Here is a 57,261-nt window from a genome sequence, read left to right on the forward strand (position 1 = left end):
CCGGCTAACGCAAACTTTGTGTATCCCAGACAGGGGTCGGTCTGGCTAATGCAAAGTTTGTGTCTTCAGACAGGGGCCGGTCCGGCTAATGCAAAGTTTGTGTATCCCAGACAGGGGCTGGTCCGGCTAACGCAAAGTTTGTGTATCCCAGACAGGGGTCGGTCTGGCTAATGCAAACTTTGTGTCTTCAGACAGGGGCCGGTCCGGCTAATGCAAAGTTTGTGTCTTCAGACAGGGGCTGGTCCGGCTAATGCACAGTTTGTGTATCCCAGACAGGGGCTGGTCCGGCTAATGCACAGTTTGTGTATCCCAGACAGGGGCCGGTCCGGCTAACGCAAACTTTGTATATCCTTGGAAGTGTGTCGTCTGACTACCGTAAGTTAGGCAGCTTATCTGCTATCGACTGTAGTTCAAAAGGTATCGGATCTTTGCGCCTGGATAGAACGATTCCGGCAAGGCTGACCATAACATTTTTCTTTGTGAGTGGCCCACTAATCAGTGATGCAAACATTCCGTATATTTTTTTGCTCACCAAGCGAATCGCAAATGCTGGCCTTCATGAAGGTAACACTCCATATGCTAAGGCATACCCGTGTTATATAATATCATCATGGCAGGTATGCTATATGAGATAGTCGCCACGTGTTTGATGAATACTGTCGATATGAGCGCATGGATCTAGGCAAACGCAACCTAGACTGGCTGTAAGAGCCATATCCCTACCTTGGACATTTTCTGGTCCACGTGAACCAGACAACACGTATATATCGCGTCCAAGAATCTAGGAAAAAAATGGTGCTGCTGGACAGGATTGAACTGTCGACCTCTCCCTTACCAAGGGAGTGCTCTACCACTGAGCTACAGCAGCACGGTATGCGGGCTTCCTAACTTTTCCTGCACCGGCTGGCAACCCCCTTTTATCGCCTTTTGGCAAATTGGGGCATTCCAGCCGGGCAGGGAAGGGGTCAGTCGTCGCGGTGGATGCGTTCCATGCGTTCGTGGCGCTCCTGCGCCTCGATCGACAGGGTGGCGATGGGGCGGGCCTCGAGGCGCTTGAGCCCGATCGGCTCGCCGGTTTCCTCGCAAAAGCCGTAGGTGCCCGCTTCAACGCGCAGCAGGGCCTGGTTGATCTTGGAGATCAGCTTGCGTGCGCGGTCACGGGTGCGCAGTTCGAGCGCGCGGTCGGTCTCGACGCTGGCGCGGTCGGTAATGTCGGCTTCATGGATGCCGCCTTCCGACAGGCTGGCCAGCGTTTCATCCGCTTCCTTGAGAAGGTCCGCCCGCCATTTCAGCAACTTGAGGCGGAAATATTCCACCTGCTGCGGATTCATGAATTCCTCATCATCCGAGGGGCGATAGTCGGGGGGCAATGTAATCATACGAACAGGTCCCTGCGCCATGCTTCCGTGTGGCAGTTACTGGCCTGCCAGTCGGGAACGGGGCGGCTTATACTAGCAAGGCGGCCGCGCGCCAAGCTTTTAACGCAGGCCATCAGGCAGGCTGGCCCGGCGTGGTGGAAGGAGCGGTGGTGGCAGGCGTGCCACCCGTGGCTGCGGGGCGGGTCGTGGCGGTGGCCTGCTTGTGGCGTGGCGTGTCGGGGTAGGTCGTCTCCCACCCGCCGCCAAGCGCGTTGTACAGCCGCACCAGATTGCCCGATATGGTGGCGGTGCTGGTGGTGAGGTCGGACTCGGCGCCGAGATACTGGCGCTGGGCGTCGAGCACGTTGAGGTAGGTCACCATGCCGTTACGGTACTGGTTCTGCGCCAGTTCCAGCGCGTGGTGGCTGGCCTGCATGCGCTGTTCGAGGCTGTCATGGCGGCGCTGTTCATCGGTGTAGGCGGTGAGCGCGTTATCCACGTCATGCCAGGCGCCAAGCACGGTTTTCTGGTAGTTGATGGCGGCTTCCTTCTGGGCGGCCTTGCGCAGTTCAAGCTGGCCGCGCAGGCGCCCGCCCTGGAACAGGGGCAGCGTGATGGAGGGGCCGACATTCCACGCCTTGGCGTTCCAGAAGCCAAGGTCACGGAAGGAGAGGGATTCGAAGCCGAAGCCTGCATTGATGGTTACGCGCGGATAGAACTCGGCCACGGCCTCGCCCACCTGGGCGGTGGCGGCGTGCAGGTTGGCCTCCGCGCGGCGGATATCGGGGCGGCGGCGGGCCAGTTCGGAGGGCACGCCGACTGGCACGCGCGGCGGCACGGGCGGAATGGCGGAGGCGGTGAGCAGCTCATCGGACAGTGCGCGTGGCGGCGCACCCATGAGCAGGCTCAGCGCATTGACCTGCATGGCCAGCTGCTGCTCAAGCTGCGGGATCTGGGCCAGCGTGTTCTCGTACTGCGCACGCGCCTGCTCCACCTCGAGGTTGCTGGCCAGTCCCTTGGTGTAGCGCTGCTGGTTCAGGTCCAGCATGGATTGCGCCACATCGCGGTTTTCCAGCACGATGCGTAGCTGCTGCTGCGTGTTGCGCAGCTCCATGTAGTCGCGCGCCACTTCCGACTGGCGCGAGATGAGCATGCCACGGCGGGATTCGTTGACTGCCTGCGAACTTGCGGCCGCGGCTTCGTATTCACGCCGCACGCGGCCCCACAGGTCGAGTTCCCATGTGGCGTCCACGCTGTCGCGCCACTGGTTGAACAGCGGGATCTTGGCCTTGCCCGGCGTGCCCGCCACCTGGCCGAGTTCCGGGTGTTCGCTCTCGACATCGGTCACGATGCGCTGCAGCATCTTGGTGCTGTACTGCTGGCGGGCGTAGGAGCCGGTGGCCGACATGGCAGGGTAGCGCTCGGCACCGGCAATGCGCAGTTCCGCCCGGCTCTGGGCCATGCGGTAGGCGTAGGCGCGCACATCAAGGTTGTCGGTGGCCACGCGCTGTTCGAGTCTGGTCAGCTCGGCATCATTGAACAGGGCCCACCAGGCGGTATCGGGGTCATCAGGCGTGGTCTGGCTGGCCACATTGGCAGGTTTGCCGTTTTTGTCGGTTGCGGCCGCGATGCGGTCCGGGCCGCCATACTGGTTGGGAACCCATGGCTTGGGCTTATGGAAATTCGGGCCAACCGCACACCCGGCGGTCATGACCGACAACCCGACCACGGCCGTGCGCCATGAAATTCCCCTACCCACCAACATGGCCCCCCTGTTGTACCTGAAACGGCTGATGTAAATTCTGCATTCTTGGCATGGTTTTCAAACCATGGCATGAATGACCGATCAGTTCGGTCAGTCCCCTAGCCTATCGGCTTTCCTCACGGGGTCAATCGAAAGTACGCGCCAACCGCGGGAGCAGGATGATTTCAATGGGCACCACGCCAGGCCATTCAGGCAAAATGCAGGCGGGCGAGAGTGTGCCCCCGGGTGCCTCCGCCGCCAAGCGCCAGCAGATCCTCGCCGGTGCCGCGCGTGTCTTTGCCCAGAACGGCTACGAGGGGGCCAGCATGTCGGGCATCGCGCGCGATGCCGGGGTGTCGAAGGGTACGCTTTATAATTACTTCGACAGCAAGGCCACGCTGTTCTCCGCCTTTGTGGAGCAGTGCGCGTGCGAGAAGATGCCGCTCCTGTTCAGCCGCATTGATGAAGGGGCGAACCTGACGGAATCGCTCGAGCATCTGGCCGTGGCCATGATCCGGCTGCTGACCTCGCCGCTGTCGCTCATGCTCAATCGCATCATCATTTCCGAGGCGGGCAATTTTCCCGAACTGGCCGAGACGTTCTGGAAGCATGGTCCGCAGAAGGCCATCAACATCCTCTCGGCGTGGCTGATGCAGCATAATGATTCCGGCGTGTTGAACATTCCCGACCCGGTTTTTGCCGCCGAGCAGTTCTACGCCCTGTGCCAGACGCGCATTACCGCGCGTTCGCGGCTGCAACTGCCGGTCAGCACCGATCAGGCGCATATCGACTTCATTGCCCGCTCGGCAGTACACACCTTTCTCAACGCCTATCTGCGCGAAGGCCCGCGCCTGCCGCCGTTGGTGATGCAGGGCTGAGGGCGCATTCTGGCAAAGCTGTTTGAAAAAACCGCCCCCGGCGTTGCCTGCCTGCGCTGGGGTGCGAACCCTGACGATGATCCTTTGGTTCCATGAAGTGTTCCCCGCACACGCAGGGATGAACCATAGGTTATCGGTATGATGTGCTGTCAGGCACATAATGACGCATGCCGGTGGGGCCTCCCGCAGAACCCCATTCGGTCCGTCCCTGAACGGGACGTCCTTCGGCAGGGAGAATATCACCGTTGTCTCCGGCACGCGCTTCATATGCCTGGCGGGAAAGAGGAAGTTTTTCCATATCGGGCGATATGGCTTTCATACAGGCCATACCCGATACCATTGCGGCTATGACGATATGTCTGCCGGTCATGTTCCCCACACAGGCAGGGCGCGGCAGGGGTAAATATCTGCCTCAACACAATAATCAACGAAGCAGATTGGCGGCACGCGGGGAGGGCCTGCTACGGGAACCCTCCAATGCGCGACCGCCATGAAGGCGGTGCTACGGCCAGCAGAATATTACCGTGTCGCCGCGTGCCAGTGCGCATCATAAAACATTTCAAAAAGAATGTGCATCTGTACTTCCTTTTATTGATGCAGCACTCTCTGCCCTGCCCACGCAGGGATCAGGCTCTGTCTTTTCGCCTTTACCCGCACTGATAGACCACACGCGCCTGGTCAAACCGGCGGGCCACGATATCGGCCTCGCGCATCATCACGTAATAGGCTCCGACATCGGCAAACCGCGCATGCGGGTCCGCCCCGATCTGTACGACAAGCCGCCACTGTGCTGCGGATTCAAGCAGCGCCTTGGCCTGGGCCGTGTGCCATACGTTGCCCCCGCAGTTCAGGCCGTTGGCGGCAAGCTGGCTGCGGGCCTGAAGGCCATTCTGCAAGGGTTGCGGAAAGCCGCCAAACTGGTGGTTGTCACGCTTCCCCTCATCAGGTGTGCCGAAGGCGCAGAACCAGTCGTCATAGACCGCGAATTCTGCATTATCATCCAAAGGGAAGGCATCCCATCCCTTGTCATTGAACGGCATGGGCGTGATGACGGAGCGCGGCGTGGTCACGGGGGCGGGGGGAAAGATGCAACTCCACTCATCGTTCGAGATCGCCTGCAGGGCTTGCGGCACCGGCGCGCGCACCAGTTCAGCCACGGGCGAGGGATCCCATATCACGCGCCACCCCACGGCGGCTTCGTGAGTGAATTCTTCCGGCTCTATCCAGTAATCATAGAATACCAGCAGGCGGCCCTCGGTGGGAAAAATCGGGTCAAAACCCGGTGCCTGCGCCAGTTCGGCCAGATTGAACTGACCAAAGAAAGCCAGTGGGAAATCCGTCGCCACTGCCCGCGCCTTGGCCCGGTGTTCGTTGCTGAACCATTCGACGCCCTTGGTGCGTGCCCATGAGGGCGGGTTGGCCAGCAGGTCATCTGCCTTGCGGTTGTAGTATTGTGCCCGCCTGTCGGCATCGGGGTAGGGCGGGCGCAGGGGCCAGGCCATGCCCTGCGGCAGGTCGGGGCGGCCGCCGAGCTTCGAGGCTCCTGCGGGTATGGCGTGCTCATCCCCCGCCGTGGTGGGCATGAGCACGGCAGGCCGTGTCTGTGCGGCAAGATGGGCCACGATGGCAGCGGGCAGGCCGGTGGCCTGTAGCGATTGCGTCAGGGTCTCGCGGTCAGGGGGGAGCGGGGTATCGGCCATGCTGGAGTCCTTAGGTCAAAGATAAAAATAAACAAAAATTTTTGGGTTCTGCCTTTTTCCCAAAAAACAGGCGTTTCCTGAAGCATTCTGCACAATGATTTGTCTGAAAAGTCCCTGCAATTTTCAGTAAAAATGAAACATGTATTGATGATATATTTTAACAATATCGCATTAAGGCAGGATCGCGAACCATCATAACCCACCAGCAGGTGACGCAACAGAGGCTGCCTTCCGTTTGGGCAGAAGCGGTCATGCAATGCGTCCCCCTGGCCAAAGCATTATGTTGCATAAATACAACATCAGGCACGCCCGGCGAGGGCCACCGCTTTTTCATGTTGTTATGTTATATTGTACCAAATAAAGCTGCGCCTCCCGAAACCACCTCACCGGATGCGAGCCTTTCCGCCATGACGCGCCTATGGTTTTTTCCCCGTCCCCTTTCCCGTGCCATGCTGGCGGCCATAACCGCGCTGACCCCCGTTACCACTGCCTTCGCGCAGGGCGTGCCCGCCACCGCCACCGCCACAACGCCCGATGACCCGCACGCCACCACCGAGCAGGCGCAGGCGCTCGACCGCGCCTCCTCCGCGCCCGAGACCATGACCGTCACCGCGCGCCTCGACCGCGCGCGCGTGCAGTTGCAGCCCTCAACGGGGGCGACGGTGCATGCGTTCAGCCGCAAGGCGATCGAGACCATCCCCGGTGGCGACAATACCGGGCTGAACAGCGTGCTGCTGCAGGCCCCCGGTGTGGCGCAGGACAGCTACGGCCAGATCCATGTGCGCGGCGACCATAACGAGGTGCAGTTCCGCCTTGATGGCGTGCAGTTGCCCGAAGGCATGAACGTGTTCGGCCAGACGCTCATGACCCGCTTTGCCGATAACCTGTCGCTCTCCACCGGCGCCTTGCCGGTGCAGTACGGCTTCCTTCAGGCTGCGGTAGTCGACATCACCACCAAGAACGGCGCGACCAACAAGGGTGGCAACGTGTCCATCTATGGTGGCGCGCGTGACTACTTCTTCCCCTCCGCGCAGTATGGGGGGCAGCATGGCAAGTGGGATTACTTTTTCACCGCCGATTACGTGCATGACCGGGTGGGCATCGAGAACACCACGCCCTCGTTCAACGCGCCGCATGACCTGAGCAACCAGTACCATTTCCTTGGTCATGTGCGCTACACGGTTGATGAGAACACGCGGCTCAGCCTGATTGCGGGTGTGTCGAACGCCGAGTACCAGTTGCCCAATATTGGTGGCCAGACCTTCCCCTGCGCGGGTGATGATTCGCCGTGCGTGTCGGTGCCGGGTTCGCCAAGCGCGTCCAACCTCAATGAACGCCAGAAGCAGATCACCGATTTCGGCATCCTGTCGCTGCAAAAGGAAATCGGGGCGTTCTCGCTCCAGACATCGGTGTTCTCGCGCTACAGCAGCCTTGGCTACAGCCCCGACCCCAATCTGGGCGACCTGGCCTATATGGGCATAAGCCAGCATGCCGAGCGCTCGGTCATGTCAACCGGCACCCAGAGCGACGTGACCTGGCGCGTGCGGCCCGACCATACCGTGCGCTTCGGCTTTCAGGTCTTTGCCGAGCGTAACATCACCAAGGCCGATTCACTGGTGCAGAACAGCGACACGGGCGCGCTCCAGTCCATCCACACCGGCAATGGCCGCACGGGCGATGTCTATGGCCTGTACGTGCAGGATGAATGGCGGCCGCTGCGCAATGTCACGGTCAATTACGGCCTGCGCTTTGATGGCGTGGGCGAATACACCAACGAGCACCAGCTCAGCCCGCGCATCAACGTGGTGTGGCGTGCGTGGAAGGGGGCAACGCTGCATGCAGGCTACTCCCGCTACTTCACGCCCCCGCCGTTCGAGGTGGTGGGCGGTGCCGACCTGCAGCAGTTTGCGAATACTTCGGGTGCCGCAGCCGGCACCGGTAGCGACACCGTCAAGGCCGAGCGCGACCATTACTTTGACGCCGGGATCGATCAGGTCATCCTGCCCGGCTGGCACGTGTCGTTCGATGCCTATTACAAGCTGGCCCATAACCTGATTGACGAGGGACAGTTCGGCGCGCCCATCATCCTGTCAGGCTTCAACTACCGGCGCGGGCAGGTGAATGGCTATGAGGTCTCGACCTCCTACGACCGCGGGCCGCTTTCGCTTTACGGCAACTTTGCGTGGTCGCGCGCCATCGGCAAGGACATTACCAGCGCGCAGTTCAATTTTGACCCCGGTGACCTCGCCTATATCAGCCAGCACTGGGTGCATCTTGACCATGACCAGCGCTGGACTGCCTCGGCCGGTGGGTCTTACACTTTTTTCCACCGTACCGGGCATCCCACGCTGCTCTCGGCCACCATGGTCTATGGCAGCGGCCTGCGGCAGGATACCGACACCGTGCCTAATGGCGGCGTGATCCCGCAATACGCCACGTTCAACCTGGCGCTGGTGCAGTCCTTCCGCGATCTGTTCCACTCGCGCTTCCTGCGCACCACGCAGTTCCGGCTGGACGTGACCAACCTGTTCGACCACCCCTACATGCTGCGCAGTGGCACGGGCATTGGCGTGGGCGCCCCGCAATACGGGCTGCGGCGCACGATCCTGACCGGTATTTCACAGAACTTCTGATAGAAAATAAAAGTTTTGAGTGTCGCCTTTATTCAAAAAGGCGGCATTCCTTTAAACACGGTTGAAAAAACGCTCATGCGCGCAGGCAGGGTCAGATCTGTTGCCTGAAACAATGAGGCGAAATCCATTTACCTTTCCCGGTTCAGGTATTTGATATAAAAATGAATCTTCTGTTTCATTTTTAAAGACCGGGAATTTTTTGTTGAATATTGATTGCAGTATTTTGGGTTTCGGAACCGCTCTTTTCCATTTCCCGTTCCGCCTGCCATGCAGGCTGCAGGCAGGGGTGTAAGCCGTCATGCACGATGATGCGCCTCCGCCCGGCCCCGTAACGGATGATGCCACAACCGAACCGCAGGCCGGAACCGGTTTGCAGCCCATCACGGGCAGGCTCAGGACAACTCCGCTCGATGTACTGGCCGAAATCCTGCTGGGCTGGAAACAGCTGCTGGCAAATGGAATATTGCTGGGCCTGTTCTGGTCCATCAGTTTGCAGACGCATGATTATCCTCCTTTCGATCATGCCGTAGGCCAGAGGGAATGGGGGGTGGTGATGGAACTGATTGCCCTTGGCGCCCTCCAGCCTGCAGCGCTGACGTTTACTGTTCTTGTCGCCTCGGGGTGGTTCTGGCGGTGTCTTGTTGTGTACTGTCGGCGCAATGTCCGGCGTGGTACGACCTACGTCCTCTCTGCCAAGAGCATTTCAGCCCGGGATGCCAATGGATTATATACCGACATTGCATGGGATGATTTCAGGATAATACGTCCGACACGACGCCTTCTGGTCCTGCGCATGCGGGGCCGGAGCAGGCGGCTTGTCATCACCTGGAACAGTTTCGCCCGGCAGGACGTGTCCCGGGCGAAGGCGCTCGTCCAGATGGTGCGCATGCATAAGGCGGCCCCGGTTGCCGCATGCTCCCCTACCGGCACCACGGCTCTCCCGGCACGGTTGGATGCGGAAGAGGATGAAGTGACCGTTCCCCTGTCGTTCACCAGGGGGGAGCGGTTTTCTATCTTTTTAAAACTTGTTCCCTATGCCGCGCTCATGACTTTGGGGCTGATGCTCATGCTGCATTTGGTTTTAATGTTCTCGCTAACGGATCGCAGGGCAATTCTGTCCGGTGCAACGGACATGATTGACAGGGTGCGCCTGCTCCTTGGCCTTGATCCACAGACCCTCTGCATCAATGCGGGTAGTGTCGTTCTCAGTATTGTATTCCTGTTTGTAAACTACCTGCGTCAGATCAAGGCACAGCCCATGTCAAGGGTGCGGATTGATGCGCAGGGCATCAGGTTGCTGGACATGGACCAGGACACCGTAAGGTTTTTTACCCCGTGGACGGTCGTGCGCATCATCTCGACTCCGCGCTTTTTGGAGGTAAAGCAGGGAAAACGGATGTCCTTTTGTTATCCATGGCGTCTCTTCAGCCCGCAGGACCGGGCGCGCATACTGGCCTGGGCCGCGCAGGCCAGAGGCGTGGCGCAGCCCTGAAACGCCCTGCCATTTACTGCAGGGGCGGCGCATCATGATCGAGGGGCAGTTGCCATGACCTTTTCCATCCGCCCGGCCCGGCCTGAAGAGGCAGGTCTCCTGCCCGCTATCGAGCGCTCTGCCGCAAAAGCCTTTCTGGCCGTGCCCGCACTGGCCTGGCTGGCACAGGCTGACGGGTTGCCACCTGCCGTGCATGCAGGCTGCATTGCCCACGGCCTGTGCTGGGTTGCAGTGGATGGTCGGGATCAGCCCGTTGGTTTCTTAAGCGCGCGGCAATATGGCGCTGACCTGCATGTGCTTGAAATATCGGTCGCACATCCGGCGCAGGGCAGGGGGCTGGGGCGGAGCCTGCTGGCGGCCGCCCATGAGGGTGCTGCACGCCTGCCGGGTCTTGCCCGCATCACACTGACCACATTCCGCACTGTTGGATGGAACGGGCCCTTTTATGCGCGGGCAGGTTTCCGGCTGCTCCCGCCTGCTGCACAGGATGCACGTCTGGCAGGCCTGTTGCGTGATGAGGAAGCTGGTGGTTTTCCCCCAGGTTCCCGCTGCGCCATGGTGCGTGACGTGATCCTTGCGGGCGGGACCTGAAAACCGGTTTGGGGCACTGGCCGTGCGCAGGGGCCAGAAAAAAAGGGCGGCCCCGCAAGGCCGCCCTTTTCCGTCATGTTGCATGCAGGCAGTCAGGTCAGGAATTGATCCGCTCGCCATGCAGGCTCATGTCCAGGCCTTCCATTTCCTCATCGCGGCTCACGCGCAGGCCGATGGTCAGGTCAATGGCCTTGAGCAGGATGAAGGTCAGCACCGCGCACCACATCACGGTAATGCCGACCGATTCCGCCTGGGCGATGAACTGGTGGAACGACCCGCTCACGCCCTCGGGGCTGGCATCGGTGGCTGAAAGCGGACCATAGGCGAACACGCCGGTCAGCAGCGCGCCCACAATGCCGCCAATGCCATGCACGCCAAAGGCATCGAGGCTGTCGTCATAGCCCATCATGTGCTTGAGCCCCGTGGCGCCCCAGAAGCAGACCACGCCAGCAATCAGCCCGATCATCAGCGCCCCGCCGGGCAGCACGAAGCCCGCTGCGGGCGTAATGGCCACCAGGCCACCCACGGCACCCGAGATGATGCCCAGCACGGTCGGCTTGCCGGTCTTGATCCATTCGGCGCACATCCACGACACGCCAGCGGCGGCGGCGGCAATCTGGGTGGTGGCCATAGCCATGCCCGCGCGCCCGTTGGCCCCGCCTGCGGAGCCTGCGTTGAAGCCGAACCAGCCCACCCACAGCAGGGATGCGCCAATGATGGCATAGGTCAGGTTATAGGGAGAGAGATCGTCCTCCCCATAGCCCTTGCGCCGGCCCATCACCAGGGCTGCCACAAGGCCTGCGATACCTGCGTTGATATGCACCACCGTGCCACCGGCGAAGTCGATCGCGCCGATCTTGGCGGCCACCCAGCCATCCGGACCCCACACCCAGTGGGCCACGGGCACGTACACGATCAGCGACCAGATGATGGTGAACACGCACAGCGCGCTGAACTTCATGCGTTCGGCAAACGCGCCGGTAATCAGCGCGGGCGTGATGATGGCGAAGGTCATCTGGAAGGTCATCCAGACACTTTCGGGAATGGTCATGGTCGTGGCGGCCGACGTGCCTGCGGCCATGGTGAAGGCCACGTCACTGCCCTTGCTGATGCCCGCGCCCAGCCCGTTGAGCATGACGCGCGACAGCCCGCCAATGAAGGCGTTGCCCGATGTAAAGGTCAGGCTGTAGCCCAGCACCATCCACACCACGGTCATGATGCAGCAGATGGCAAAGGACTGCATGAGGGTGGCGAGCACGTTCTTCTTGCGCACCATGCCTGCATAGAACAGCGCAAGGCCGGGGATGGTCATCATCAGCACGAGCGCGGTGCTGACCAGCATCCAGGCGGTATCGCCCGTGTCGATGGCGGGGGGGGCATCGGCCGCCATGGCGGGCATGCTGGCCATCGACGCGCCAAAAGCTGCCGCCGCCAGCCCGGCATGGCGGGCGCTTTTGCCAATCTTCGTGATCACAGCGCGTTTTCTCCGGTTTCCTGTGTCCTGATCCGTATGGCTTGCTGCAGGTCGAGAACGAAAATCTTGCCATCACCGATCTTGCCCGTGCATGACGCGGACTGGATGACTTCCACCACCTTGTCGCACTGCGCGTCGGGCACCGCGATTTCGAGCTTGATCTTGGGCAGGAACTGGATGTTGTATTCGGCACCGCGATAGATTTCGGTCTGGCCTTTCTGGCGGCCATATCCCTTCACCTCGGTTGCGGTCAGGGCATCGACCCCGATGGAATGCAACCCTTCGCGTACCTCATCGAGCTTGAACGGCTTGATGATGGCAATAACGAATTTCATCTCGTCCCCTTCCTGGCGTGCCCCTGAAACACCACCTGCTATGGCTACTGTTCCGTACACGCAACCATATCGCAAAGCAATGTGGAGTTGCTAGCGCCTTTCAGCATCGTTGTGCAGGGGGTAGGTGTTGCCATTATCGGTGTGGCGTGTTCGCCATTTCTGACCTGTGGCACACGGGCGGTTGTGCAGGGCCGTCAATACCTTGGGCCAATCCGTGGCAATAGGCCAGCGCAGCATGCCAGCGCGCATGATCCCGCCCTGCGCGCGTGTTAAACCGGCTTGGCGCGCCCCGGCTTATCCGGCATATCCCATGCCATCATGACCCAACCTGCTCCCGCCCAAGCGCCCCGTGGCGCGCCCACCGCATGGCCGGTCATGGCCATGGCGGTCATTGCCACCGGTTTCCTGTCGGGTGTGGGGGGCACGGTGCTGTCCGTGCTGCTGCACATGATCCAGCATGCAGCCTATGGCTATGGCCAGCCCGGTGGGCCGCATACCTTCGTGCAGGGCGTAAGTGCCGCGCCAGCGTGGCGCCGGGTGGCGGCCCTGTGCGCTGCTGGCGTGGTGGCGGGCGTGGGCTGGTGGGCGCTGGGGCGTTTTGGCAGGCCGCTGGTCAGCATTGCGGCGGCCGTGGGCAAGACGGGACTGGGCAAGCCCATGCCCGCGCTGTCCACCACGGTGCATGTGCTGCTCCAGATCGTGACGGTGGCCCTTGGCTCGCCGCTTGGCCGCGAGGTTGCCCCGCGTGAACTCGGCGCGGTGCTGGCCACCGGCACCGGTCGCGTGCTGGGGCTTGCGCCTGATGACCGGCGCATCATCATCGCCTGTGGCGCGGGGGCCGGGCTTTCCGCCGTCTATAACGTGCCGCTGGGTGGGGCGCTGTTCATCCTCGAAGTGCTGCTCGGCACGGTGGGGCAGCGCGCGGTGCTGTGCGCGGTGGGCGCGTCCGCCATCGGGGCATTCGTGCCGTGGGCGGTGCTGGGCAACCTGCACCAGTATGACATCGGGCCGATGGCGGTCACGGCCCCCGTGGTGCTGTGGGCGCTGTGCGCGGGGCCGGTCATTGGCGTGGGCGCGCAACTGGCCAAACGGCTGATGGCCGTGGTGCAGAACCGGGCGGCGCGGGGTGGGGCGCGCATTGCGTGGTGCCTTGTGGTGTTTCCGTTGCTGGGCGTGCTGTCATGCTTCTACCCGCAACTGCCGGGCAACGGGCGCGGGCCCATGCAGCTTGCGCTGTCGGCACAACTGGGCACGCAGCTGGCCGCCACCGTGCTGGTGCTCAAGATATTGGTCATCATGGGGGCGTTGCGGGCCGGGGCCGCGGGCGGGCTGCTCACGCCCAGCCTGACCATGGGCGCGCTGCTGGCCACCGTGCTGGCGGGGGGGTGGAATGCCTGCCTGCCCATGGTGGATGTGGGCACGGTGGCGCTGCTCGGTGGCATCGCCTTTCTGGGCACGTTCATGGCCATGCCGCTCACCGCGCTGGCGCTGGGCCTTGAGTTCACCCATGTGGGGCATGACATGTGGATCCCGGCCTTCCTCACGCTGGCAGGGGCGCTGCTGGCCTTCCGGGTGTGTGCGAAGGTTGGCCAGCCGCCTGCCGCCCAGACCCAGCCTGCTGCGCCGGGCAGCATGTCGGCACGGTCGTGAAATACGGCAGGACGAAAAGTTTTCGGGCGCCGTCTTTTTTCGAAGCTTGTTGAAAAAAGCTTCACCCAAAACTTCTCACTGCATCAGGGGCCGCAAAAAAGGCGGCACCGTCGCCGATGCCGCCTTCTTTTTCTGAGAACAGTCGCTGTTTCAACGAACCGTCAGCGTCCTTCATTCCATGCGCAGGGGCCTGCCACAACAGGCACGCCCTCACGTCTGGCTGATGTCACGCCATTGTGGCTTTGGGCCTATTTCTCGGCAAACGGGTCGAAGTCGCCATCGTTCTCGCGCACGCTCCACCAGCCTTTGTTCCAGTCCTCATAGGCGGGCAGGGTTTCATCGAACGGGTTTTCGATCAGCGGCTCGCCCTTGGTGGCGGCTGCCTTGCCCTGTGCAAAGGCGTCGGGCGGGGTCTGGTCGGTCATGTCGGGTTCCTGACTTGTGTGCCTGGCAATGCGGCAGGCTTACACCATGCGCCTGCTTCCCGCAGCCCCGCATGGCGGAAGGGGGTAATGCGCTGGGCGCAGGTGTTGGGGGCGCGATTGTGCCGGTACAGCCATACATCGTAGGATACGTGACCGCCCCTGTGCGTTATGGGATAAGGGCGTTGGCACGGGCGCGTTTACGCCCGCCCGGACTGACATCCGTCAAGAGATTTAGGGAAGAACGACACATATGAACGTGAAGCTGTTTGCATCGCGCCGCGTGGCGCTGGCGCTGGCCGGCGTGGTTGCGGGCGCGTGCGCTGCCGCAATGCCCGCCATGGCGCAGGCCCCGGTCATCGTGGGCAACCAGACGGCGACCGCCACGGTCGAGAGCGTGGACCACGAGGCGGGCATGATCCTGCTGCGCGACAAGGCGGGCAACCTCGACACCGTGCGCGTCGACCCCGACCTGCGCGCCAAGCTGCCGGTGCTCAACCCCGGTGACAAGATCGGCCTGCGCATTGTCCGCACCATCGATGCCGCCATTGCGCCGCCGGGCGCGCCGCTGCCGGAATCGACGGAGAACGCCGCTGGCACCCGCACCGGCCCGCACCCGCATGGCATGATGGTGTCCTTCAAGCGCGAGCGCGTGAAGGTGACCGGCGTGGACACCACGCGCAACCAGGTCGTGTTTGTCGATCCCGATGACATCACCCGCGTGGTGCTGGTGCGCCAGAAGGCGATGCAGGACTTCCTGAAAACTCTCAAGCCCGGCGATGAAGTCGACACCACGGTCATGGATGCGGTGTCGTTCTCGGTGCTCAGCCGACTTCCGTCCTGACGGCGGCCAGCGGCGGCCTGTGGGCGGCGGGATAGTCCTCCGCCCATTGCAGCGGGCCGCGCTGGTCCAGAAAACCGGGTATATCCTCTATGATCCGCGCCGCCTGCTCAAGGCAGGCCATGGCCTCGACCTGGGCTGCGGGGCGCAGGGTCAGGGCATCGGGCGGGCAGAGTATGGTCGCCGCCCGCCGCAGGCTGGCCGCCGTGAGCAGCGGGTTGTGCGTCAGTTCGCTAAAGGTGCCCAGCGCATCATAAATCGCCGCCTGCTGCGCACCCATAATGTCGGGGCTGCCCGCAATGGTGCGGATGCGCTCGATCAGCCGCCCGAGCGAAAGCGTTGCCAGTGCCGCATCAATATATTCATGCATGCTGGCGGGCCGGGCGAAAAATGACAGCCGCATGGCCAGGCGGGTGACCTTCTGCAGTTGCAGGTTCTCCCATACCAGCCATTCCTTGCCCTGCCTGCGGCCCGACAGTGCCAGCCTGCGCAGGCTGCGTGTAAGCGACATGACCAGGCGGGCGGCATCAAGCCGGTGGTTGGGCGGCAAAATCACGCGGAAGGACAGCACCAGCATGATGCAGCCCATGAACAGCGCCATCCAGCCATTGAACAGGCTGATGTCGTTATAATAATGGATCGGGTTGTTGACCTGTAGCATCACGGTGGCGAACACGCCGTAACCAAAGCCGCCCACGCCGAATTTGGGGTGGAACTGCAACCACACGCCCGGCAGCAGCATGATGCACAGCGAGAGCCACAGCAGCGGGTAGCCATCGATCTGTGGCAGCAGGAAGATGTGGCACAACAGCCCCGCCGGTATGCCCAGCGCCGTGCCCGCCGCCATCATCCCCGCAGCCCGCGAGGCGGAGGGCAGGGTGGAGAGCAGGCTCGCCGCCGCCACCACGTACAGCATCATGGTCGGCCCCGCCGTCCAGTGCAGCACGTACCAGATCAGCGTGGTCAGCAGCGTGGTCAGTGACCCGCGGGCGGCGTTGCGCAGCGCGGTGGGCCATTCCAGATAGGGCTGCAGCCGCAGCCTGCGCCCGGCACTGCCCCGGCGCGAGAGATCCTGCAGCGCCGTGTCGATCTGGCCGAGCAGGTCCTGGATGTCATCAAGGAACAGCAGCGAGCGGGGCGAATGGGTCGCGCGCGCCTCATCGATCATGATGGTCCGCGCGTGCTGGATGCGCGCGCAGCCCTGCGTCCATACCGCTTCGAGCGTCTGGTTTTCCGTCAGGTCGAGCAGGGTGTGCAGCATGGCCTCGATCTCGCCATGCACGGTGCGGTCCTGCTCGGTATCGGCGGGGGTGATGGTGTGCGGGTGGTACGAGGCCACGATGCCCGAAAGCCGCGCAAGCCCGGCCCTGATCTCGCGCTGGCGCACGCTGATGTCGTAATTGTCGGCGGCTGCGTATTCCACCGCGTCCGACAGGCGGGCGATGCGGGTGAGCATGGTGGCGCGGCTGTCATGAAACGTGGTCGGCAGCGCGCGGAACGTGCTGCCGGGCAGGGCATCGGGGTTCTGCGCGGGCACGTTGCTGTAGCCCTGGTGGAAGGCCAGGATGTAGCTGACCGTGTCACGGAACAGGGCGTGGATCTGGGTGAACAGCGTGTCCGACCGGCGTGGCGAGGTGACCATGAACACCGCCGCCGTGGTGACAATGCCCACCACCACGGCGGCAAGGCGCGACATGGCGGAGAGGAAGATGCCATCGGGGTTGTCAAACGCGGGGGCGGAAATGATGACGATGGTGTAGCCCGTCAGCACCGCAGCATAGGCCCGGAACAGCCGCAGGAAGGTGGCGGCCATGCACGCCAGCCCCACCACCACCGACAGCCCCATGAAATACAGCACCGGCGACTGCACGAACACCGCCATCAGCCCCACGCTGATCGTGGCCCCGATGATGGTGCCGATGATGCGCCACACGCTTTTGGAAACCAGCGCCCCCACCGTGGGGTTGGCCACGATCATGACCGTGGTGACCGAACTCATGGGGGACTGGAGCTGGAACGAGAAGGCCAGGAACAGCGCAATGCCCACCGAAAGCAGTGCGCGCGCGCTGAACGCCGCCGTGGTGCGGGTGGCGGCCCATTGGGCATCATCGGAGAAAATGCGCTTCAGGCTGGACAACATTGGGCGAAAAACTCCCGGCGGCGGCGTAGGGGCTACCTGATAAACCCGGCGGTGGGAAGGGAAAGGCGCACGAAGCCGGAATTTATTGTATGACAATTAGTGTCATGTCAATTATATTGATGCTACCGGTTCTGCCGCCGGGCAGCCATCTCCATAAACGGTCATGATTCCGCGCCGCCCGCGTGCTATCGCGCGGCAGGCGCCGTGGCCGGGGCCTGACCAACCAGCACAGGAAATGCTCATGACCGACCGCTCGCCACTGCCCGATATCGAGGGCACGGGTTTTCAGGACATGCGAATGACCTTTCTCACCATGCGGCTGGCCAATACCTGGCGGCTGGTGCTCGACCGCGCCCTGCGGCCTGATGGCATGAGCATGGCGATGATGCGCCCGCTGGCCTACCTCATGATGCTGCCCGATGGTGTCAGCCAGCGCGCGCTCGCCCATGCCATGAACACCGACAGTTCGGCCCTCGTGCGCGTGCTCGACCTGCTGGAAGAGGAAGGGCTGGTCGAGCGCCGCCCCGACCCCGCTGACCGCCGCGCCAAGACCCTGCACCTGACCGCGCGCGGCACGCGCAAATGCGCAGCCCTGCACCAGACCTGCGCGGGCATGGAGGCCCGCGTGCTCGGTGGCGTGGGGGCAGGGCAGGCGCAGGCCATGATGGACGTGCTGGCCGTGGTGCTGCGGCAGGCGGAGGGCGTGCTGCGTGAGAGCGAGGGCGCCCCCTGTGGTGATAACGCACCCTGAAATGATGTACATCAGTTCATTGTGCGGCCCGGTTGTATAGAAGATCGGGTTCTGGTGTTTCAGCATTGGCTTTAAGGGTTCCCTCCATGATCGTATTGCTCCACCCCGTTGCGACCGGCCCGTGCTTTCCCGGCAGCATGGGGCCTGTGGCATGAAGTGGCGCGATGCGGCGATTGGCGCGGCCCTTGTCGTGGTGGCGGCGGGGTGTGGCGTGGGGTGGTACGTGGTGCAGCACCAGGGCGCGCTACCGCCGGGGCTGGCGCGTGCCAACGGGCGCCTGGAACTCGCCCGCATTGACGTGGCGGTCAAATATCCCGGCCGCGTGACCGAACTCGATTTCAATGAAGGTGATGTCGTTGCCGCCGATCAGGTGCTGGCGCGCGAGGATGACATCAGTGCCCGCGCCAGCCTTGACGCCGCCCGCGCCCATCAGCGCGCAGCCCAGGCCGACGTGGCCCGCGCGCAGGCCGAGCACGATGCACGGCAGGCAACCCTGCATCTGGCGCAGCACGACATGGACCACGCGCAGACCATGTTCCGCCAGCACCTTGTCTCTGACATGGAAGTGACCCAGCACCAGACCAATCTCGACACCGCCACCGCAGCGGCCGAGGCCGCCGGGCGCGCGGTCGAGGCGGCGCAGGCCGTGGCGGATGCCGCCGTGGCGCAGGTGGCGCAGGCCCAGTCGGCCGAGGATGACATGACCATCCGCGCCCCCGTGGCAGGTCGGATCGAATACCGCATCGTGGAGAAAGGCGCCGTGCTGCCCGGCGGCGGTCGCGTGGCGTCGCTCCTCAACCCGGCGGATATGTACCTGACCGTGTTCTACCCCGCCCAGCAGGCGGGCCAGTTGCATGTGGGCGACCAGGCGCGCATTGCCCTTGACGCGCTGCACCAGCAGGTCATTCCCGCCACCATTTCCTTCGTCTCGCCCGAGGCGCAGTTCACGCCTAAATATGTCGAGACCGCGACCGAGCGCGACAAGCTGGTCTATCGCGTCAAGCTGAGGGTCAGCCCTGAAACGGCGGCGCGTTATGGCAGCGTGCTCAAGGCAGGCATGACGGGCGATGGCTACGTGCGCACCGATCGTGCCGCGCACTGGCCCGCAAGCCTCGATGTGGCCGATGCCCCGCAATGAGCGAGGCCGCGCCCCATAGCCCGCCGGGTATCCGCATTGCCGGGGTGACACACCGCTACGGCGCGGTCACGGCGCTGGCGGATGTGACGCTGGACCTGCCTGCGGGCACCACCATCGGCCTTGTGGGGCCTGATGGCGTGGGCAAGTCCACCCTGCTCGGGCTGATTGCGGGCGTGCGCAAGCTGCAGTCGGGCAGGCTTGATGTACTGGGCGCCGATATAGGCGACCGCCACGCGCGCGAGGCGTTCCTGCCGCGTGTCGCCTTCATGCCGCAGGGGCTGGGGCGCAACCTGTATCCCACCCTGTCGGTGTGGGAGAACATCGATTTTTTCGCCCGCCTGTTCGGCATGGATGCCCGCGAGCGCGATGCCCGCATCCAGCGCCTGCTTGATGCCACGGGCCTCGCCCCGTTCCCCGACCGGGCGGCGGGCCATCTTTCGGGAGGCATGAAACAGAAGGTCAGCCTGTGCTGCGCGCTGGTGCATGACCCGGACCTGCTGATCCTCGATGAGCCCACGACGGGCGTTGATCCGCTGTCACGCCAGCAGTTCTGGACACTGGTGGACCAGCTCCGCCGCGAGCGCCCCACCATGAGCGTGATCGTCTCCACCGCGTATATGGAGGAAGCCGAGCGGTTTGCCTGGCTGGTGGCCATGGATGACGGCAAGGTGCTGATCAGCGACCAGACGCAAAAGGTGCTCGAACGCACGCATACGAAATCGCTGGAGGACGCCTATATTTCGCTCCTGCCCGAGGGCAAGCGGCAGGAGGCCAGCGGCTTCGTCATTCCGCCCTATGCCAATCCCGGCGGCCCGCCCGCCATTGAGGCCGCGCACCTGACCCGCCGCTTTGGCAGCTTTACGGCGGTGAGCGATGTGAGCTTCACCATCAGCCGGGGCGAGATCTTCGGCTTCCTTGGCTCGAATGGCTGCGGCAAGTCCACCACCATGAAGATGCTGACCGGCCTGCTTGACGCGACCAGCGGCACGGCCAAACTGTTTGGCGAACAGATCACGGCGGGCGACATGCAGACCCGCATGCGCATTGGCTACATGTCGCAGGCGTTCTCGCTCTATGAGGAACTGACCGTGCGGCAGAACCTCATGCTGCAGGCCCGTCTTTACCGCATTCCGGCAGCGCAGGCGGCGCAGCGCGTGGCGCAGGCCATCGAATCGTTCGAACTGACGGCCTGCGCCGATGTCAGCCCCGCCGCCCTGCCGCTTGGCATCCGCCAGCGCCTGCAACTGGCGGCGGCGTGCATCAACAACCCCGAAATCCTGATCCTCGATGAACCCACCTCCGGCGTGGATCCCGCCGCGCGTGACATGTTCTGGCGGCACCTCATCCGCCTGTCGCGGCAGGATCATGTCACGATTTTCGTCTCGACCCATTTCATGAACGAGGCGGCGCGGTGCGACCGCATCTCGCTCATGCACCGGGGCCACGTGCTGGCTGTGGGCACGCCCGCCGAACTGGTGAAAAAACGCAGCGCCCCAAACCTTGAAGCCGCCTTCATCGCGTACCTGCAGGATGCCGAGGCCGCGACCGATGCGCAGGAACACGCGGTCCCGCCCGCGCGCCAGAGTGCGGCGCGCACATGGTGGCACGCGCTGGGCGGCAGGCTGGCGGCGCGGTTTGGCACGCTGGGCGGCGCGTGGCTGCCGCGTGCCTGGGCCTTTGCCCGGCGCGAGGGGGTGGAACTGCTGCGCGATCGCCTGCGCCTGACCTTTGCCCTGATCGGCCCGCTGATCCTGCTGGTGGTGGCGGCCTCGAGCATCTCGTTCGATGTGGAAGGCGTGCGCTTTACGGTTGATGACCATGACCGCACCACCATCAGCCGCGACCTGATCGACAGTTTCCGTGGCTCCACCTATTTCCATGAACTCGCCCCCGTGGCCGATGCCGATGCGCTTGACCGCGACATCCGCAATGGCAGGGTGCAGCTTGCGCTCGACATCCCCGCAGGCTTTGCGCGTGACCTTGAGGCCGGGCGCAGGCCGGAGGTGGGGGTGATCATTGATGGCGCGGTGCCGTTCCTCGCGGCCAATGTGCGCGCCTACGTGACCGGCGTGCTGGCCGGTTATGCCGCAACGCTTGGCCGCGAGATGCCGCAGGGCGCGGTCATTCCCATCACCGTGGAGCCGCGCTTTTCCTACAACCAGGAATTCCGCAGCATCTACGCCATGACGCCGGGCGTGATCATGCTGGCCCTCATCCTCATCCCCACCATGCTGACCGCCCTTGGCGTGGTGCGCGAGAAGGAGGTGGGCTCCATCGTCAATCTTTACGCCTCGCCTGCTTCAGTGGGGCAGTACCTCATGGGCAAGCAGGCGCCCTACGTGGCGCTGGCCACCATCAGCTACTTCATGCTGGTGCTCGTGGCCGTGGTGGTGATGGGGGTGCCGCTCAAGGGCTCGCTGCTGGCGCTGAGCGTGGGGGGCGTGCTGTTCGTGCTCTCGGCCACCGGGCTGGGGCTGCTCATTTCCACCTTTGTCAGTTCGCAGGTGGCGGCCATTTTCGGCACGTCCATCATCTGCCTCATCCCGGCGGTCAACTTTTCAGGTCTGCTGTATCCGGCTTCCACGCTTACGGGCATCAGCCGCCTCGTGGGGCTGGGCTTCCCCGCCGCGTGGTACCAGCTCATCAGCCTGGGCTGCTTTACCAAGGGGCTGGGGGTGGCGAGCTTCGGGCCGATGTATCTGGCGCTGGGCGGGTTTGGCGCAAGCTATATGCTGGCCGCCCGCCTGCTGCTGAAAAAACAGGAAGCCTGAGCGGATGATGCGCTGGCTGCTCAATGTTGGCCTGCTGTGCGGCAAGGAACTGCGCAGCCTGGTGCATGACCGGGTGTTGCTCGGGCTGATCGTGTTCGCCTTCAGCGCGGGCGTGCTGCTGGTGGCCAACGGGGTGAAGGTGGAGGTGTCAAACGCCACCATCGCCTTCATCGACGAGGACAATTCCCCCCTGTCGCGCCGCATGCGCGATGCGGTGCAGCCGCCCTATTTCAAACCACCCGTCATGGTGGACCGTGCCGAAGCACTCGCGGGCATGGACAGGGGGGACTACATCTTCGTGGTGGATATTCCCCCCAATTTCCAGTCCGATGTGCTGGCGGGCCGCACGCCCGCCGTGCAGTTGCGCGTGGATGCCACCGCCATGACGCAGGCCGGGCTGGGCACGGAATACCTCAACGAGATCCTGATGGGGGAGGTGGATGACATGCTGCATGTGCCCTCACCCATCGATCAGGTGCCCTTTGCCGTGCAGAGCCGCATCCGCTTCAACCCCAATAGTGAATCGAAGTGGTTCACCTCGGTCATGCAGATCGTGACCAACATCACCATCCTGTCCATCGTGCTGGTGGGGGCGGCGGTGATCCGCGAGCGCGAGCACGGCACGCTCGAGCACCTGCTGGTCATGCCCGTGAGTGCGAGCGAAATCGCGGTGGCCAAGATCGTGACCAACGGGCTGGTCATCTTCGTGGGCGCCATCCTCTCGTTGTGGCTGGTGGTGCATGTGTGGCTGGGCGTGCCGATTGCGGGGTCGGTCACGCTGTTTGCCGCGTGCTCGCTGCTGTACCTGTTCTCGGCCACGGCGCTGGGCATCATGCTGGCGACGGTTGCGCCTACCATGCCGCAGTTCGGGCTGCTGGTGGTGCCGGTCTATGCGGTGGCCTACCTGCTCTCGGGTGCGGCAACCCCGGTGGAAAGCATGCCGCAGGTGATGCAGGTGGTGGTGCGCTTCCTGCCCACCACGCAGTTCGTCAACCTGTCGCAGGCCATTCTGTACCGCGATGCGGGGCTGGGGGCGATCGCGCTGCCACTGCTGACCGTGACGGTGACGGGCATTGTATTTCTTGTATTCGCGCTCATGCGCTTCAGATCCATGTTGGCAAGGCAGGAATGATGAGGAACAGATTGGCGCGGGCCGCCCGCATGGGAAGTGTTGCGGTGGCCGTGGGGCTTGTGGCGGGGTGCTCGCCCTTCCGCACGCATGCGCCCGCCTCCCACGTAACGGTGCCCCGGCAGTTCACGCAGGCAGGCATGGCGGGCGCGCAGGCCCCCACCGACCTTACGCGCTGGTGGGAGGCGTGGCATGACCCGGGGCTGACGCAGGCGGTCGAGACCGCGCTGGCCGCAAGCCCTGACATCCGTATCGCGCGCGACCGCGTGCTTGAGGCACGCGCCATGCATACGGTGGTGCGCTCAGCACTTTACCCCACCGTGGGGGCCACCGGCAGCATGATGGGCGGCGACATTGACTGGCGCGATGCCGATGGCCTGCCTGACTCCAATCGCAGCACGGATGGCCACCTTGCGGGCATTACCGCCTCGTGGGAGCCGGACCTGTTTGGCGGCCGCCATGCCGATGCGAAGGCCGCGAAGGATGGCGTAAAGGCGGAGGAAGAATATTTCCACGGTGTGCAGATGGTTATTGCTGCCGATGCCGCTGACAGTTACCTGCGCGCCCAGGGCGTGCAGCGCCAGATTGCCCTGACCGACCGGGGCATTGCCACGCTGGGGCAGTTGCGGGCGTATGGGCAGGCGCGTTTTGTATCGGGGCAGGCCACGGCGGCGGATGTGCGGCTGATTGACCAGAAACTTTCGGAAATGAAGGCACGCAGGCCCGTTCTGGTGGCAAGGCTTGATCTCATGCACCGCAGGCTTGCCGTGCTGTCCGGCCAGACGCCGGAGGGGCTGGCTGCGCCTGCCGCGCCCCCGGCCTATTTCGTGCCGCCCGCCCCCGTGGGCCAGATGCCTGACACCGTGCTCGAGCGCAGGCCCGATGTGCGCGCCCGGCGTGATCAGGTGGATGCGGCGTTAAACCGGCTCAAGAGCGCCAAGACCGACCTGCTGCCCCGCTTCGGGCTGGAATTCTTTGGCGGCGACGGGCGGCTGCATTTTGATGGCATTCCCGGCCTGTCGGGCACGGGGGGGCTGATTGCGCTGACCACCTACCTGCCCATCTTTACCGCCAACCGCGTGCAGGCGCGCATTCATGCCGCCAGTGCCCGGCTCGATGCGGCGGTGGCGGGTTATGACAAGAGCCTGCTGCATGCACTGGCCGAGGTGGAGGACGGGTATGAAAACCGCCTCGGCCTTGATGCCCGCGACGTGGAACTGACGCGCGCGCAGGGGCAGGCCGAGCAGGTTGCGCATGACCTGGCCGGTCTGTATGCCGGGGGGCAGCGCACGTTGGGCGATGTGCTTCAGGCCCGCATGCAGGCGCTCGATGCGCAGGCGGCGGTGCTGTCCAATCAGGATTCGCGCACGCAGGCCACCATTCAGCTCGCCCGCGTTCTGGGCGGGGGCTGGCAGGAGGCAACGCCGGTCGCGCACTAGCTGCCGGGCAGGGAAGGAGAGGCATCGGATGTCGGTCGGAATGGCCCTGCTGCTGGCTGTTGTGGCCATATGCGTTGTCGTTTTCCTTATTGAGCGGTGCAAGCTCAATCCGTTCCTGGCACTGTTCCTCGCCTCCATGCTGCTCGGCTTTGCTGCCGGCATGCCCGCAAGCCATGTGGTCAGCACGTTCGAGAAGGGCGCGGGGCAGGTGCTGGGCCAGATCGCCTCGGTCATCGCGCTGGGCACCATGCTGGGCAAGATGCTTGAAGTGTCGGGTGGGGCGGATCGCATCGCCATGACCGTGGTGGCACTGGCCGGGCCACGGCGGCTGGACTGGGCCATGATGGTGATCGGGCTGCTGGTCGGGCTGTCGGTGTTCTTTACGGTGGGCTTTGTGGTGCTGGTGCCGCTGGCCTTTTCCATTGCGCGGCAGACGAAAATGCCCATCCTGCACGTGGCCCTGCCGGTTACGGCGGCCCTTTCGGTGGTGCAGGGCTACATGCCGCCCCATCCCGGCACCATGTTCGCGCTGGCCGCCTGTCATGCCGATATTGGCCGCCTGATCTGGATGGGCGCGCTGGTCAGCCTGCCTGCCGCCATTGTTGCGGGTCCGCTCTATACGCGCTTTATCGTGCCACGCCTGCCGGCCGATGCTGGTGCCGCCGCCGCAAGCGCGCATGGTGGTAATACGCCGCGCGATCCTGCGAGCCTGCCGGGTTTTGGCATGACCCTGTTCACCATTCTTGCCCCCATGGTGCTGATGCTGGCGGGGTCCGCCACGCGTTTCACGGGGCCGCAGGCAGGGGCATGGGTGCAGGTGCTGCGCTTTGCGGGCGACCCCAATGTGGGGCTGGCGCTGGCCGCACTCCTGTCGTTCTGGACGCTGGGGCTGCGGCGCGGCATGACGCGCGAGAAGGTGTTGGCGTATTCCAATGAATGCCTTGGCCCGCTGGCGGGGCTGCTGCTCATGATCGGGGCTGGTGGCGGCTTTGGCGCGGAACTGATGGATAGCGGCATATCCGACGCCATTGCCCGTGCGGCGGTGGACATGCACGTGCCGCTGCTGGTGCTGGCCTGGGGGCTGGCTGCGGGCATGCGGGTGGCCGTGGGGTCGGCCACGGTGGCCATGAGCACCACGGCGGGCATCGTGGCGCCCATCATGGCGCATGGCAGCGCGGTCTCGCCCGAGCTTGTGGTGCTGGCCACGGGGGCGGGGGCGGTGATGTTTGGCCCCATGAACGATTCCGGCTTCTGGCAGGTGCGCGATGCGCTGGGGCTGAGCGTGCCGCAGACCCTGCGCACATGGTCGGTGCTGGAAACGCTGATTGGCGTGGTGGGGCTTGCGATGTGCGTGCTGATGCAGGCGTGCGGACTTTAGAAAACGGGCGTGTCCGGCGGCGGCCTGTTGCCTGCCGCCCTGTCAGGCCGCCTGCATCGGGCCACAGACAGTGAACGGAGGGGCAGGAAGTGCCCGAAGTGTTACCCTGTTGTTCCCCCATGGGGGAACAATGCCCGTTTAATGACCGGGATAACATTCATAAAACCAGAAATTTCAAGAAGGTAGGTGGTGCCGACACTCGGAATTGAACCGAGGGCCTACTGATTACGAATCAGTTGCTCTACCCCTGAGCTATGTCGGCAAACCTGTGGCGTCTGATAAACGATGGGCTGGCATGATGCAATATATCAATTGCAGCATTCCCCATTTTAATTTGCTCTATATGCTGGGGCCAGATGAACATGTCATTTTCCTCCCGGCAGATGCGCTGTGATGATGCGGGCATCGGCCCCGTGCCCCATATCCGCATTATTGGCGGCCTGTCGGAATGTCCCGGCTGCGGGCTGTACCAGCGCCTGCCCGAACTCGCGCCCGGCCAGCAGGCCCTGTGCACGCGCTGCGGGCAGAAGCTTGCGCGCAGGCGGCGCACGGCGCCCCTGGCAACGCCGCTGGCCTTTTGCATCAGTTCGGCGGCGTTCTACCTTGCAGCCCTCGCCTCATCGCTCATGACGCTGGATGTGTATGGCAGGCAACGCACCGTGGACCTGCTGACCGGGCCGATGGAACTCATGCATGAAGGCTGGGGCGAGGCCGGGATACTGGTGGGCGCGGTGACCGTGCTGGCCCCCGCGGTGGCGATCGGGTTCATGTTCGCCATCCTGTATGCCGCCGCCCGCCCGCAACTGCCCGACTGGGGGCCGCGCATTCTGGTGTGGTATGACAAGCTGCGGCCGTGGTCGATGGTCGAGGTCTATATCCTTGGCATCTTCGTGGCCTACACCAAGCTGACCGACATGGCGCATGTCGATGTAGGGCCTGCGGTGTACCTGATTGGTGCTTTGATGCTGACCATGGCGGCCACCGATTCGACGCTTGATACCGAAATGATCTGGCAGCACCGCCGCATTGATTCGCTCACCCGCGCCGAAGGCGGTGGCAGGGTGGCCGTGGAATACGCGCATGTGGATGACATCGGCATGCCGCCGGTCGATCATCTGGTGGCGTGCAGCTCATGCGGGCTGGTGGGGGAGCTGGCGCACCCGGTCTCGAACCTGCGTTGCGTGGGGGTGTGCCCGCGCTGCGAGCACAAGGTCTGGCGCCGCCTGCCGCAAACGCTTACCCGCACCACCGCCTTCCTCATCGCAGCGGTCGTGTTCTATATTCCGGCCAATCTCTATCCGGTCATGACATTTACGCGCATGGGCGGCGGGGGCGGGCACACCATCATCGAAGGCGCGCTCGAACTGTGGGCCGATGGCATGATTCCGCTGGCGCTGCTGGTGTTCTTCGCCTCCATCACCGTGCCCATGCTCAAGATCGCGAGCCTGGGCTGGATGATCATCCAGACATGGCGCGGCGCGCGCGGGCACCTCGTGGCGCGCACGCGGCTGTTCCGGCTGGTTGACATGGTGGGCCGGTGGTCGATGATCGACGTGTTCATGATCTCGATCCTGGTGGCGGTGGTGCGGTTCAATTTCATGGCCAGCGTCACGGCCAATGCCGGGATGGTGGCGTTTGCCGCTGTCGTGATCCTGACACTGCTGGCCGCCTGGAGCTTTGACCCGCGCATCATGTGGGATGCGGCAGGGCGCAACGGCCCGGTCACCGATGGCCTGCCGCCGCGCGTGGTGGCGACGGTTGACCACGATGACCCGGCCACTTCCCTTTCGCCGGCGGCAACACGCCCGGCCAGCATGGAGCCAGATCTGGCGTGAATGACGATTTTCCTTCCGGTAACTCAAATGGCGGCGTGCCGCAGGCCCAGACGCGGCGCTACCGTTTCTCGGTCGTGTGGCTGGTGCCGATCGTGGCCATCATCATCGCGGGCTATCTGGGCTGGCGGGGGCTTACCGGGCGCGGGCCGCTGATTGTCATCAGCTTCGACACCGCCGATGGCCTGACCAGCGGCCAGACCGAGGTCAAGAACAAGGCGGTCTCGCTTGGCACGGTCGATTCCATCCGGTTGAGCGATGACCTGCACCATGTCGAGGTGCGCGTGCGCATGACGGCGGCGGCAGGCCGCATGCTGACCGACCATGCCCGTTTCTGGGTCGTGCGCCCGCGCATCAACGGCGCGAGTGTTACCGGGCTGGAAACGGTCATGTCCGGCGCCTACATCGCCATGGATGCGGGCGAGGCGGGTGGCCATTACACCACGCATTTCACCGGCCTCGAATCACCACCGGGCGTGCGCTCTGACCAGCCGGGCCATACCTATACGCTCATTACGCAGTCACTCGGCTCGCTCGGGCAGGGCGCGCCCATCTTCTTCCGTGACGTGGTGGTGGGCGAGGTGCTCGGCTACACCATGCCGCCCGAAGGGCGCGGGCCGATCAGGGTGCAGATTTTCGTGCAGGCCCCCTATGACAGCTACCTGCGTACCACCACGCGCTTCTGGAACGTGTCCGGCGTGCAGGTGGGGCTAGGGGCTGGCGGGCTCAAGGTCAAGCTGCAGTCGCTTCAGGCGCTGCTCTCGGGTGGGGTGGCGTTCGATCCGCCTGATGAACGCAACGAGAAGAACGTGCTGCCCCCCACTGCCGGGCCGGAGACCACCTTCCAGCTTTATGACAGCGCGGAGGAAGCCAATAGTGCGGGCTACCGCGAGCGCATCCCGCTTGTCACCTACCTGACCAGTTCGGTCACGGGGCTGACCAAGGGGGGGCGCCTGACCATGTTCGGCATTCAGGTCGGCATGATTGACGATGTGAAGCTGCAGGTCGATCCCGCCACCGGCAGGGCGCATGTGCGCGTGGCCATGGAACTCCAGCCCGAACGCGTGCTCGATAACCGGCAGGTGCCAGCCGATGCGCTGGCCGGGCTGTTGCGCATGCAGGTGGCGTCCGGCCTGCGGGCTTCGGTGCAGAGCACCAGCATGCTGACCGGCGAATCCGAAATCGGGCTGACCTTCGTGAAGAATGCCACACCCGCGCAGGTCGAGATGGAAGGCGACGCCATGGTGCTGCCCGGCCAGGCGGGTGGCATGTCGGGCATCATGGATTCGCTCTCGGTGGTGAGCGACAAGATTGCCGCAATGCCGCTGACCCAGATGGGCGAGAACCTGAACAGCCTGCTCGCCCATGCCGATGCCCGCATCAACAGCCCCGACACCAAGCAGGCGCTGACGGCGCTGCGCAGTTCGTTGCAGAACCTGCAGGTCATATCGCATGATGCCCGCACCGAAATGCCGCAACTGCTGACCGGCATGGACAAGACGCTCAAGAACGCCAATTCGGTGCTGTCGAGCTATGGCGGCGATACCGACTTCCAGCGCAACCTGCAGCAGATGATGCTGCAGCTCAACGATGCCGCGCGTTCGCTGCGCTTCCTGTCAGACTTCCTGACCCACCACCCCTCGGCACTGATTACGGAACGATAAGAGCATGCAACGCCCCTTCTGGCATTTCATACAGTCCACGCGGCCCGTGGCCGCAGGCATGGCGGTTGCATCGCTGCTGGCACTTGGCGGCTGCGGGTCAACCGACCCCACGCTCTACACGCTGGCCCCCGTGCCCGCGGCGCAGGCAGGCAGTATCGGCGCAGGCCTGCCTGCGGTGATCGAGGTGCGCACGCCCGGTGTGACACCCTCGCTTGACCGGCAGAACATCGTGGGCGTGCAGGATGACTACAGTGTGACGCCAAGCGCTGGCGCGGCCTGGAGCGAGCCGCTCGCCCCCATGCTTGGCCATGTGCTGGCCACCGACCTGCAGCAGCGCCTGCCCGGCGTGAGCGTCTTTGCCCAGAACGATGCCACGAGCGCGCCCGCCCAGGGGTTTGTCGAGGTCGAGATTACCCGTTTCGCGCGGGATGCCACGGGCCTTGTGCATCTGGCAGGGAGCCTGTCGGTACACCGGGCGGGTGACCCCGAGCATGCCCGCTCGGTGCCACTCGCGCTCACGGCCACGCCCGCAGGCAGCGGCATGCGGGCCATGGTCGCCTCGCTCAGCCAGTTGACCGGACAGGTGGCGGATATGGCGGCGGCCGCGCTACAGGCGCTGCCACCCGCGCCCCAGCCGGCCCTACATAAATAATGATGTGAGACGTCGCCTTTTTGAAAGAAGGCGACGCCCGGAACCTTACGGGGATTTGCAAGGCATTCCGGGCATAAAAAAAGCGCCCGGAGGCGCTTTTCAGTTCAGCGGGGAGAGAAGGTTCAGACCTTCTCCACCTGGCTGTATTCCAGATCGACCGGCGTGGAGCGGCCAAAGATGGAAACGCTGACCTTCAGGCGGCCGCGCTCCTCGTCCACTTCCTCGATCGTGCCGTTGAACGAGGTGAAGGGACCATCGGCCACGCGGATCTGCTCGCCAATCTCGAAGGTAACGGAGGGGCGGACCCGCTCGACACCTTCCTGCGCCTGCTTCATGGCCCGTTCGGCTTCAGCCTTGGGGATGGGCGTGGGGCGGGTCTTGCTGCCAAGGAAGCCGGTGACCTTGGGCGTATCCTTGACCAGGTGCCATGCCTCATCGGTCAGTTCCATGTTGACCAGCACGTAACCGGGGAAGAACTTGCGCTCGGCATTGACCTTCTGGCCACGGCGCACTTCCGTCACTTCTTCCGAAGGGACGAGGATCTCACCGAAATGGTCGGCCAGCCCCTTCTGGGCGGCCTGTTCCGTGATGTGCTGGGCAATCTTCTTCTCGAAGCCCGAATAGACGTGGATCACATACCACCGCTTGGCCATGGCTGAACTCAGCCTCCCAGTCCGAAGAGTTTCCGTACGGCAAGGCCGATCACCTCGTCGACGAGGAAAAAGAAAACCGATGCAAGACCGGCCATGGCCAGCACCGCACCCGTTGTCATCAGGGTGGCGCGTCGTGTGGGCCACGTGACTTTCCTGGCCTCGGCCCGAACGTCTTCAACAAATTTCGCGGGACTGACCGACACGAAATACCCTTCCTGCAACGCCACGGCGCACCAACCGGATGAACCAGCCGGTGCGGGGCCTAAGAACCGGTGCGGACCATTGTGGCCCGACCCATCGGGTGCCAGGCCGGAAGGGGAATGCCCGACCGGAAAGAATGGCAGGGGTGGAGGGTCTCGAACCCGCAACCTCCGGTTTTGGAGACCGGCGCTCTAGCCAATTGAGCTACACCCCTGCAAAGCCGCCTGCGAAGGCCCGAAACAAGTGGCGTGGCATCTGCCGCGCCGTTTCGGGTCGTCCATGCGAACCCGGCACAGGAAGCGGAAAAAAGTATGAACCGAGCCGAAAGTCAAGGGGGCGTGCCCATAAAAATACAAGTTTGGTGCGTTTGGCATCCCGCACGCCTTTATGGGCTTGCGCGACAAAGGGCGGAAACGGTATGGATGGGCCAACCTTATGGGCGGGCGTAGCATAGTGGTAATGCAGTAGCCTTCCAAGCTTCTGAGGAGGGTTCGATTCCCTTCGCCCGCTCCATGATCCCCACATAATGAAATCCGTATCAGCCCTGACCGGATTCGGGCGCGTGCCGCCCGGGCGGCATGACGGGGCAGGGTGATTCCAATGGCATTGACCAGCTCTCCGACCCTCCATCCGCGCGTGGTGCTGGCCACCTGCTGCCTGAGCCTGCTGCTGGTCATGATGGATGTCACGGTGGTCAATGTCGTGCTGCCCTCCATCCGCGCGCAGATGCATGGCGGCTTTTCCACCCTGCAATGGGTGGTGGATGCCTATACCCTCATGGTGGCCAGCCTCATGCTGCTGGTGGGCACGCTGGCCGACAGGTTCGGGCGGCGGCGGATGTTCCTGATCGGCATTACGCTGTTCTGCGCGGGCTCGGCCCTGTGCGGGCTGGCGCGCAGCGTGGAGATGCTGGTGTTCGCGCGCGCGGTGCAGGGAATCGGTGGCTCGATGCTCAACCCCGTGGCGCTGTCGATCCTGACAAGCGTGTATGTCGAGCCACGGGCGCGGGCGCAGGCCATCGGCACATGGGGTGCCACATCGGGCGTGGCCCTTGCGCTGGGGCCGGTTGTGGGGGGCGTGCTGGTGCACTGGGTGGGCTGGCAGGCGGTGTTCTGGGTCAATGTGCCGATCGGACTGCTGGCCATCGCGCTGACGCTGCGCTTCGTGCCCGAATCCCGTGGCGGGCGCGGGCGCGGCATTGACGCGCCGGGGCAGTTGCTGGCCATCGTGGCGCTGGCCATGATCACCTCGGGGCTGATCGAGGCGCATAATTACGGCTGGGCGTCGCCTGCCATTTCCGGCTTCCTCGGCTTCGGGCTGCTTTCGGTCGCGGGGTTTGTCATTGTCGAGCGCCGTGCCGCGACGCCGCTGATCGACCTGCGCTTTTTTGGCGCGTGGCCGTTCTCGGGGGCGATCATCATCGCCGTGCTGGCTTTTGCCATGTTCAGCGCCTTCCTGTTTCTCAACACGCTTTATTTGCAGGATGTGCGCGGGCTTGACGCGCTGCATGCCGGGCTGTGCACGCTGCCATTCGCGGCAGGCTCCATGCTGTGCGCCCCGCTTTCGGGGCGGCTGACGGGGCGGTATGGCGCGCGGCTGCCGCTGCTGCTTTCCGCCATCGGCTTCGGCGCGGGCGCACTGCTGCTGACAGGGCTGGATTCCGCGAGCCCGCTCGGCCTGCTACTGGCCTCTTACGGTCTGTGCGGGTGCGGGTTTGGCCTGTGCAACGCCCCCATTACCAATGCCGCCATTTCCGGCATGCCGCGGGCGCAGGCGGGGGTGGCCGCGGCCATTGCCTCGACAAGCCGGCAGGTGGGCGCGCTGCTCGGCATCGCCCTTGGTGGCGCGATGAGCGCATCAAGCGTGCAGGGCGGCGTGGTGCAGTGGAGCGCCTTTCCCCAGGCCACGCATGCCGTGTGGTGGAGCATGGCGGTGGGGGCGGGATGCATTGCGGCGCTGGGGCTGGTTTCAACCGGACTCCGCGCGCGGCGCAGCGCCCAGGCTGTCGCGGCACTGCTTGATTCGGTGTGATGCATTATTGATATGCATAATATGCATACCTTGACGGCCATTCCCGCCAGCCCGTCGCGCCGGAAGGTGACAAAACCGGCGCTTTCCTGTTTCCGAAACGACGTACGGCATGTATGATCCCGCCAACCTCTGGCACCAGCGTGTCCATATGCGTGAAAACGGGTGGTAGTATGGCACAGCGTAGCGCCAGCGTGCCGCCTGTCTGTTGCGTGTGTTTACGCTGCGTGCTAGAGCCGCGCCAGCAGCGCACGGGGCCTCGGTTTCCGGGCAGGCGGCTTGTGTTTGAATCAAGATTCTGGATTGGAAAAGCGGACAGTGGATTCGGGTGGAACGACCTCAATACCGATCGCCTCCATTGCCAATGGCCTTCCCGGTCGTTACGCGACGGCGCTCTATGAGCTTGCGGCTGAACGCCAGCAGCTTGATCCTGTTCTGGAACAGGCAACGGCCCTGGCCAGCCTGATCGACGGCAGTGCCGACCTGCGTACCGCCCTTGCGGACCGCACGCTTGACCTGCGCGACAGCGCGCGGGCGGTTGATGCCGTGCTGAACGCCGAGGGGTTCAGCCCCCTCATGCGTGATTTTGTTGGCGTGGTGGCGAATAACCGCCGCCTTCCGCGCCTGCGTGAGATTCTTGCCGCGCTGGCGGCTATCGCTGCGGCCCGGCGCGGGGAAGTGGTGGCGGATGTCGTATCCGCCCACCCCCTGACCGACCTGCAGCGTGTCCAGCTTCGCAGCCGCCTTGCCGAGGCCGGCTATTCCAAAGTCAATATCCAGGAGCGTGTTGACGCGGCCCTGCTGGGCGGTCTGGTCGTGCGCGTAGGCGCCCGCCTGTATGACACCAGTCTCAGATCCCGCCTTACCCGCCTGCACCATGCCATGAAGGGAGCCGCGTGATGGAAATCCGCCCCTCCGAGATTTCGGATATCCTCAAGCAGCAGATCGCTACGTTCGACAAGGCCGCTGACGTTGCCGAGACAGGGACCATCCTGTCGGTTGGTGACGGCATTGCCCGTGTCTACGGCCTGCAGAATGTTGAAGCCGGCGAAATGCTGGACTTCCCCGCCAGCGGCCAGAAGGGCATGGCGCTCAACCTCGAGAATGACAATGTCGGCGTTGTCATCTTCGGTGATGACAGCGCAATGCGTGAAGGCGACACCGTCGCCCGCACCGGCAAGGTGGTGGAAGTGCCCACCGGCAAGGCGCTGCTCGGCCGCGTGGTCGATGGCCTCGGCAACCCGATCGACGGCAAGGGTCCGCTCGTGGGTGAAGTCATCAGCAAGCGCGCGGAAATCAAGGCGCCGGGCATCATGCCGCGCCAGTCCGTCAGCGAGCCGATGCAGACCGGCATCAAGGCGATCGACGCGCTCGTGCCCATCGGGCGTGGCCAGCGTGAGCTGATCATCGGTGACCGCCAGACCGGCAAGACCGCCATCCTGATCGACACCATCGTCAACCAGAAGAGCGTCAACGCGCTGGGTGACCAGAGCAAGTCGCTCTACTGCATCTATGTGGCCATCGGGCAGAAGCGCTCGACGGTTGCGCAGTTGGTGCGCACGCTGGAAGAGACCGGCGCGATGGAATACTCCATCGTCGTGGCCGCCACCGCGTCCGACCCGGCACCGATGCAGTATCTCGCACCGTATGCCGCGTGCTCCATGGGCGAATACTTCCGCGATAACGGCATGCATGCCCTGATCGTGTATGATGACCTGTCCAAGCAGGCTGTCGCCTACCGCCAGATGTCGCTGCTGCTGCGCCGCCCGCCGGGCCGCGAAGCCTACCCCGGTGACGTGTTCTACCTGCATTCGCGCCTGCTCGAGCGTGCGGCCAAGATGTCCGACAAGTTCGGCGCAGGTTCGCTGACCGCCCTGCCGGTGATCGAGACGCAGGCCGGTGACGTATCCGCCTATATCCCGACCAACGTGATCTCCATCACCGATGGCCAGGTCTTCCTTGAAACCGACCTGTTCTACCGTGGCATCCGCCCCGCCGTGAACGTGGGTGGTTCCGTGTCCCGCGTGGGTTCGGCGGCCCAGATCAAGGCGATGAAGCAGGTTGCGGGCAAGATCAAGCTCGAGCTGGCGCAGTATCGTGAAATGGCGGCGTTCTCGCAGTTCGCCTCCGACCTCGACCCCGCGACCCAGAAGCAGCTCGCCCGTGGCGCGCGCCTTGTCGAGCTGCTCAAGCAGCCCGAAACCTCGCCGCTGTCGGTCGAGGAGCAGGTTGTGGTGCTTTACGCTGGCACGCGTGGCTATATCGACACCGTGCCGGTTGCCGAAGTGACCAGCTACGAAAAGCGCCTGCTTGATGATGTTCGCACATCGGGCAAGGATATTCTGGAATCGATCCGGACCCAGCGCCAGCTGACGAAGGATATCGAAAGCCGCCTGAACGATTTCCTGACGACATTCGGCCGTCAGTTCGCCAACTGAGGAAGACGGGCAACCATGGCTTCCCTGAAGGACCTGCGCGCACGGATCGGTAGCGTCAAATCGACGCGAAAGATCACCAGCGCAATGAAGATGGTGGCAGCGGCCAAGCTGCGTCGGGCTGAAACCCGCGCAGCTGCCGCCCGGCCCTATGCCGATGCAATGCGCCGCATGCTGGCCGAAGTGGCCCGCAGTGTTGCGGGCGAAGGCGGACAGCCTGCGCTGCTGACCGGAACGGGGCAGGACAGGGTACACCTGCTGGTGCCCATGTCCAGCGACCGTGGTCTGGCCGGTGCATTCAACTCCAACATCAACCGCACGACCCGCAACCTGGTGCTCAAGCTCCAGGCCGAGGGCAAGACCGTCAAGATCCTGCCGGTGGGCCGCAAGACATACGACTTCCTGTCGCGTGATTTTTCGGACCTGATCATCGATCACCGCCATCTGGCGGCGGGCAAGGAGATTCCGTTCTCCGCCGCAGCCGAACTTGGCGAGCAGATTACATCCCTGCTCGAAAAGGGCGAGTTTGACGTCTGCACGCTGGTGTATAACCAGTTCCGCAATGTCATGACCCAGACGCCGACGGAAATGCAGCTCATTCCGCTCGCCCTGCCGGACAATGACAACGCGGATAACGCGCAGGTCGCGGCCTATGAATTCGAGCCCGATGAGGGCACGCTGCTGTCGAGCCTCCTGCCGCGTAACCTGCAGGTGCAGATCTATGCCACGATGCTGGAAACGGCGGCGGGCGAGAACGGCGCGCGGATGACGGCAATGGATAACGCGACGCGTAACGCTGGCAAGGCCATCGATCGTCTGACGCTCAAGTACAACCGTACGCGCCAGACCAACATCACCAATGAACTCATCGAGATCATCTCGGGCGCCCAGGCTGTCTGAGGATCGATCGTCACGCTCACAGGAGCTGTCCCATGTCGGAAACCACAACTCAAGAGGCTCCTGTCTCCACGCAGGCGCCCAAAAGCAATGTCGTCGGTCGCGTGACCCAGGTCCGCGGCGCCGTTGTTGACGTCCAGTTCGAAGGTACGCTGCCGCATATCCTCGAGGCGCTGCACGTTCAGCTCAATGGCCAGACCCTTGTGCTCGAAGTGGCGCAGGAAATTGGCGAGCATGAAGTCCGCTGCATTGCCATGGACACCACCGATGGCCTGACCCGCGGCGCCGAAGTGGCCGCCACCGGCAGCCAGATCACGGTGCCGGTCGGTCCGGGCACGCTTGGCCGTATCCTCAACGTCATCGGCGAGCCGATTGATGATCGTGGCCCGGTCAAATGCGAAGGGCGCGCGCCGATTCACCGCGCCGCTCCTGCCTTTGACGAGCAGGCCGCCGCCACCGAGATCCTGCCCACGGGCATCAAGGTTGTCGATCTGCTCTGCCCCTACCTCAAGGGCGGCAAGGTCGGCCTGTTCGGTGGTGCGGGCGTGGGCAAGACCGTCATCATCCAGGAACTGATCAACAACATCGCCAAGGCGCATGGCGGCGTGTCGGTCTTTGCCGGCGTGGGTGAACGTACCCGTGAAGGTAATGACCTGTATTACGAAATGCAGGACGCGAACGTCATCAAGCTTGATGGCGACTCGACCGAAGGTTCCAAGGTGGCGCTGGTCTATGGCCAGATGAACGAGCCGCCGGGTGCCCGTGCCCGCGTGGCGCTGTCCGGCGTGACGGTTGCGGAATACTTCCGCGACGTGGAAGGCCAGGACGTGCTGTTCTTCGTGGACAACATCTTCCGCTTTACGCAGGCTGGCGCCGAAGTGTCCGCCCTGCTTGGCCGCATTCCCTCCGCCGTGGGCTACCAGCCCACGCTGGCGACGGAAATGGGTGCCCTGCAGGAGCGCATCACCTCCACCAAGAAGGGGTCGATCACCTCGGTGCAGGCCGTTTACGTGCCGGCCGATGACCTGACCGATCCGGCACCTGCCGCGACCTTCGCCCATCTTGACGCGACCACGGTGCTGAACCGTTCCATCGCGGAAATGGGCATCTACCCGGCTGTTGACCCGCTGGACTCCACCTCGCGCTCGCTCGACCCCAAGATCGTAGGTGACGAGCACTACCAAGTGGCGCGCGACGTGCAGCGCATCCTGCAGACCTACAAGTCCCTGCAGGACATCATCGCCATTCTCGGCATGGATGAACTGTCGGAAGACGACAAGCTGGTCGTGGCCCGCGCCCGTCGCATCCAGCGCTTCCTGTCCCAGCCGTTCCACGTGGCCGAAGTGTTCACGGGCGCGCCGGGCAAGCTGGTCTCGCTGGAAGATACGGTGCGTTCTTTCAAGGCGATCGTGGCGGGTGAATATGATCACCTTCCCGAAGGGGCTTTCTACATGGTCGGCGCGATCGAGGAAGCGGTGGCCAAGGCCGAGAAAATGAAGGAATCGGCCTGAACCCCGGCCCCTGACGCAAGGAAAATAGACCATGTCCATTAAGGTCAAGATTGTCAGCCCGGAGAAAGTCCTGTTCGCGCATGACGCCGATATGGCTGTCATGCCGGGGGCGGAAGGCGACATCGCGGCCATGCCCGATCATGCCCCGCTCATGCTGACGCTGCGCGGTGGCGTGGTTGACATCTATGAAGGCGATGCGGTGACGAATCGCTTCTTCGTCGCGGGCGGCTTTGCCGATATCGCGCCAAGCCACTGCACCATCCTTGCCGACCGGGCCACCAAGCTCGAAGACCTGTCGGTTGACGATGCGGAAGCCCGCCTGGCGGGTCTGGAAAAATCCTATGAGGAAGCGGACAAGATGAACGTGCCCGCGCTTGATATCCTCATGGACAAGATCCAGTCGGCCCGGGCCGAGATCGAGGCGGCGCAGTCTGCCATTCCGGGCATGTCGCTTTGACACGATAGCCAGCCTGCATCCACTGCCTGCATGGGCGTAGATGTGTGGCCTGACATGAAAAGCGCCCTTATGGGCGCTTTTTTTGTTATGGGGCGACCAGACCGTCGGGCCTGTAAAACAACGGAAAACCTGTAAGAAGTTTTTGGTAAAGCTTTTTCCCCAAAAAGCTTCCGAAAGAACGCCGCCTTCTTTCAAAAAGGCGGTACCCCAAAATATTTATTATTTTAAAACAGATATTTAGCCGCGCCCGCGATAGCCCGGCACGTCCTGCGCGGGGATCCACACACCTTCCGGCGGGGTGCCGGTCTGCCAGAACACATCAATCGGCATGCCGCCGCGCGGGTACCAGTAGGCCCCGATGCGCAGCCACACCGGCTTGAGCAGATCGACAAGCGTGGTGGCGATCTGCATTGAGCAGCGCTCATGAAAGGCGCCGTGGTTGCGGAAACTGGTCAGGAACAGCTTGAGCGACTTGCTCTCCACAATCCATTCATCAGGAATGTAGTCGATCACGATATGGGCAAAGTCGGGTTGCCCCGTGACCGGGCACAGCGAGGTGAATTCGGGCGCGGTGAACCGCACCACGTAGCGCCGCCCGCGGTCGGGGGCGGGCACGCGTTCAAGCCGGGCTTCCTCGGGGCTTGCGGGCTGGGCGCTGTTCTGGCCGAGCTGCGTCAGGAACTGGCTGCCATCATCTTGGCTGGGGCTGGAGGTCATGGGCGGGTCCGTCAGCAATGAAAAAAAGGGATAGGGGGCTGATGCCGCAAGGCGTCGGGCGGCGTCAATGGAAATGCGGGGAGGGGACATGCGGTTTTCCCTGCTTCCGCAACCGGGTGCTGGCATGATAACTGCACGGAATGGCACGTGTATCCCGACCCGAATTTCCCGCTCCTGTGCTGGTTACCACCACGGCGGCGCTTGAGGCTGTAACCGCGCGACTGCGCCAGGAGCCGTTTGTAACCATTGACACGGAATTCGTGCGCGAGCGCACGTACTGGCCTGAGCTGTGCCTTGTGCAGCTTGCAGGCGAGAACGAGGTGGTGGTGATCGACACGATCGCCCCCGGCATTGACCTGGCCAGCCTTGGCGAACTGCTTGATGATGCGTCGGTGGTGAAGGTCTTTCACGCCGCAAGACAGGATCTTGAAATCTTCCTGCACCTGTTCGACCGCCTGCCCGCCGCCCTGTTCGACACGCAGGTCGCGGCCATGGTGGCAGGCTATGGCGACCAGGTGGGGTATGACAATCTCGTCGCGTCGCTGCTTGGCGTACAGATCGACAAGTCACATCGCTTTTCCGACTGGTCGGCGCGCCCGCTTTCGCCTGCCCAGATCGGTTATGCGGCGGCTGACGTCACCTATCTGCGGCTGGTTTACGGCAAGCTGCTGGCACAGCTCGAGCGCGAGGGCCGGCTGGACTGGGTCGCGGCCGAACTGGACATCCTGAACAATCCCGCCACCTTCCGCCCCGACCCGCTGACCCTGTGGGAGAAGATGCGCCCGCGCACCAACAACCGGCGCATGCTGGGCATCCTGCGCGCCGTGGCGGCATGGCGCGAAGGCGAGGCCCAGCGCGTCAACGTGCCGCGCCAGCGCCTGCTCAAGGATGAAAGCCTGATGGAAATCGCGGCCACCGCGCCTGACACGGTCGATGCGCTGGCCCGCGTGCGCGGCGTCTCGCGCGGGTTTGCCGAGGGGCGTAGCGGGCAGTCCCTGCTCGAGGCGGTGACCGCGGCCCAGGCCATACCCGAAGCCGACCTGCCGCGCCTGCCCAAGGGGCGCGGCAAGGACGCGCCACGCCCATCGCCTGCCCTGATCGCCCTGCTCAAGGTGCTGCTGGCCACCTGCTGCGAGGCCCATCGCGTGGCGCCGAAACTTGTGGCGTCATCAGAGGATCTTGACCGTTTTGCGCTGGATGACGCGGCGGATATTCCCGCTTTTCACGGCTGGCGCAATACGGTGTTTGGCAAGCTTGCGCGTGAACTCAAGGCAGGCAGGCTGACCATGGGGGTCGAGGATGGCAAGGTCAGACTGATCCACGACTGAGCCAGCAAGGGGGCCCGGACGGTTTTACACGGGTTGCAAACAGGTTATGGGCAGAACTGTCCACAAGATTCTATCATTCTGCGGTTGAGATAGATGGCAGATACGCCTAGTTTCGCTCCATTCCGCGTAAGGAGTGCAGAACGATGGCGATGGAATGGACAGAGGAGACGATCGCGCGCCTGCGTGATCTGTGGCAGCAGGGATTATCGACCGCCGAAATCGGCCGCCAGTTATCTGTTACCAAGAATGCCGTTGTAGGCAAGGCGCATCGCCTTGGCCTCAAGCCGCGCCCATCGCCCATCCGTCGTGCCGCCAAGGCCACGCCGCCTGCCGATGCCGCTACACAGGCCGCCCCGGTTGCGGCGGTCCCCGCCGCAGCCCCTGAAAAGGAAGCGGCCCCCGCGCCCGTGGTGGCAGCCCCGCCGGTGCCTGAAAAGGCACCTGCGCCGGTCAAGGCGACCGTGGCAGTTCCCGCGCCGAAGGCAGCGACCCCGGCGCCCACCGCCGAACCGGCACCCGAAGCAGCCGCCCGTCCGGCCCGCGCGCCTGCCCGTGCCGCCCGTTCCGCGCTGCGCCCGGTCAGTGAGCCACGCCGCCGCAGCAGCCAGTCCTGCTGCTGGCCGCTGGGCGATCCGGGCACGCCGGGCTTTCACTTCTGTGGGGCAACGCCGCTGCCGGGCAAGCCGTACTGTGCCGAACACGCGCAGCTTGCCTATGTAAAGCTGCGGAGCGACCGGCGCGATAGCGTGGCCTGATCCATCAGCCACTTTTAAAAAAACAACCCATTGATAAAAAATGATAAAAGCTTCCGGGTGCCGCCCTTTTTCAAAAAGGCGGCATTCTGCGAAGCTTTTTGAAAAAAGCCTCACCAAAAACGTCCGTATGATTTCAGGATGTTTTCCGGGCTGACTTTTCAAGCGCTCCCTTACGGAAGGCGGCTTGCGTGCAGGCCGTTTGCAGATGCATGCAAAAAAACGCCAGGGCATTGCTGCCACTGGCGTTTTTTGTATCTGCCCGGCAGGCCCGGGCAGAAGCGTGCCTCAGCCAGCGCTGGCCGGGCGCGGGGGCGCGGGCTGAGCGGCAGGCGCGGCAGCGGGTGCGGCCTGCGGGGCGGCGGGGGTGGTGATCATTTCAAGCTGGCCGGTGACCTGGCCGCCATCTTCCACCTTCAGGCGGCGGCACTTGGCCTTGCCGAGCAGGCGACCGGTGGAGCGGATGGTCAGGCTGCCGCGCACGGTCAGCGTGCCATCGATGGTGCCCGCGAGTTCCGCGTCCTCAACCTCGACTTCGCCCTTGAACACGCCGCCCTGCGCGATCTGCAGTTCGGATGCATTGATCAGCGAGGACTCGACCGTGCCTTCCACAACCAGGCGCTCGGCATCCTGGATGGTGCCTTGCACGCTGATGCCACGCCCGACCACCAGGGTGCGGCGCTCATTTTCCTTTTTGGCGGGGGCGGCAGCGCCCGGCGCACCGGGGCGTGCGCCACCCGGCGCGGACGAGGGGGACGGCGTGGGCGGGAAGGGCGGACGGGCCATGGATGTATTTTCCTTGCTGGCAGATGGGGAAGAAGGAGAGGCGCCACCGCCCATGACCGGGCGGCCCGGCTGCTGCGGCGCGGGGGACGGAGTGGGGGCAGGTGGCGTGGTGTCTGCTGGCTTGCGTCGTTTAAACAATATTACCCCGCTTGGTTAGATGCTGCATCGGAGCGCGTGAACGCTCCGGAACGAAAAAGAACGCGTCTCGGGCTGGTTGCAGGCCGCAGCCCCCATACCCGGTTATACGCCCCCCAAACCTGTCGACAAGGGCGTTAAGGGGCCGGGAGAGGCATTAAAAACTTCATGCATTGCGCCATTTACCCGCCAATGATAGCGAAGGGCGACTTTGGCCCGAAAAAATGGGTTATTTCGTGGCGCACCTGCGCCTTGCCTGCATATCGGGCCTGATCAGCGATGGGAGTGACACAGGGTATGGAAAATTCGGGACAGGCGGCAGAATGCCGGTTTGACCTGCTGGGCATCGGCAATGCGATCGTCGATGTGCTGGCGCCGGTGGAAGCAGCCTTCCCGGAGCGCAACGGCATGACGCCGGGCGGCATGATGCTGATCGACGCCGCCCGCGCCGAGGCGCTGTACGGCCAGATCCGGCGCGAGAAGGAAATGGGCGGCGGCTCGGCGGCCAATACCTGCGTCGTTGCCTCCAACATGGGCGCGCGCGTGGCCTATCTGGGCAAGGTGGCCGATGACGTGCCGGGCCAGGCCTTTGGCGCCGACATGCAGGCCGCGGGCGTGTATTTCCCCTCATCGCCGCTGCAGGGCGATGCGGGCACCGCGCACCCCACCGCGCGCTGCATCATCCTGGTCACGCCCGATGGCCAGCGCACCATGAACACCTATCTGGGGGCGTGCGTGAATTTCGGCCCCGAAGACGTGCTTGCCGATGTGGTCCAGTCCGCCAAGGTCACCTACATGGAAGGCTACCTGTTCGACCCGCCAGCGGCACAGGAAGCCTTTCGCACCGCGGCGCGCATCGCGCATGAGGCCGGTCGCAAGGTGGCGCTCTCGCTGTCCGACAGATTCTGCGTCGACCGCCACCGCACGGCGTTCCTTGACCTCGTGCGCGGGCATGTCGACATCCTGTTCGCCAACGAGGACGAGATCTGCGCGCTGTACCAGACCGCCGATTTCGACCATGCCGCCCGCCTTGTGGCCGCTGACACGCATTTCGCTGTCCTGACCCGGTCGGAGAAGGGCAGCGTCATCATCCAGGACCAGCAGCGCATCGTCATCGACAGCGTGCGCACGCAGGTGATCGACACCACCGGCGCGGGCGATGCCTATGCCGCGGGCTTCCTCGCCGGCTGGACATCGGACCGCACGCTTGCCGAATGCGGGCGGCTGGGCAGTGTCGCCGCCTCGGAAGTGATTTCGCATTACGGCGCGCGCCCGCTCATGAACATGCGCCAGGACATGGATTTCTGACCTGAAGGCCAGGGAGCCGGGCGTTTGACAGGGTTGTGCGCGAAGTTTCGCGTGCAATCCGCGCCAGTCCGCTTTATCTACGCAGCCAGCAGCCAATCATTCCGCCGCCGCACGCACGGGTGTCGCCCGCATGTGCCGCCGCGCACCCGTATGGCGTAACGCCAAGGAAAGTCAGGTCAAGAGCACTTATGGATATCCGCAATATCGCCATTATCGCGCACGTCGATCATGGCAAGACCACGCTGGTCGACCAGCTTCTCAAACAGTCCGGTTCCTTCCGCGATAACCAGCACGTTGCTGAACGCGCCATGGACAGCAACGACCTCGAGCGCGAGCGTGGCATCACCATTCTTGCCAAGTGCACGTCGGTGGTGTGGAAAGATACCCGCATCAACATCATCGACACCCCGGGCCATGCCGATTTCGGCGGCGAGGTCGAGCGTATCCTGAGCATGGTCGATGGTGCCATCGTGCTCGTCGATTCCGCTGAAGGCGCTCTGCCCCAGACCAAGTTCGTGGTGGGCAAGGCGCTTGCGCGCGGCCTGAAGCCGATCGTGGTCGTGAACAAGATCGACCGTGGCGATGCCCGCCCCGATGAGGTGCATAACGAGATTTTCGACCTGTTCGCGGCCCTTGGCGCCAATGACGAGCAGCTCGACTTCCCCATGCTCTACGCCTCGGGCCGCCAGGGCTGGGCCGATACCGAGATCGACGGTCCGCGCAAGGACCTCTCGCCCATGTTCGACCTGATCCTGCGCCACGTGCCGGCGCCGAAGGTCAACAAGGACGCACCGTTCGCGATGGTCGCCACCATCCTGGAGAACGACAACTTCCTTGGCCGCGTGCTGACCGGCCGTGTCGAGCAGGGTGTGGCGAAGATGAACATGCCCGTGCATGTGCTGCGTCCCGATGGCTCGGTGGTCGAGACCGGCCGCCTGACCAAGCTGCTCTCCTTCCGTGGCCTTGACCGCGTGCCGGTGGAAGAAGTCGAAGCAGGCGACATCGTGGCCGTGGCCGGCCTGTCGGAAGCGACGATTCCCGAGACGATTGCAGCCCCTGAAGTCAAGGAGCCGCTGCCCTCCACCCCGGTTGATCCGCCGACGCTGTCCATGACCTTCCGCCTTAACGATGGCCCGCTTGGCGGCCGCGAAGGCAAGAAGGTCACCTCGCGCCAGATCCGTGACCGCCTGTTCAAGGAAACGGAAGGCAACATCGCCATCCGCGTGTCCGAAAGCCCCGAGAGCGAGGCCTTCGAGGTTGCAGGTCGTGGCGAACTCCAGCTTGGCGTGCTGATCGAGCAGATGCGCCGTGAGGGCTTCGAGCTGACCATCGGCCGCCCCCGCGTGCTGTTCCGCACCAATGAGGAAACCGGCGAGCGCGAAGAGCCGTTCGAGGAAGTCCTGATCGACGTGGACGAGCCGTATTCGGGCGTCGTGGTTGAGAAGATGGCGCTGCGCAAGGGCATCATGCAGGACATGCAGCCTTCGGGCGGTGGCAAGGTGCGCCTGAGCTTCCTCATCCCCTCGCGCGGGCTGATCGGCTATCATGGCGAATTCCTGACCGACACGCGCGGCTCGGGCATCATGAACCGGCTGTTCCATGGCTATCAGCCCTATGTCGGGCCGATTGCAGGCCGTCGCAACGGTTCGCTGATCTCGTCGGAAGACGGGGCGACCACGCAGTATTCGCTGTTCTCGCTGCAGGACCGTGGCACGCTGTTCGTGGATGCGGGCGAGAAGGTTTACGTGGGCATGATCATCGGCGAGCATTCGCGCGAGAATGATCTTGAAGTGAACCCGGTGCGTGAAAAGAAGCTGACCAACATCCGTGCCGCCGGCAAGGACGAGGCCCTGCTGCTGATCCCGCCGCGCAAGATGAACCTCGAGCAGGCGATTGCCTATATCGAGGATGACGAACTTGTCGAGGTTACGCCGTCCGCCGTGCGTATCCGCAAGCGCTACCTTGATCCGCACGAGCGCAAGAAGCGCGAGCGTTCGGGCTCGGTTGACTGATTTCTGCCTGGCATGAGGGTGGCTGCAATCTTTAGTAACGTTTCAGTTCTTGAGATTGCGGTCACCTTGCGGCAGAAGTAAGAACATATCCATAAATTTAAGAATTTTAATTCAGGACGGCTTTCCTGCTTCATGTTAGATCAGGGAAGCCAGACCGGTTGGCACGATTCGTCAGCCCACTGGCCTATTGGGACATACAGTCCTGAGTCCTGGAGTATTTTTATATGATCGTTTCCACCCGTCGTTTCCTGGCTGCCCTGTCCGCTGTTGCCGTCATGGGCGTTGCAGCACCTGTCATGGCGCAGACCGCCGAGCCGACCACCCCGGCCGTTTCCGCGCCGCAGCACGTGCCTGACGCAGCCGATGCCTCGGCCCCCGCTGAAGAAGCAGGTGCGAAGAAGAAGCATCACAGTGGCCGCCATCACAATGGCACGCACCATCATGGTGCCAAGAAGGACGCGGCGGCTCCGGCTGCTGCTGCCCCGGCCGCTCAGTAATTCCCGCATGCCCGTAACCGGCTCCGTTGTGGGCTGGTTACGGCGGCAAGAAAAAAGCCCGGCTTATGCCGGGCTTTTTTTGCGCCAAATCCGGGCGGTGCCGCCTTGTTGCGCAAAGGCGGCACCCTGTTTGAAAGGCCTGTCCGGCTTCAGGCCGTGGCGTAGCGGTCGATGGACAGGTCGAGGCAGGGGATCTCGGTGGGCTTGTTGCTCATGCGGTCGGCCAGCACGCGGCCCGAGCCGCAGGCCATGGTCCAGCCCAGCGTGCCATGCCCGGTATTGAGCCACAGATTGGCAAAGCGGCCTGCAGGCCCGATTACCGGCGTGCCATCGGGCGTGCTCGGGCGCAGCCCGGTCCAGTAGGCACCCTGCGACAGGTCGCCGCCCGTGCCGAACAGTTCGCTGAACGAGAGTTCAAGCAGTTCGCGCCGGTCGCGGCTCAGGCGCAGGTTGTAGCCCGTCAGTTCCGCCGTGCCGCCAATGCGGATGCGGTCGCCCAGCCGCGTGATCGAGACTTTGTGGGTCGCGTCATTGACGGTGGAAACCGGCGCGCGGGCGGGATCGGTTACCGGCAGCGTCAGCGAATAGCCCTTGGTGGGGTAGACCGGCAGCTTGATGCCCAGCGGGCGCAGCAGCAGAGGGGAATAGCTGCCCATCGACACCACGTAGGCATCCGCCGTCATGCGGCCCACAGACGTGCGCACGCCGAGGATGTCAGTCGCCGAGGCATCGAGGGCTTCGATATTGGTCTCGTAATGGAAGGTGACGCCGAGTTCTTCCTCCGCCTTCTGGGCCAGGCGGGTGGTAAACATGTGGCAGTCGCCCGATTCATCGCCGGGCAGGCGCAGCCCGCCCTGAAACAGGTGGCGGTTTTCCATCAGGCCCGGCTCGTGGCGGGCAATGTCATCAGGGCTGAGGAACTCGTGGGCGATGCCCGCAAGGTCGAGCAGCTTCATGTCGCGGGCGGCGGCGTCCACCTGCTTTTGCGTGCGGAAAAGCTGGATCAGGCCACGCTGTTCGTCATCATAGGTGATGCCGGTATCGCGGCGCAGGGCATCAAGGCAGTCGCGGCTGTAGGTCGCGATGCGCAGCATGCGGGACTTGTTGATATCGTAGTCATGCGCGTTGCAGTTGGCCAGAAGCTGCTCGAGCCAGCGCATCATGGCGAAGTCGAGGCGCGGGCGCACGACGATGGGCGCATGCGGCCCGGCCATCCAGCGCAGTACCTTGAGCGGCAGCGCGGGCTCGGCCCAGGGGGAAGAGAACCCCGGCGAAATCTGGCCCGCATTGGCAAACGAGGTTTCCATCACGGCGGCGGGCTGGCGGTCAATGACCGTGACCTCGTGGCCTTCCTTGGCGAGATACCATGCCGCCGTCACGCCAACCACGCCTGCGCCCAGAACGATAACTTTCACGGTCTGTCCCTTATTCTTCCGTCATCAACACATCGGGGATGCGCCACACGGAAGCAATGGTCAACCGTTTGAGTTATGACAGGACCGGATGGCTGGAATCCGCCACCCGTCAGCCTGCGGGCACGCCCTTGCTGGTTGAATATTCAAAATGCAGCGCCGTATCCGGGTGCACGATGGGGTGGATGGCGTGGGCCGCCATGGCCCCTTCGGTAAAGCCCTGCAGGATCAGCTTGAGCTTGCCGGGATAGGTCGCCACATCGCCCACCGCGAAAATGCCGGGCAGGCTGCTCTCGCAGGTGGAAGGGGTAACGGGAATGGTGCCGCGCATGGTGTCGAGCCCCCACTGGGCAATCGGCCCGAGGTCGGTCGCCAGCCCGAAGAAGGGCAGCAGGTGGTCGCACGCCACATGCCTGATCGTGCCATCAAGCGTTGCAAGGTCCACGCCCGCAAGCGCGCCGTTCGTGCCGTGCAGGCCATGGAGTTGGTAGCCGATGATCTTTTCCACCTCGCCCCGGCTGACGGCCTCGTCAAGCTGGCGCAGGCTTTCGGGGGCGGCGCGAAAGCGGTCGCGGCGGTGCACCAGCTTCACGCTGCGCGCCACCTCGCGCAATGACAGCGCCCAGTCCACCGCTGAGTCGCCACCGCCTGCAATCAGCACGTCCCTGCCCGCAAAATCGGCGCGGCGGCGCACGAAATACTGCACGCTGCCCGTGGCCTCGAACGCGGTCAGCCCCTCAAGCGGGGGGCGGTTGGGGCCAAATGCGCCCGCACCGGCCGCAATGATCACGGCGCGGGCTTCGATCACGTCGCCCTTGGTGGTGCCCAGGCGGAAACTGCCGCGCGTGCCCTCAAGGCGCTCAACCCGGCGGCCAAGCAGGCGTGGCACGTCAAAGGGCGCGATCTGGCGGTCAAGGGCCTCGATCAGCGCGCCACCCTCGATGGCGGGGTGGGCGGGAATGTCATAGATCGGTTTTTCGGGGTAGAGCGCTGCGCACTGGCCGCCAATTTCATCAAGCGCGTCAATCAGCACGCAGCCAAGTTTGAGCATGCCGCATTCAAAGGCGGCGAACAGCCCGGCAGGGCCTGCGCCGATAATGGCGACATCGGTGGTGTGGGTGGGGGAGGGCGTGGTCATGTCCGGCTCGGCTGTCCTGCAGTCCATGGTCTGGGTAAAGGCATATGTCAGGTGCGGTTTTGCTTGGTTGTGCCCGCTGGCGCAAGCCTCGGGCGTGCCCCGGCGCATCCCGGCGCATGACGATGGCGTGCGCAATGGCGCTAAACTATTGAAAAGACATTTCTCCTTAACATAATCGGGGCGTGGGGCAGGAACGTGGTTTTCCGCGCGCGCCCTGTCATGCCCCTTGTGCGCCGGGGCGGCGCAGGGGCACACTGGCCGGCATGGATGCAAACTTTTCCCGGCATGAAATTTCCCTGCCCGACTCCGGGGCCACGCAGGCGCTGGGCCGGGCACTGGCCGCAGTGCTGCGCCCCGGCGATGTCGTGCTGCTCGAAGGTGATCTGGGCGCTGGCAAGACCACGCTGGCCCGCGCCCTGCTGCGCGCCCTGTGTGCGGACGGGGAAATGGAAGTGCCCAGCCCGTCCTATACTCTGGTGCAGGTGTATGAGGCCCCGGTAGCCCCGGTCTCGCATTTTGACCTGTGGCGGCTTGATGGGCCTGACGCCCTGCATGAGCTGGGGTGGGATGAGGCTTGCGAGGGCATCGTGCTGGTGGAATGGCCAGACCGGCTGGGCGTCCTTACGCCCCCTGATGCGCTGCGCGTGAGCCTTGTGCCCGATGCCGCGGGCGGGCGCGTGGCCCGGCTGGCAGGCAATGCGGCCCGGCTGGCGCCGTTGACGAACCCCGATACAGGAGATGCCCCATGAGCGTGAACATGCCCCGTACTGCCATGGTTTTTGCCGCAGGGCTGGGCCGCCGCATGCGGCCGTTGAGCGAATCGGTGCCCAAGCCGCTGCTGCCCGTGGCGGGCCAGCCGATTCTGGACCACGTGCTCGACCGGCTCGAGGCAGCGGGGGTTGCGCAGGTGGTGGTCAATGCCCACTGGCAGCCCGATGCCATCCACGCAGCCCTTGCCGCGCGTGCGGCCGCCCATCGCGGCCCGCGCACCGTCGAGCAGGTCGAGGATACCCTGCTGGAAACCGGCGGGAGCGCGGCAAGTGCTTTGCGCGCGGGCCGGATCGGACCGGACCCGTTCTTCCTGCTCAATGGTGATGCCATGTGGCTCAATGGCCCGGTGCCCGCCCTGCGGCGGCTGGCGGCAGCGTTCGACCCCGCCTCCATGGACGCCATGCTGCTGCTTGGCAGCATGACGCGCGCGGTGGGCGAGGTGGGCCATGGCGATTTTGCCGTTGATGCCCACGGCAGGCCGCGCCGCCCGCGCGCGGGTGAGATCACGCCCTATGTCTTTACCGGCGTGCAGATCGTCTCGCCCCGGCTGTTTGATGCCGCACCCGAGGGCGGCTTCAGCATGAACCGCCTGTGGGACCGGGCGATGGAGGCGGGCCGGCTGGGCGTGATCGTGCATGATTCGCTGTGGTTCCACCTCTCGCGCCCGGCCGATATCGCAGCCGCCGAGCGCGTGCTGCATTCAACCCTCAACCCGGATTCGGACACCGGCCTATGACGCAGCCCGAAGCGACCTGCCTGCGTGGTCGCGCCGCCGTCATTCCGCCGCATGTGCCGTTTGTAGACCAGATCGCCGCGCGCTGGCTGGCGCATGCGGGGCATGACGCGCAGGCCTGTGGCAACGGGCTGATCCTGCTGCCCAGCCGCCGCGCCGCCCGCGCCCTGACCGAGGCCTTCGTGCGGCAGGTCGATGGCCGCCCCATCCTGCTGCCGCGCATCGCCCCCATTGCCGGGCTTGATGAGGCGGCCCTTGCGCTGTCGGGCCGCAACGCGCTCGACCTGCCACCGGCGGTCGATCCCGTGCGCCGCCTTGCCACGCTTACGCTGCTGGTCATGCAGGCGGGCCGCGCTTTTGGTGATGTGCAGGGCGTGGACCAGGCCTGGCCGCTTGCCCGCGCGCTGGCCGAGCTGATGGATGAGGCGGAATGGGCCGAATGCGACCTGCATGACCGCCTGCCCCATGCCGCCGAGGGTGATTTTGCCCAGCACTGGCATTTGACCGTGCAGTTCCTGTCCATCATCACCCAGGTCTGGCCCGCCTGGCTGGCCGAGCAGGGGGTAATGAACCCCGTCGCCCGCCAGACCGCCCTGCTGCACGCGCAGGCCGCGCGGTGGCTGGAAACACCCCCCCCTGCAGGCTACCCCATCTGGGCGGCGGGTTTTTCCGATGCGGTGCCATCCACCATCGCCATGCTGCGTGCCGTCCTTTCGCTGCCCGATGGGCTGCTGGTGCTGCCGGGCGTGGACATGGACTGCGCCGATAACGTCTGGTGCAACCTGCCGCCGGACCACCCGCAGGCGGGCACCGCGCACATGCTGGCCGAACTCGGCCTTGAGCGGAGTTGCATGGAACGGTGGGGGGAGGTGCCCAAAGGGTGCGTCGCCAGCAGCCCCATCGCGCGCGCCAGCCTGCTGGCCCGCGCCCTGCTGCCCGCCCATGCGCTGGCGGGCTGGCGCGACCCCGAGGCCCCGGTCATGGCCGATGGCCTGTCGGTACTGCGCAGCACCGACCAGCAGGAGGAAGCCGCCGCCATTGCCATGGTGCTGCGCCAGGTGCTCGAGCAGCCGGGCAGGCGGGCCGCCCTCGTCACCCCCGACCGCGCGCTGGCCGGGCGCGTTGCCACCGAGCTGGTGCGCTGGGGCGTCATTGCCGATGACAGCGCGGGCGAAAGCCTGCTCACCATACCGCAGACCGCCTTCCTGCGGCTCATCATACAGGCGGTGGATGGCGGGCTCTCGCCCGTGGCGCTGCTTTCGGTCATCAAGCACCCGCTGGCGGCGTGCGGCCTTGCGCCGGGCAACTGCCGCGCCAGCGCCCGCCAGCTCGAGCGGCTGGTGCTGCGTGGCCCCGCCCCGCCACCGGGCATTGCCGGGCTGCGCGGCGCGCTGGCCCGGGCGGCAAAAGACCCGCACGGCGCATTGGCCGATGCGCCTGACGCGCCGGAGGAAATCACCGCCTTCATCAACCGGCTCGAAACGGCCCTCGGCCCGCTGCTGGCGCTGCCACGCGCCAGTCTGGTGCCGGTTTCCACCCTGCTTGCCGCCCTGATCGAGACCGCGCAGGCCCTTGCCGCGACCGATACCACCGATGGCGCCGAGCGCCTTTGGGCAGGCGAGGAAGGCAATGCGCTGGGCCAGCATATGAGTGCCATGCTGGCATGGTGCGACGTGTTGCCCGAGGCCCGGCTTGGCGCGCTTGACGGGCTGCTGGCCTCATCGCTTGCAGGCATGACGGTGCAGGGGCGGCGCGCGGTGCGCGGGCGCGAGGGCACGGCGGTGCATCCGCGCGTGTTCATCTGGGGCCTGCTCGAGGCGCGATTGCAGACCGCCGATACCATCGTGCTCGGCGGCCTTGTGGAAACCGTCTGGCCTCCCGCCACCGATCCGGGGCCATGGATGAGCCGCCCCATGCGCACCCGCGTGGGCCTGCCCTCGCCGGAATGGGCCATAGGGCAGGCCGCGCATGACTTTGTTGCGTGCGCCTGTGCTGCGCCAAGGGTGGTGCTGTCCATGGCGGCACGGCGGCAGGGCGCGCCCACCGTGCCCGCGCGGTGGCTGGTCAGGCTCAATGCCTATCTGGCAGGCCACGACCATGCCCTGCCGACGCACCCCGCCCTGCGCTGGCTGGACAGCCTCGACCGCCCGCCCGGCGGGCTGGTGCAGCCCGCAAGCCCGCCGCGCCCCTGCCCGGCAGTTTCCCTGCGCCCGCGCAGCCTGTCGGTGACCGAGATCGAGACATGGATGCGCGACCCCTACGCCATCTATGCCCGCCGCATCCTGCGCCTCAACCGCCTGCCCGACCTCGAGGAACTGGCCGATGCAGCGGATTACGGCCAGATCGTGCACGCGGCGCTTGACCGCTGGTTCCGCGCCCACCCCACCGGCTGGCCTGCTGATGGCGAAGCACGGATGCAGGCCATCTTTGCCGATGTGCTGCGCGCGGCCGAACTGCGCCCCGCACTTGCCGCGTGGTGGGCGCCCAGGCTGGAGCGCATCGCCACATGGTGTGCTGCGACCGAACAGGCGCGCTGCATGGCGGGTGGCAAGCGCACGGTGCTGACCGAACTGGGTGGCCGGATGCAGCTTGAAGACCTGCCCGGCGGCCCCTTTACCCTGCGTGGCCGGGCCGACCGGATCGACCGGCACGATGATGGCACGCTGAGCCTGTTCGATTACAAGACCGGCACCCTGCCCACGCGCCGCAGCGTGCTGGAGGGCTGGCAGTCGCAACTGGTGCTTGAGGCCGCGATGATTGAGAGTGGCGGCTTTCCACCTCCCGTGGCGGGCACGGTGGCGGAACTGGTGTACTGGCGCCTGACCGGTGGCCATGTGCCCGCCCTGGTGCTTGACGTGGCGCGCGGGGCGGAACTGACCGAACTGATCGCATCGTGCCGCGCGGGGCTGCGCGCTCTGGTGGCCGGGTATGACAATCCCGGCCAGCCTTACCTGTCGCACCCCTATCCCGGCGAGGAACCCCGCTTTGCCGATTACGCCCATCTGGCCCGCGTTGCGGAATGGAGTGCGGCGCGTGAGGAGAATGGCGGATGAACGCCTCCCCCCAAAAGGCCGACAGCACGATGGACGCCATCGGCCTTGCCAATGCCAGCCAGGCCCAGGCATCCGACCCGCAGGCCTCGGTATTCGTTTCTGCCTCGGCGGGCAGTGGCAAGACCAAGCTGCTGATCGACCGGCTGCTGCGGCTCATGCTGCCGCGTGACGTGCCCGACCGTGACGGCGTGCCCACCCGCGTTGCGGGCAGCGATCCCGGTCGCATCCTGTGCCTGACCTTCACCAAGGCGGCGGCGGCGGAAATGTCGATCCGCCTGCAGGACCGGCTGGGCCAGTGGGTCATGCTGCCCGATGCGGCGCTTGATGGCGAGCTTGCCCGCCTGTCCGTGCCGGTGGATGACCGCACGCGGGAGGTGGCGCGCGAACTCTTTGCCCGCGTGCTCGACCTGCCCGGCGGCATGCGCATCGGCACCATCCATGCCTTCTGCCAGTCGCTGCTGCGCCGCTTCCCCATCGAGGCCGCGATCAGCCCGCATTTCACCCTGATCGAGGAGACCGATGCCCGCCTGGCCCAGCGTGCCGCGGTTGAGGACGTGGTGGGCGCGGGTGGCCCCGCCGTGGGGCTGCTGGCAGGCCAGATTGGCGTGGGTGACTTTACGTCCCTGATTGCGCGGCTACAGGCGCATGCCCGCCGCATGCTGCCGGTGGCGCGGCAATGGGTGCGCGACCGGGCCAGTGTCGAGGCCGCCCTGATGCGCCTGCTGGGCATAAGCGGGCGCAGTGTGGAGGAGGTGCTGCGCCAGGCCTGCGCCACCATCCCCGATGAGGACGCCCTGCGTGATGGCCTGCGTTTCGCGGCGCAGGAAGGATCACCCACGGTCAGGACGCAGGCCGAAACCATGCTGGACTGGCTGGGGCAGGATGCGACCACCCGCGCGGCGCAATGGCCCGTGTGGCGCAAGGCACTGCTCAAGAACGATGGCGCCCCCCGGCAGCGTGGCGGCCTGAATGCGAAGCTTGCCACCCTGCGCCCGGTTCTGGTCGAGCAGCTTCTGGCCGAGGCCACGCGCATCATCGCCATCGAGCAGCAGATGCGCGCCATCACGGTGTTTGAACTCACCTGCGCGCTGCTCTCGGTCGCCCAGCCGGTGCTCGAGCGTTACGCCACGCGCAAGAGCGCGCAGGGCATGGTTGATTATGACGACCTGATCGACCGCACGCTCGAACTACTGCGCGACCCCGGTGCGGCATGGGTGCTATACAAGCTCGATGGTGGCATCGACCACCTGCTGCTCGATGAGGTGCAGGATACCTCGCCCGACCAGTGGGCCATTGCAGGCGGCCTGACGGCGGAGTTCTTCGCAGGCGAGGGCACGCATGAGGACGAAGGCACGCCGCGCACCATCTTCGCGGTGGGGGACTACAAGCAGTCCATCTATTCGTTTCAGGGCGCCGATCCCGAGGCCTTCCGCGCGTGGCGGCAGCGTTTTCGCCAGCGTGCGGCCGCAGCCGAGGCCCTGTGGCGCGAACCGGCCCTGACCGTCTCCTTCCGCTCCACCGCCCCGGTGCTCAAACTGGTGGACAGCGTATTCGCCAATCCTGCCGCCGCCCGTGGCGTGGCCGAGCCTGATGGCACCATTCCCCCCCATGTCACCGCCCGCCCCGGCCAGGGCGGCCGGGTGGAGATCTGGCCCCCCGTGCCGGTGGAAGATGATGGCGAGGCGGTCAGCCCCTGGCAGGCCCCCACCCACAATGCGGGCCAGTCCACCGCCCAGCAGCGCCTGGCCGATACGCTGGCCGCCTGGATCGCAGCGGAGTTGCGCAGGCCGCCCGCACCGGGCGAGGCACCACTTGCGCCGGGGGATGTGCTGATTCTCGTGCCGCGCCGCTCGGCCTTTGCCCGTGCCCTGATCCGTGCGCTCAAGACCAACGACGTGCCGGTGGCCACCCTCGTGCGCACCGTGCTGACCGACCAGCTTGCGGTGCAGGACCTCATGGCGCTGTGCGCGTGCCTGCTCCTGCCGCAGGATGACCTGACGCTGGCCTGCGTGCTGACTTCGCCCATTGGCGGGCTGGATGATGAATCGCTCATGCATCTGGCAACGGGGCGTGATGGCAAGCCGCTGTGGGCCGTGCTGCGCGCGCGCCATGCCGAGCGGCCCGACTGGGCGGCGGCGTGGCATATCCTCAACACGCTGTTCCGGCAGGTGGATTACGCAACGCCCTACCAGCTTCTGGCCGAGGCCCTTGGCCCGCTGGGCGGGCGCACCCGGCTGCTGGCCCGCCTCGGGCCGGAGGCGGTGGAGCCGGTGGATGAACTGCTCTCCGCCGCACTCCGTTTCGAGGAGGCGCATGCCATCTCGCTGCAGGGCTTCCTGCACTGGCTCAATGCATCGGACGAGACCGTGCGCCATGAACCCGATGCCTCGGCCAACATGGTGCGCGTCATGACCGCGCACGGGGCCAAGGGGCTGCAGGCGCGGCTGGTGGTGCTGCCCGATACCATCGCCAGCCCGCGTTCGGACACCAACATCCTGTGGAAAAAGGACCGGCAGACCGGCCTCGACATTCCCATCTGGGTACCCCGCCGCGAACTGGCCACTGAGCTGACCGCCGCGATGCAGGAAAAGATAAAACAGGAGGCGGCAGAGGAATATAACCGCCTGCTCTACGTGGCGCTGACCCGGGCGAGCGACCGGCTGGTGGTCTGCGGCTGGAAGCCGAGCCGGGGCGTGCCCGATGGCTGCTGGTACGACCTGTGCCACCGTGGCTTCGAGCAGGCGGGCGCCGAGGCCCGCCCCTTCGATCTGGGCTGGGAGGGCGAAAGCCTTGTGCTGGAGGAAAAGCGCAGCGTGCCTGCCCCCATGCCCAGGGCGCAGGCCCCGGCGCTGGATGCGGAGCCGGTTGCCCTGCCGGACTGGATGGGCCACGCGCCGCTGTGGCGGCCCGTGCTGCCCGTGGCGGAGGGGCCGCTGGCCCGCCCGCTTGCACCCAGCCGGCCCGATGACGTGGCCCTTGGCCCGCAGCCTGCCGTGCGCTCGCCGCTGGTTGCGGCCAGCACGGTGCGCGACCGGGCGGATGCCACGGCGCGCCGCGCCCGCGCCCTGCAACGCGGGCAACTGGTGCATGCCCTGTTGCAATACCTGCCCGACTGCGCGCCTGATGCGCGGGCGGACCTGGCCCATGCCTGGCTGTCGCGCCCGGCAGCGGGGCTTGCGCCAGATCTGTGTGATGAACTGGTGGCGGAGGTGCTCGAAGTCATGGACAGGCCGGAGCTTGCGGCCCTGTTTGCGCCCGGCAGCCGCGTGGAGCAGCCGCTGGCCGGAATCGTGGGCGAGCAGGTGATCGTGGGGCAGGTGGACCGCATGGCGGTCAATGCCGATACGGTTACGGTGTGCGACTTCAAGACCAACCGCCACCCGCCCGCCGATATTGGCCAGACCCCGGTGCTCTACCTGCGGCAGATGGCGGCCTACCGCGCCCTGCTGCGCGGGGTCTATCCTGGCAGGCAGGTTGTGTGCGTGCTGGTCTGGACCGAGGGTGTGCGCGTTGACATCCTGCCTGCGGCGTTGCTCGATCATTATGCACCGGACAGGGTTGCCTTAAAGAAATCGGTACAGGCTTGACCGAGTGCCGGGTGATTGCCATGTCAGCAGGACGCACGCACCAGGGCGGCCCCGGCTGCCCTAAAGGGAGAATTAAGTGATGAGCGAAAACACGATTGCGGTCAGCGACGACCAGTTCAAGACCCTGGTTCTTGACGCAAAAGAGCCGGTTCTGGTTGATTTCTGGGCTGAATGGTGCGGCCCGTGCAAGATGATCGCGCCAGCGCTTGAGGAACTCGGCGGCGAGTTCAAGGGCCGCATGACGGTGGCCAAGGTCGATATCGACAACAACCTTCGCACCCCCAATGAATATGGCGTGCGCAGCATTCCCACCCTGGTCCTGTTCAAGGACGGCAAGCCCGTGGCCCAGCAGACCGGCGCCATGCCCAAGAGCCAGCTCAAGGCATGGGTTGAATCCAAGCTGGGCTGATCATCAGTAAAAGTTTCAAAAAAAGCCGCCTTTTTGAAAAAAGGCGGCACCCAAAAACTTTTATCCTGCTTGTTCAGCGCCCACAGGCGACATCGGTCCATGTGGTGGGTGTTGCCCCCGCATGGGCCAGCCCGGAGCGGAAGCCCGGCGCGCACAGCGTGCGGAACTCGGCCTCATGCTCGTAAGTCGGCATGAGCCTCTGCAACAGTTTGTTCTTGGCCGTGGCCGGGTGGAAATAGATTTCCGACAGGCCATCAGGCAGGTGGGCAGCCAGCGCCGAGACGCGCTCGGTGGTCATGTGCCCGCTCCAGGCCAGGCCAAAGCACCAGTCATTCGTCACCAGCCCGGCCTTGTGTGCCTGATGGCGCAAAAGCCCGGTCCAGCGCCGCAGGGCGGCATCGCCCAGCGTATCGGCATAGGTGCCGGCCG

46 protein-coding genes and 4 tRNA genes (1 of these 50 only partly in view) are annotated in these 57,261 nt (G+C 64.6%); 32 read left to right on the plus strand and 18 right to left on the minus strand.

Translation table 11 applies throughout. From position 1 onward, the window contains the following. Window positions 1-793: 793 nt before the first annotated feature. The 3 genes from QEG70_RS16355 to QEG70_RS16365 all read right to left on the minus strand — a co-directional run bounded on the left by QEG70_RS16355 (window position 794) and on the right by QEG70_RS16365 (window position 3,069). Window positions 794-868, minus strand: a tRNA-Thr gene (locus tag QEG70_RS16355). A gap of 97 nt (window positions 869-965) precedes the next feature. Continuing rightward, window positions 966-1,379, minus strand: coding sequence for an RNA polymerase-binding protein DksA (dksA, locus tag QEG70_RS16360; protein WP_061273614.1), 414 nt, complete (start codon window positions 1,377-1,379; stop codon window positions 966-968). A gap of 112 nt (window positions 1,380-1,491) precedes the next feature. Beyond that, window positions 1,492-3,069 carry an efflux transporter outer membrane subunit gene (locus QEG70_RS16365; RefSeq protein WP_308721593.1) on the minus strand — a complete coding sequence of 526 codons (1,578 nt, stop codon included), beginning with the start codon at window positions 3,067-3,069 and terminating at the stop codon, window positions 1,492-1,494. Between the two features lie 221 nt (window positions 3,070-3,290). Here QEG70_RS16365 and QEG70_RS16370 point away from each other — a divergent pair, with 221 nt between their 5' ends. Beyond that, entirely contained in the window at window positions 3,291-3,980 is a 690-nt protein-coding gene (locus QEG70_RS16370; protein WP_308721594.1) for a TetR/AcrR family transcriptional regulator, read from the plus strand. Between the two features lie 647 nt (window positions 3,981-4,627). Here QEG70_RS16370 and QEG70_RS16375 read toward each other — a convergent pair. Then, window positions 4,628-5,680: a DUF1963 domain-containing protein gene (locus tag QEG70_RS16375; RefSeq protein ID WP_308721595.1), complete on the minus strand. Its 1,053-nt coding sequence runs from the start codon at window positions 5,678-5,680 to the stop codon at window positions 4,628-4,630. Between the two features lie 407 nt (window positions 5,681-6,087). Here QEG70_RS16375 and QEG70_RS16380 point away from each other — a divergent pair, with 407 nt between their 5' ends. Continuing rightward, entirely contained in the window at window positions 6,088-8,313 is a 2,226-nt protein-coding gene (locus QEG70_RS16380; RefSeq protein ID WP_308721596.1) for a TonB-dependent receptor, read from the plus strand. A gap of 51 nt (window positions 8,314-8,364) precedes the next feature. Here QEG70_RS16380 and QEG70_RS16385 read toward each other — a convergent pair whose 3' ends face one another. Next, window positions 8,365-8,613 (minus strand): hypothetical protein, encoded by a 249-nt coding sequence (locus QEG70_RS16385; protein WP_308721597.1) that lies wholly within the window; start codon window positions 8,611-8,613, stop codon window positions 8,365-8,367. Between QEG70_RS16385 and QEG70_RS16390 the strand changes: the two genes are divergently transcribed. Then, window positions 8,612-9,805 carry a hypothetical protein gene (locus QEG70_RS16390; protein ID WP_308721598.1) on the plus strand — a complete coding sequence of 398 codons (1,194 nt, stop codon included), beginning with the start codon at window positions 8,612-8,614 and terminating at the stop codon, window positions 9,803-9,805. The genes QEG70_RS16385 and QEG70_RS16390 overlap by 2 nt on opposite strands. A 54-nt stretch (window positions 9,806-9,859) precedes the next feature. After that, window positions 9,860-10,396 (plus strand): GNAT family N-acetyltransferase, encoded by a 537-nt coding sequence (locus QEG70_RS16395; protein ID WP_308721599.1) that lies wholly within the window; start codon window positions 9,860-9,862, stop codon window positions 10,394-10,396. 97 nt (window positions 10,397-10,493) lie between these two features. On the opposite strand, the gene QEG70_RS16400 is transcribed toward QEG70_RS16395, so the two are convergent. Both QEG70_RS16400 and QEG70_RS16405 read right to left on the minus strand, forming a co-directional pair. Then, window positions 10,494-11,870 carry an ammonium transporter gene (locus QEG70_RS16400; protein ID WP_308721600.1) on the minus strand — a complete coding sequence of 459 codons (1,377 nt, stop codon included), beginning with the start codon at window positions 11,868-11,870 and terminating at the stop codon, window positions 10,494-10,496. Next, on the minus strand, window positions 11,867-12,205 hold the full coding sequence (locus QEG70_RS16405) for a P-II family nitrogen regulator (RefSeq protein ID WP_061273594.1): 339 nt from the start codon (window positions 12,203-12,205) through the stop codon (window positions 11,867-11,869). The genes QEG70_RS16400 and QEG70_RS16405 overlap by 4 nt, the downstream gene beginning before the upstream one ends. 375 nt (window positions 12,206-12,580) lie before the next feature. On the opposite strand from QEG70_RS16405, the gene QEG70_RS16410 reads away from it, so the two are divergent. Continuing rightward, window positions 12,581-13,855 carry a chloride channel protein gene (locus tag QEG70_RS16410; RefSeq protein WP_308721629.1) on the plus strand — a complete coding sequence of 425 codons (1,275 nt, stop codon included), beginning with the start codon at window positions 12,581-12,583 and terminating at the stop codon, window positions 13,853-13,855. Between the two features lie 248 nt (window positions 13,856-14,103). On the opposite strand, the gene QEG70_RS16415 is transcribed toward QEG70_RS16410, so the two are convergent. Next, on the minus strand, window positions 14,104-14,280 hold the full coding sequence (locus QEG70_RS16415) for a hypothetical protein (protein WP_167370183.1): 177 nt from the start codon (window positions 14,278-14,280) through the stop codon (window positions 14,104-14,106). 250 nt (window positions 14,281-14,530) lie between these two features. Between QEG70_RS16415 and QEG70_RS16420 the strand changes: the two genes are divergently transcribed. After that, entirely contained in the window at window positions 14,531-15,121 is a 591-nt protein-coding gene (locus QEG70_RS16420) for a preprotein translocase subunit YajC (RefSeq protein WP_308721601.1), read from the plus strand. Here the strand turns inward: QEG70_RS16420 and QEG70_RS16425 are convergent. Next, on the minus strand, window positions 15,102-17,258 hold the full coding sequence (locus tag QEG70_RS16425; RefSeq protein WP_308721602.1) for an FUSC family protein: 2,157 nt from the start codon (window positions 17,256-17,258) through the stop codon (window positions 15,102-15,104). The genes QEG70_RS16420 and QEG70_RS16425 overlap by 20 nt on opposite strands. 241 nt (window positions 17,259-17,499) lie before the next feature. Between QEG70_RS16425 and QEG70_RS16430 the strand changes: the two genes are divergently transcribed. From QEG70_RS16430 to QEG70_RS16455, 6 genes are all read left to right on the plus strand, one after another. Then, entirely contained in the window at window positions 17,500-18,009 is a 510-nt protein-coding gene (locus QEG70_RS16430) for a MarR family winged helix-turn-helix transcriptional regulator (RefSeq protein WP_374762623.1), read from the plus strand. A 151-nt stretch (window positions 18,010-18,160) separates the two neighbouring features. Further along, a complete protein-coding gene (locus tag QEG70_RS16435; protein ID WP_308721603.1) occupies window positions 18,161-19,147 on the plus strand; it encodes an HlyD family secretion protein in 987 nt (328 codons plus the stop codon). Then, window positions 19,144-21,918, plus strand: a complete 2,775-nt coding sequence (rbbA, locus tag QEG70_RS16440) for a ribosome-associated ATPase/putative transporter RbbA (RefSeq protein WP_308721604.1) — start codon at window positions 19,144-19,146, stop codon at window positions 21,916-21,918. The genes QEG70_RS16435 and rbbA overlap by 4 nt, the downstream gene beginning before the upstream one ends. Window positions 21,919-21,922: 4 nt before the next feature. Next, on the plus strand, window positions 21,923-23,050 hold the full coding sequence (locus QEG70_RS16445; RefSeq protein ID WP_308721605.1) for an ABC transporter permease: 1,128 nt from the start codon (window positions 21,923-21,925) through the stop codon (window positions 23,048-23,050). Continuing rightward, window positions 23,050-24,486 (plus strand): TolC family protein, encoded by a 1,437-nt coding sequence (locus QEG70_RS16450; protein ID WP_308721631.1) that lies wholly within the window; start codon window positions 23,050-23,052, stop codon window positions 24,484-24,486. The genes QEG70_RS16445 and QEG70_RS16450 overlap by 1 nt, the downstream gene beginning before the upstream one ends. 28 nt (window positions 24,487-24,514) lie before the next feature. Continuing rightward, the gene (locus QEG70_RS16455) at window positions 24,515-25,864 is read left to right on the plus strand and encodes a GntT/GntP/DsdX family permease (protein WP_308721606.1); all 1,350 of its coding nucleotides are present in this window, start codon (window positions 24,515-24,517) and stop codon (window positions 25,862-25,864) included. A gap of 187 nt (window positions 25,865-26,051) precedes the next feature. Here QEG70_RS16455 and QEG70_RS16460 read toward each other — a convergent pair. Next, window positions 26,052-26,126, minus strand: a tRNA-Thr gene (locus QEG70_RS16460). 94 nt (window positions 26,127-26,220) lie between these two features. Between QEG70_RS16460 and QEG70_RS16465 the strand changes: the two genes are divergently transcribed. From QEG70_RS16465 to QEG70_RS16475, 3 genes are read left to right on the plus strand one after another with little or no spacing between them, the layout of a single operon-like run. Beyond that, window positions 26,221-27,699, plus strand: coding sequence for a paraquat-inducible protein A (locus QEG70_RS16465; protein ID WP_308721607.1), 1,479 nt, complete (start codon window positions 26,221-26,223; stop codon window positions 27,697-27,699). Then, a complete protein-coding gene (locus QEG70_RS16470; RefSeq protein WP_308721608.1) occupies window positions 27,696-29,360 on the plus strand; it encodes a PqiB family protein in 1,665 nt (554 codons plus the stop codon). The genes QEG70_RS16465 and QEG70_RS16470 overlap by 4 nt, the downstream gene beginning before the upstream one ends. A 4-nt stretch (window positions 29,361-29,364) precedes the next feature. Beyond that, the gene (locus QEG70_RS16475; protein ID WP_308721609.1) at window positions 29,365-30,012 is read left to right on the plus strand and encodes a PqiC family protein; all 648 of its coding nucleotides are present in this window, start codon (window positions 29,365-29,367) and stop codon (window positions 30,010-30,012) included. A 122-nt stretch (window positions 30,013-30,134) separates the two neighbouring features. On the opposite strand, the gene nusG is transcribed toward QEG70_RS16475, so the two are convergent. The 3 genes from nusG to QEG70_RS16490 form a co-directional block, all read right to left on the minus strand. Then, the gene (nusG, locus tag QEG70_RS16480) at window positions 30,135-30,665 is read right to left on the minus strand and encodes a transcription termination/antitermination protein NusG (protein WP_061275675.1); all 531 of its coding nucleotides are present in this window, start codon (window positions 30,663-30,665) and stop codon (window positions 30,135-30,137) included. Between the two features lie 8 nt (window positions 30,666-30,673). Further along, a complete protein-coding gene (gene secE / locus QEG70_RS16485) occupies window positions 30,674-30,868 on the minus strand; it encodes a preprotein translocase subunit SecE (RefSeq protein WP_007397644.1) in 195 nt (64 codons plus the stop codon). Between the two features lie 135 nt (window positions 30,869-31,003). Beyond that, window positions 31,004-31,080, minus strand: a tRNA-Trp gene (locus QEG70_RS16490). Window positions 31,081-31,305: 225 nt separating this feature from the next. On the opposite strand from QEG70_RS16490, the gene QEG70_RS16495 reads away from it, so the two are divergent. The 7 genes from QEG70_RS16495 (at window position 31,306) to atpC (ending at window position 38,194) form a co-directional block, all read left to right on the plus strand. Next, window positions 31,306-31,379, plus strand: a tRNA-Gly gene (locus tag QEG70_RS16495). 87 nt (window positions 31,380-31,466) lie between these two features. Beyond that, window positions 31,467-32,897 (plus strand): MFS transporter, encoded by a 1,431-nt coding sequence (locus tag QEG70_RS16500; RefSeq protein ID WP_308721610.1) that lies wholly within the window; start codon window positions 31,467-31,469, stop codon window positions 32,895-32,897. A 300-nt stretch (window positions 32,898-33,197) separates the two neighbouring features. Then, entirely contained in the window at window positions 33,198-33,794 is a 597-nt protein-coding gene (gene atpH, locus QEG70_RS16505) for an ATP synthase F1 subunit delta (RefSeq protein ID WP_110567985.1), read from the plus strand. Beyond that, complete coding sequence (gene atpA / locus QEG70_RS16510; RefSeq protein WP_308721611.1) at window positions 33,794-35,332, plus strand: F0F1 ATP synthase subunit alpha; 1,539 nt, start codon at window positions 33,794-33,796, stop codon at window positions 35,330-35,332. Before atpH ends, atpA begins: the two co-directional genes overlap by 1 nt. Window positions 35,333-35,347: 15 nt before the next feature. Continuing rightward, window positions 35,348-36,229, plus strand: a complete 882-nt coding sequence (locus QEG70_RS16515) for a F0F1 ATP synthase subunit gamma (protein WP_308721612.1) — start codon at window positions 35,348-35,350, stop codon at window positions 36,227-36,229. 32 nt (window positions 36,230-36,261) lie between these two features. After that, complete coding sequence (atpD, locus tag QEG70_RS16520; protein ID WP_130731417.1) at window positions 36,262-37,737, plus strand: F0F1 ATP synthase subunit beta; 1,476 nt, start codon at window positions 36,262-36,264, stop codon at window positions 37,735-37,737. Between the two features lie 31 nt (window positions 37,738-37,768). Then, window positions 37,769-38,194: an ATP synthase F1 subunit epsilon gene (gene atpC, locus QEG70_RS16525; protein ID WP_061275665.1), complete on the plus strand. Its 426-nt coding sequence runs from the start codon at window positions 37,769-37,771 to the stop codon at window positions 38,192-38,194. A gap of 237 nt (window positions 38,195-38,431) precedes the next feature. Here the strand turns inward: atpC and queF are convergent, their stop codons facing one another. After that, window positions 38,432-38,911, minus strand: a complete 480-nt coding sequence (queF, locus tag QEG70_RS16530; RefSeq protein WP_061275695.1) for a preQ(1) synthase — start codon at window positions 38,909-38,911, stop codon at window positions 38,432-38,434. 140 nt (window positions 38,912-39,051) lie between these two features. Between queF and rnd the strand changes: the two genes are divergently transcribed. Then, window positions 39,052-40,239, plus strand: coding sequence for a ribonuclease D (gene rnd / locus QEG70_RS16535; protein WP_308721613.1), 1,188 nt, complete (start codon window positions 39,052-39,054; stop codon window positions 40,237-40,239). A 143-nt stretch (window positions 40,240-40,382) separates the two neighbouring features. After that, window positions 40,383-40,994: a GcrA family cell cycle regulator gene (locus tag QEG70_RS16540; RefSeq protein ID WP_308721614.1), complete on the plus strand. Its 612-nt coding sequence runs from the start codon at window positions 40,383-40,385 to the stop codon at window positions 40,992-40,994. A gap of 285 nt (window positions 40,995-41,279) precedes the next feature. Here QEG70_RS16540 and QEG70_RS16545 read toward each other — a convergent pair whose 3' ends face one another. Further along, entirely contained in the window at window positions 41,280-41,777 is a 498-nt protein-coding gene (locus QEG70_RS16545) for a bactofilin family protein (RefSeq protein WP_374762624.1), read from the minus strand. Between the two features lie 432 nt (window positions 41,778-42,209). Between QEG70_RS16545 and QEG70_RS16550 the strand changes: the two genes are divergently transcribed. From QEG70_RS16550 to QEG70_RS16560, 3 genes are all read left to right on the plus strand, one after another. Further along, a complete protein-coding gene (locus QEG70_RS16550; RefSeq protein WP_308721616.1) occupies window positions 42,210-43,220 on the plus strand; it encodes an adenosine kinase in 1,011 nt (336 codons plus the stop codon). 188 nt (window positions 43,221-43,408) lie between these two features. Continuing rightward, window positions 43,409-45,232 (plus strand): translational GTPase TypA, encoded by a 1,824-nt coding sequence (typA, locus tag QEG70_RS16555; protein WP_308721617.1) that lies wholly within the window; start codon window positions 43,409-43,411, stop codon window positions 45,230-45,232. Window positions 45,233-45,456: 224 nt separating this feature from the next. Continuing rightward, window positions 45,457-45,729 (plus strand): hypothetical protein, encoded by a 273-nt coding sequence (locus QEG70_RS16560; RefSeq protein ID WP_308721618.1) that lies wholly within the window; start codon window positions 45,457-45,459, stop codon window positions 45,727-45,729. Between the two features lie 149 nt (window positions 45,730-45,878). On the opposite strand, the gene QEG70_RS16565 is transcribed toward QEG70_RS16560, so the two are convergent. After that, window positions 45,879-47,144, minus strand: coding sequence for a D-amino acid dehydrogenase (locus QEG70_RS16565; protein WP_308721619.1), 1,266 nt, complete (start codon window positions 47,142-47,144; stop codon window positions 45,879-45,881). A 109-nt stretch (window positions 47,145-47,253) separates the two neighbouring features. After that, on the minus strand, window positions 47,254-48,279 hold the full coding sequence (locus QEG70_RS16570; protein ID WP_308721620.1) for an NAD(P)/FAD-dependent oxidoreductase: 1,026 nt from the start codon (window positions 48,277-48,279) through the stop codon (window positions 47,254-47,256). Window positions 48,280-48,542: 263 nt separating this feature from the next. On the opposite strand from QEG70_RS16570, the gene tsaE reads away from it, so the two are divergent. The 5 genes from tsaE (at window position 48,543) to trxA (ending at window position 56,832) form a co-directional block, all read left to right on the plus strand. Further along, complete coding sequence (tsaE, locus tag QEG70_RS16575; protein ID WP_308721621.1) at window positions 48,543-49,028, plus strand: tRNA (adenosine(37)-N6)-threonylcarbamoyltransferase complex ATPase subunit type 1 TsaE; 486 nt, start codon at window positions 48,543-48,545, stop codon at window positions 49,026-49,028. Then, the gene (locus tag QEG70_RS16580) at window positions 49,025-49,786 is read left to right on the plus strand and encodes a nucleotidyltransferase family protein (protein ID WP_308721622.1); all 762 of its coding nucleotides are present in this window, start codon (window positions 49,025-49,027) and stop codon (window positions 49,784-49,786) included. The genes tsaE and QEG70_RS16580 overlap by 4 nt, the downstream gene beginning before the upstream one ends. Next, entirely contained in the window at window positions 49,783-52,836 is a 3,054-nt protein-coding gene (gene addB, locus QEG70_RS16585) for a double-strand break repair protein AddB (protein ID WP_308721623.1), read from the plus strand. Before QEG70_RS16580 ends, addB begins: the two co-directional genes overlap by 4 nt. After that, window positions 52,833-56,423, plus strand: a complete 3,591-nt coding sequence (gene addA / locus QEG70_RS16590) for a double-strand break repair helicase AddA (protein WP_308721624.1) — start codon at window positions 52,833-52,835, stop codon at window positions 56,421-56,423. The genes addB and addA overlap by 4 nt, the downstream gene beginning before the upstream one ends. A gap of 79 nt (window positions 56,424-56,502) precedes the next feature. After that, window positions 56,503-56,832 carry a thioredoxin gene (trxA, locus tag QEG70_RS16595; RefSeq protein WP_308721625.1) on the plus strand — a complete coding sequence of 110 codons (330 nt, stop codon included), beginning with the start codon at window positions 56,503-56,505 and terminating at the stop codon, window positions 56,830-56,832. Window positions 56,833-56,905: 73 nt separating this feature from the next. Here trxA and hpnK read toward each other — a convergent pair whose 3' ends face one another. Then, window positions 56,906-57,261: the 3' portion of a hopanoid biosynthesis-associated protein HpnK gene (gene hpnK, locus QEG70_RS16600; RefSeq protein ID WP_308721626.1), read on the minus strand. The gene runs 499 nt beyond the window's last position; the window shows 356 of its 855 coding nt (coding positions 500-855); its start codon lies off the right edge, out of view; the stop codon is at window positions 56,906-56,908.

Origin of the sequence: Komagataeibacter xylinus (genome assembly GCF_031081985.1) — a bacterium.
GTDB lineage: Bacteria > Pseudomonadota > Alphaproteobacteria > Acetobacterales > Acetobacteraceae > Komagataeibacter > Komagataeibacter xylinus_E.

What these genes read in the sequence shown, in the direction of transcription:
- rnd (WP_308721613.1), top strand. Translation starts at nt 39,052, where the DNA reads ATGGCACGTGTATCCCGACCCGAATTTCCCGCTCCTGTGCTGGTTACC.
- tsaE (WP_308721621.1), top strand. Translation starts at nt 48,543, where the DNA reads ATGGATGCAAACTTTTCCCGGCATGAAATTTCCCTGCCCGACTCCGGG.
- QEG70_RS16435 (WP_308721603.1), top strand. Translation starts at nt 18,161, where the DNA reads ATGAAGTGGCGCGATGCGGCGATTGGCGCGGCCCTTGTCGTGGTGGCG.
- QEG70_RS16390 (WP_308721598.1), top strand. Translation starts at nt 8,612, where the DNA reads ATGCACGATGATGCGCCTCCGCCCGGCCCCGTAACGGATGATGCCACA.
- QEG70_RS16415 (WP_167370183.1), bottom strand. Translation starts at nt 14,280, where the DNA reads ATGACCGACCAGACCCCGCCCGACGCCTTTGCACAGGGCAAGGCAGCC.
- QEG70_RS16540 (WP_308721614.1), top strand. Translation starts at nt 40,383, where the DNA reads ATGGCGATGGAATGGACAGAGGAGACGATCGCGCGCCTGCGTGATCTG.
- rbbA (WP_308721604.1), top strand. Translation starts at nt 19,144, where the DNA reads ATGAGCGAGGCCGCGCCCCATAGCCCGCCGGGTATCCGCATTGCCGGG.
- trxA (WP_308721625.1), top strand. Translation starts at nt 56,503, where the DNA reads ATGAGCGAAAACACGATTGCGGTCAGCGACGACCAGTTCAAGACCCTG.
- dksA (WP_061273614.1), bottom strand. Translation starts at nt 1,379, where the DNA reads ATGATTACATTGCCCCCCGACTATCGCCCCTCGGATGATGAGGAATTC.
- QEG70_RS16500 (WP_308721610.1), top strand. Translation starts at nt 31,467, where the DNA reads ATGGCATTGACCAGCTCTCCGACCCTCCATCCGCGCGTGGTGCTGGCC.
- QEG70_RS16380 (WP_308721596.1), top strand. Translation starts at nt 6,088, where the DNA reads ATGACGCGCCTATGGTTTTTTCCCCGTCCCCTTTCCCGTGCCATGCTG.
- QEG70_RS16430 (WP_374762623.1), top strand. Translation starts at nt 17,500, where the DNA reads ATGACCGACCGCTCGCCACTGCCCGATATCGAGGGCACGGGTTTTCAG.
- QEG70_RS16410 (WP_308721629.1), top strand. Translation starts at nt 12,581, where the DNA reads ATGGCCATGGCGGTCATTGCCACCGGTTTCCTGTCGGGTGTGGGGGGC.
- atpA (WP_308721611.1), top strand. Translation starts at nt 33,794, where the DNA reads ATGGAAATCCGCCCCTCCGAGATTTCGGATATCCTCAAGCAGCAGATC.
- QEG70_RS16545 (WP_374762624.1), bottom strand. Translation starts at nt 41,777, where the DNA reads ATGGCCCGTCCGCCCTTCCCGCCCACGCCGTCCCCCTCGTCCGCGCCG.
- QEG70_RS16370 (WP_308721594.1), top strand. Translation starts at nt 3,291, where the DNA reads ATGGGCACCACGCCAGGCCATTCAGGCAAAATGCAGGCGGGCGAGAGT.
- QEG70_RS16450 (WP_308721631.1), top strand. Translation starts at nt 23,050, where the DNA reads ATGAGGAACAGATTGGCGCGGGCCGCCCGCATGGGAAGTGTTGCGGTG.
- typA (WP_308721617.1), top strand. Translation starts at nt 43,409, where the DNA reads ATGGATATCCGCAATATCGCCATTATCGCGCACGTCGATCATGGCAAG.
- QEG70_RS16475 (WP_308721609.1), top strand. Translation starts at nt 29,365, where the DNA reads ATGCAACGCCCCTTCTGGCATTTCATACAGTCCACGCGGCCCGTGGCC.
- QEG70_RS16385 (WP_308721597.1), bottom strand. Translation starts at nt 8,613, where the DNA reads ATGACGGCTTACACCCCTGCCTGCAGCCTGCATGGCAGGCGGAACGGG.
- QEG70_RS16425 (WP_308721602.1), bottom strand. Translation starts at nt 17,258, where the DNA reads ATGTTGTCCAGCCTGAAGCGCATTTTCTCCGATGATGCCCAATGGGCC.
- QEG70_RS16455 (WP_308721606.1), top strand. Translation starts at nt 24,515, where the DNA reads ATGTCGGTCGGAATGGCCCTGCTGCTGGCTGTTGTGGCCATATGCGTT.
- QEG70_RS16395 (WP_308721599.1), top strand. Translation starts at nt 9,860, where the DNA reads ATGACCTTTTCCATCCGCCCGGCCCGGCCTGAAGAGGCAGGTCTCCTG.
- QEG70_RS16445 (WP_308721605.1), top strand. Translation starts at nt 21,923, where the DNA reads ATGATGCGCTGGCTGCTCAATGTTGGCCTGCTGTGCGGCAAGGAACTG.
- QEG70_RS16515 (WP_308721612.1), top strand. Translation starts at nt 35,348, where the DNA reads ATGGCTTCCCTGAAGGACCTGCGCGCACGGATCGGTAGCGTCAAATCG.
- QEG70_RS16420 (WP_308721601.1), top strand. Translation starts at nt 14,531, where the DNA reads ATGAACGTGAAGCTGTTTGCATCGCGCCGCGTGGCGCTGGCGCTGGCC.
- atpD (WP_130731417.1), top strand. Translation starts at nt 36,262, where the DNA reads ATGTCGGAAACCACAACTCAAGAGGCTCCTGTCTCCACGCAGGCGCCC.
- queF (WP_061275695.1), bottom strand. Translation starts at nt 38,911, where the DNA reads ATGACCTCCAGCCCCAGCCAAGATGATGGCAGCCAGTTCCTGACGCAG.
- QEG70_RS16465 (WP_308721607.1), top strand. Translation starts at nt 26,221, where the DNA reads ATGAACATGTCATTTTCCTCCCGGCAGATGCGCTGTGATGATGCGGGC.
- QEG70_RS16550 (WP_308721616.1), top strand. Translation starts at nt 42,210, where the DNA reads ATGGAAAATTCGGGACAGGCGGCAGAATGCCGGTTTGACCTGCTGGGC.
- QEG70_RS16405 (WP_061273594.1), bottom strand. Translation starts at nt 12,205, where the DNA reads ATGAAATTCGTTATTGCCATCATCAAGCCGTTCAAGCTCGATGAGGTA.
- addB (WP_308721623.1), top strand. Translation starts at nt 49,783, where the DNA reads ATGACGCAGCCCGAAGCGACCTGCCTGCGTGGTCGCGCCGCCGTCATT.
- addA (WP_308721624.1), top strand. Translation starts at nt 52,833, where the DNA reads ATGAACGCCTCCCCCCAAAAGGCCGACAGCACGATGGACGCCATCGGC.
- QEG70_RS16580 (WP_308721622.1), top strand. Translation starts at nt 49,025, where the DNA reads ATGAGCGTGAACATGCCCCGTACTGCCATGGTTTTTGCCGCAGGGCTG.
- nusG (WP_061275675.1), bottom strand. Translation starts at nt 30,665, where the DNA reads ATGGCCAAGCGGTGGTATGTGATCCACGTCTATTCGGGCTTCGAGAAG.
- QEG70_RS16570 (WP_308721620.1), bottom strand. Translation starts at nt 48,279, where the DNA reads ATGACCACGCCCTCCCCCACCCACACCACCGATGTCGCCATTATCGGC.
- QEG70_RS16375 (WP_308721595.1), bottom strand. Translation starts at nt 5,680, where the DNA reads ATGGCCGATACCCCGCTCCCCCCTGACCGCGAGACCCTGACGCAATCG.
- QEG70_RS16560 (WP_308721618.1), top strand. Translation starts at nt 45,457, where the DNA reads ATGATCGTTTCCACCCGTCGTTTCCTGGCTGCCCTGTCCGCTGTTGCC.
- atpC (WP_061275665.1), top strand. Translation starts at nt 37,769, where the DNA reads ATGTCCATTAAGGTCAAGATTGTCAGCCCGGAGAAAGTCCTGTTCGCG.
- QEG70_RS16365 (WP_308721593.1), bottom strand. Translation starts at nt 3,069, where the DNA reads ATGACCGCCGGGTGTGCGGTTGGCCCGAATTTCCATAAGCCCAAGCCA.